Origin of the sequence: Mycobacterium scrofulaceum, assembly GCF_001667885.1 — a bacterium.
Lineage (GTDB): Bacteria > Actinomycetota > Actinomycetes > Mycobacteriales > Mycobacteriaceae > Mycobacterium > Mycobacterium scrofulaceum_C.
On the sequence record NZ_LZJW01000139.1, the window covers coordinates 1 to 56,742 of the forward strand.

Below are 56,742 nucleotides of genomic sequence, written 5' to 3' on the forward strand. Positions count from 1 at the left end.
CGAGTGTGCTGACACCTAATTCGAGCGATTTCGCGAAGGCCCGCAACGACTCCTCGGTGGTCTCCCCGCGTCCGCCGGGGATCCGCAGTACCCCTACGTGGGAAAGCTGGTGCACGAGCTGACCCTGCCCCAGATCCGCACGCTGGACTGCGGCCGGCGGCTGGCCGAGTTTCCGGACGCCGAGGTGGTGCGCGGCAACAAGATAGCCGTCCTGCCGGAGGTGTTCGCCCTCGCCGATTCCTACCGCGCCGCCGTGCGCTACAACATCGAGACCAAGGTGGCCGCCGATCGCCCCGGCACTTCGGCCGAGCCACAACAATTCGTCGACGTGATTTTGGCGGCCGTCAGGTCGGCCGGCAAGGTCGGCCAGGTCGAGATCCAGAGCTTCGACTGGCGGACCCTGGCGTTGGTTCGCCGGGCGGAGCCGTCAATCCCGTTGGTGGCCTTGTACAACGAGGAAACCTGGGCGCCCGGTTCGCCATGGCTGGCGGGGGAGAACCCCGCCGCCATTGGCGACCCGATGATCGGGGCGAAGCTGGTAGGCGCGGACATCGTCTCGCCCCGGTACCAGCTCGTCACCGGCAGACCGTACGTCGATCGCGCGCATACCCTTGGGCTGCAGGTGATCCCGTGGACGGTCGACGATGCGGCCACCATGCGCGAACTGATCGCCGATGGGGTCGACGGGCTCATCACCGACTATCCGACGCTATTGCGCGGGGTGCTGGCCGAATTCGGAATGCCGCTGCCACCCGCCTACCGCCGCACTTAGCGTCAGGACGCCGCTTTCACCAGGGTCTGCGCGGGCACGACCCGGGCATCGAAGTCGGATCGGCGCGCGCGGGCTGCGCGCCAGATCATGTTGGGGCGCAACAGTCGCGTCGCCGGGTCGACCAGCGAGGTGACTCTGATGAACTGATTCAGCGCGGCGGTGTCGGTTTCGGCCGCGGTGAGCACCCGATCGACGTATCTGTTGAACAGCCGTGCGACCAGCGGTGGTGTGCCATGGATCTCGGGCAGGGCGAGGTCGGGGTTGGTCGACAGCTGCCAGGCCTGGCGGATCGGCGCCGCCGCGGCACGGAAGAAGCGTCGCGCCAAATCGTCGCTGCCGGCGGACAGGCAGTCGCGCAGCGCCAACGCCTCGAGCGCGGCGACCGTCATGCCCTGGCCGTAGACCGGGTTGAAGCTGCAGATCGCGTCGCCGATGACCAGCAGGCCCTCGGGGAAGCGCCGCAGCTTGTCGTAGCGGCGCCACCGACTGCACGGCATCCGGTGGCGCACCGGTTCCCCGATCGGTTCGGCAGCGCGCACCGCGGCGAGCAGATGGGCCGGCGCGCAGTCCGCGACGAAATCGCACATCTCCGCAAGATCGAGCGCCGCAGGCTCGTGGCCGGCCACTCCCATCACCGTGAGGAGCCATTTGTCGTTCTCGCAGTGCAGCAGGCCGCAACCCCTGGGCCTGCCCGGCACGATCCCGACGAGGAAGCCGAGCTCGCGCGGCACCTCTTCCGTCATGCGCAGCGCCTGGCTCGCGTAGGTCAGCTGGACTTCGACGCGATCCTCACGCGGGCGGTCGTACCCCAAGTGGTCCAGCCAGGTCGGCGTGCGGGCGGCGCGCCCGGTGGCGTCGACGACCAGGTCGGCGGGCAGCGTGGTGGGCTCGCCGGTGCGTCCGCAGACCACCCGCACGCCAGTGACGCGGCGGCGGTCCAGGGTCGACACCGGGCCCAGGATGACGTGCTCGTCGAGCAACGAGACGTTGGGAATCTCGCGCAACCGGGTGCGGACGTGATCTTCGAGGAAGGGCCGCGTCGCGCTGTAGGCGGTCAGCCCGGTGGCGCTGCCGCGCCGCGCCACCAGATGCCCGCCGATGTCGTAGTAGAGCTCGGAGAGATCGTGGCCGTCGAAGAAGTGCGCGCCGTCGCGAACCATCTCATCGAGGACGCCGGGGAACATCCCCTCGATCGCCCGCGCTCCGCGGGCCAGCAGGGCGTGCAGATGCCTGCCCTGCGGCACGCCCCGGCGGGCGGCGTGAGCGTCGGGGAGCGGGTCACGCTCGACGACCGTCACGGTGTCGTAGAAGTCGGCGAGCGTCCGCGCGGCCAGCAAACCGGCCATGCTCGCCCCCAACACCACCGCGTGACCGCCGATCTTCGCCTTCATGTCGGACATGGCACTCCGCCTTTCTGACCGCTGACTGACAAACGTCATGCTCACAGCGCTCGGTGGGGGCCGATAGCGTAGTCGGCTACGCGAGTTGTGACCGCGCGCTGCGCACCGGCCGGTCAACGCGGACGCGAAACGGTGGCAATCCGGCCCGCGCGGTGCCGCCGCGCGGCTATAGTCGCCGCGTGATCGGCGGCGACCTGCTGATTGGGCGTGACGGCGAGTTGGCAACCATTCGCCGCGCCCTGAGCGGAGCTGACCAGCATTCCGGGGTGTTGATCGCGGGCGCCGCCGGGGTCGGCAAGACCCGGCTGGCCCGTGAAGCGCTGCGGCGGGCCGGGGCGTCGGGCGAACGGATTCAGTGGATCGTGGGCACCCAATCGGCCCGGGCGCTGCCCCTCGGGGCGTTCATCGGCCTATTGGGCGAGGGCATGTCGGATCCGCTGACCAACGTCCGGCGCGTGATCGAGTCGTTTGTGGCGCGGCAACGTCGCGGGCGCGTGGTGGTGGGAGTCGACGACGCGCACCTGCTGGATGGGTTGTCCGCGCTGGTGATTCACCAGCTCGCACAGACCGGCGGGGCGCGGCTGGTGGTCACGGTGCGCTCCGGCAGCGAAGAGCCCGATGCGGTCACGGCGCTGTGGAAGGACGGTTTGCTCTCTCGCCTGGATTTGGAGCCGCTGTCGGCCGCGGCCACGCGCGAGGTGATCGAGCGCACGCTCGGCGGTCCGGTCGATGCGCGCTGCGCGGACCGGTTCCGGCGGCTCACCGGTGGCAACACGCTGTTTTTGCGGCAGCTGCTGAGCGACCAGATGGCGGCCGGCCGGGTGCGGCAGGTGGCCGGGGTCTGGATGTGGGATGGTGACGTCGCTGTCTCGGCCAGCTTGTATGAAACGGTCGGACGACAGCTTGGTCGCCTGACCCCGCCGCTGGCGCTGGTGGTCGACACGCTGTCGCAGTGTGAGCCATTGCCCGTTGATTTGTTGTGCGACTTGGTGTCTCGCGAGGAGTTGGTGGCGGCCGAGGCGATGGGCCTGGTAAACGTCGAGCGCACCGCCGGCGGGCTGATGGCCAGGCTCGCGCACCCGCTGTTCGGTGAGCTTCGCCGCGCGAGCGCGGGCGAGATGTATTTGTCGAAGGTGCGGGGCCGGTTGGCGACCCGGCTGGCGCAGGACGGTGACGCCGACATGCAGGCGACGGTGCGCCGGGCGTTGCTGAGCCTCGAGTCGGACCTGGACCCGCAACCCGAGCTGTATCTGGAATCGGCACGGCACGCGATGACATTGCTGGATCTTCAGTTGGCCGACCGGCTCGCCAACGCCGCGGAGCGGGCCGCGGCGCCGGGGGCCGCCGGGGTGCGGGCGATGAACCTGATACTGCTCGGCCGCGGCGAGCAGGCCGAGGAGGCGTTGAGCGCGATCACCGAAAGCGATCCGCCGGATCGCCACCATTGGGCGACCTTGCGCGCGGCCAACCTGGTCTGGATGCTCGGCAGGCCGGCGGACGCCGCCGCGATCCTCGACGAGCTGGCGGCGGCCGACGAGAAGCCGGGTCAGGTCGCCGAGCGGTTAGCGGTACAGGCGTGCCTGGATGCGGTGGCCGCACGCTGCGAGGTCGCCGCCGAAAGGGCAAGGACCGCACTGGATTCGGACCCGCTACCGGACTTCCACGCGATGATGGCGTCGCTGGCGTTGGTCATGGCGATGGGCGCGTTGGGGCGGGTCGACTGCCTGGCCACCGTCGCCGATCAGGCGCTGCGCCGCGCGACTACGTCGTTCGAGGCGTCACACATGCGGTTCTGGTTCGGCGCGGTGTATGGCCGGGCCTGCCGGTTGACGGGCCGGATCGACGAATTCGTGCGCTTCGCAAAGGAAGTGGCCGACTCGGCGCGCGACATTCCGGGGCTGGCCTACGCGAACCTGGCCCTGCTGCTCGGGAATGCCGACTTGGCCCGCGGGGCGGTGGCGGACGCGGTGCGGCTGGTGCATGAAGCGCTTGCCGGGGCGCAAATACACGCGACCACAAGCGGTTTGCGCCCGGCCAGCTACTTCGCGCTGGCCGAGGCGCACGGCAAGCTCGGGCACGCGGTGGAGGCGAACGACGCGGTCGCGGGAGCGCGGTCCTGCGTGCCGGCCGACTACCTGTTCATGCATACCGGCCTGTCGCTGGCCGATGGGTGGGCGCTGGCGGCGAGTGGTCGCCCGGGAGAGGCCGTCGCGACGGCGCAGGCGGCCGCCCGAGTCGCCCGCGACCGCGGCCAGCCGACCCACGAACTGGCCTGCATACAGGCCGCGGCGCAGTGGGGGGATGCCTCGGGGGCGGCGCGGGCCCGCGCCCTGGCCGACGCGCTGGCGCTGCCGCTGGCCGATGCCATCGCTTCGCACACCGAGGCCCTGCGCGCCGGGAACGGCGAAGGCCTCCTGGCGGTTTCGGCGGCCTACCGCACGATCGGTGACCGGGCCGCGGCCGCCGACGCGGCCGCGCAGGCCTCCGCCGCGTTCATCGAGGGACAGCAACACAAGCGCGGGCTTTATGCGTCGGCGCTGGCCGGCGAACTGGCCGAGGAGTGTGGCGGCTTGTGCACGCCGGCATTACGGACTCCGGCGGGCCTCAAACTCTCGGGCCGCCAGCGCGACGTCATCGAACTCGTCGTGGCCGGCCTGTCCAACCGCCAGATCGCCGAGAAGCTGGTGATGTCGGTACGCACCGTGGAGGGCCACGTCTACCGCGCCTGTCAGCGGGTGGGCGCCCAGTCCCGCGAGGAACTCGCGTCGATCATCCGGTCAGGACCGGGGTCTGACTGAACCACCGCGGTGGAGTAGTCGACTACTCGTGCGCACAACGGAAATCGGCCATAGCGTTGCGATCCCCAACGAGAAAAGGAGATCGCGATGAAGTACGTAGTGGCGTGGACATACCGCCTGAACGGCACGGCGGCCGAGAACGACGAGAGCCTGCGACGGGGCCTGGCCGCGTACTCAAAGTGGTCGCAACCGCAGACCACGACGTATCACCAGTTCGTCGGCCGCATCGACGGCGGCGGCGGATTCGCGGTGGTGGAATCCGACAACCCGGCCGATTTGGTCGAGACCACAAGCCAATTCGCCACGATCCTGGATTACCAGATCTATCCCGTGGTGGACATCGCCGAAGCCGCGCAGGCGCTGCAGCAGGGCGTGGAATTCAGGGAGGCGATCGGCTAGGCGCCGAGCAGCCGTGCCGACGCCCAGAGTGCGAGCACCGCGAGCACCAGGGAAACCGGCACGGTACACACGCCGAGGCGGGTGTATTCGCCGACACCGGCGTCGACGTCGTGCTGGCGAAGCACCCGCCGCCACAACAGGTTCGACAGTGAACCGACGTAGGTCAGGTTCGGTCCGATGTTGACGCCGAGCAGGACGGCCAGAATGGCGACCGGCCCGCTCGGCGCGACCAGTGGCAGCAGCACCAGGGTGGCGGGCAGATTGTTCACCACGTTGGCCAGCACGGCGGCCACCGCCGCGATGGCCAGCAGCGCCGGCAACGTGGAACCGGATGGCAGCACCGCCGACATCGCCTTGTCCATCCCGTTGACCATGACCGCCCGCACGACCACACCCAGCGCGAGCACGAACACCAGAAACGACACGTGGGCCGACCGCGCGATGTCGATCACCGACGTATGCCGACGGCTCAGGCTGCGCACCGCCAGCACCGCCGCGCCGGCGAGCGCCACCCAGGCCGGGTCCACGCCGACGGACTGGGCGACGGCGAAGCCGGCCAGCGTCAGCCCTACGACGACCAGCACCAGCACCGGCGGCCGCGGCGCGGGCCCCGGTTCCTCCGGATGGGGCTGCACGCGCAGGTCGCGGGCGAAGAACCACCGGAAGACCGCGTACAACGTGATCACCACGCCCACCCACGGCAACGCCATCAACAGGGTGAACCGGATGAACGAAACGTTGGCGGTGTGGAACGCAAGCAGATTGGTCAGATTGGAGACCGGCAGCAGCAGGGAGGCGCCGTTGGCTAGGTGCGCGGTGGCGTAGGCGTACGGGCGCACCGGCGTCCGCAGCCGACGCACGGCGGCCAGCACCACCGGCGTCAGCAACACCACCGCGGTGTCCAGGCTCAGCACGGCGGTGATCAACGACGCGATGACGAACACCCGCCGCAGCAGGCCCCCCGACCCGACGCTCCCGCGCGTGATCGCCGCACCCGCCGCCTCGAAAAGGCCCTCGTCGTCGCACAGCTTGGCGAGCACCAGCACCGCACCCAGAAACCCGACCACCCCCGCGAGCCCGGCCACCTCCTCGACCGCCTGATGCACCGATATCGCGCCGACCGCGATCAGGATGAGGGCCGCGGGAACCGCCGCCACGGCCTCCGGCAAGCCCCGCGGGCGCACCACGGCGAAGGCCAGGACGGCAGCGAGCAGCACCAGCGCAAGTGTCAAAGTCAATGTATCGAAACCGTTTCAGGCCCAGGGGTTTTCGCGTCGCCACACGGTCGGAAGGTGCAGCGCCACACCGTCCTGTGCGGCCAACTCGTCGAGGATACGGATGGAGGAGTCCAGGTCATCGCCCGCGTAGGGCAAGGCCCGCAGCGGTTTTGACAGCGGCCGGAAGAAATCGTCCCAGTGAATCATGATCACCCGGCGCGCCCCCACCGCGCGCACGGTCTCGGTCCAATAATCGGTCAGGTATGACCTCGGCTGTAGTCCCAACTGCCCGACGGACAGGTAGGCGGCGTCGGCGCGGTGACCCGCCAGCGCGCCCTTGACGAATCCGGCGCTGCCCTGGATCAGCAGCCGCCGGCCCGTCGGCCGATGGTGGACCAGCGTCGACCAGGACTCGCCGCAGCGGTAGGCGGACGCCTTGACCGGCGGGGTGAGCGGCGCGTCGATCGTGCCGGGAAACCGGTCCGGCGGGCAATGGTGGGATTCCACCAGCGTCACGTCGTAAGCGCCCAACGGGATTGGCTCGCCGCTGGCGGCGATCACGAGACGGTCCTCGGGCAGCCCGTAGCCGCGCCCGACGTTGGCCGCCGACCGTCCGCCCACCAGTCGCGCACCGGTGCGGTCGGCGACGAGCGCGGAGTCCAGCGCGTGGTCGATGTGGGTGTGCACCGGGACGACGGCCTCGAGCGCGGACACCTTGGCCCGCGACAGGCAGCCGTCCACGCGGGCCGGCGACGGCGCGACCTTGCCGGCGGCCACCCGCGCCAGGCTCGGCCGGGAGAAGTAGCCGTCGGTCAGCAGCGCCGACGAGCCGTCGTCGATCAGCAGCGTCGCCACGCCCATCCACGTCACCGCTAGGGACCCGGCTTCGGCGGCTGGCGCGTCGAACCGATGTGCGTACCGCGCGATGTCGGGCCGGCCGAGTTTGAGCCGCATCAGGCGAACGCCCCGAGCTCGACGCCCGCGGCCGCAAGTCCATCGCGCACGGCCGTCGCGATTTGCACGGCGCCCGGCGAATCGCCATGCACGCAAACCGATTCCACGGTGACCGTGATCGGTGTGCCGTCGACGGCGGTGACCCGGCCGGAGGTCACCATGCCCACGACGCGATCGGCGATCGCCGGCGGGTCGTGCAGCACCGCGCCCGGTTCGCGGCGGGAAACCAACTGGCCGTCCGGCCGGTACGCGCGGTCGGCGAACGCCTCGGCCACCGTGCGCAGGCCGCGCTGCGAGGCTTCGTCGAAGAACGCCGAACCGGCCATGCCCAGCACCGGCAGCGCCGGGTCCACCATCCGCACCGCCTCGGCGACCGCCGCCGCCTGGTCGTGGTTGGTCACCATCGTGTTGTACAGCGCGCCATGGGGTTTGACGTAGGACACCGCGGAACCGGCCGCGCGCGCGATCGCCTGCAGCGCGCCGATCTGATATACGACGTCGGCGACCAGGTCCTCGGCGGCGACATCGATGAACCGCCTGCCGAACCCGGCCAGATCGCGATAGCTCACCTGCGCCCCGATGCGGACGCCGCGCTCGGCGGCCGACCGGCAGACCCGCAACAGGCCGGCGGGGTCCCCGGCGTGAAACCCGCACGCCACGTTGGCGCTGGTGACGATCCGCAGCATGGCGTCGTCATCACCCAGGCGCCAGACGCCGAAGCTCTCGCCCAGGTCGGCGTTGAGGTCGATACCGGCCACCCGCCCAGCTTATGGGGCGGCGCCGCCGCCGTTCGGGGAGGCGGTCGCCTTCGGAGTCGCTACCGGGTGACGACCGCGGCCGCGATCTGCTGGGCGACGTCGACCGCGGCGGCGCCGGGCAGGAAGGACCCGCAGGCGGCCACGTCGATGACGACGTTGTTGCGCGCGGTCAACGCGCGCTGGCACCGCCAACCGTCTTCGCTGCCTTGCTGCTCCTCGGACGTGCTGAGCGTGCCGCTGACCTTGTGGGAATCGGCCACCGCCCACGCAATCTCGGGCTGCCCCGGAGGGTGGTCGACGAATCGGCGATTGGCGCAGGCGGACCACCTCCGCACCGATGCGTCGTAGAACGCGTTGGCCTGCCGGGCCGTGGGGTAGGCGATCACGGCCTGGTTGACCGAGTCGTTGCGCACGTTCGGGTCGTCATAGCTGTCGTCCAGTCGCTCACCGCGCACCGCGGTCCAGCCGGTGTCGGCGTATACCGCCTGCTGGGCGGGCCCAGCCATGGCCAGGCAGCTCTTCTCACTGAACGTCTGGCTGGAGTCCCACATGTCCTGGGTGCGATACCGGATCCGCATTCCCGCACCCAGGATGTCGTTGATCCTTCTGTCGTCGAGCAGCAGGGCGTCCAGGGCGGTGACGGCCACCGGGGCCTGCGATAGCGGACCGCGGGTGTCCGCGGGCGCGGCGTTTCCGCCGACGAGGGTGGTGCAGCCCGCCGTGAGGGCACACACCGCCGACTGCAGGACGATCGCGAATTGGCTACGCACCAGAGCCTTTCGGACGCGGGCCCGTCTGTGCCGACCAGCTTAGGCGGCGACCTCCTGTCGGCGCCCCAGCAACCAGCAGACCAGGTAAATCAGGAAGGAGATCCCCGCGACGAAGACGGACACCGGGACGCCGGGCGCCAGCGACAGCACGATGCCGCCGACGGCGGAGACCTCGGCGAAGACGATTGAGGTCACCATCGCCGCCGCCGGCGAGGCCACCACCCGGGCGGCGGCCGCCGCCGGCGTGATCAGCAACGACATCACCAGCAGTGCGCCGACGATCTGCACGGCCTGCGCGGCCACCACGCCGACCAGCGCGGCGAACACGATGCCCAGCGCCCGAACCGGCACGCCGCGCGCCGCCGCGACGTCGGGGTCGACGGTGGCGAACAACAGCGGTCGGTAGCACGTCGCGACGACGGCCACGACGAGCAGGCACACCAGCGCGAGCATGCCGAGCCCGGTGTAGCCGACGCCGACGATCTGTCCGGTGAGCAACGCGAAGCTCGTCGCCGTCCGGCCGGGGTAGAGGTAGATGAACAGCACCGCCAAGCCCAGCCCGAAGGCCAGCACCACGCCGATGACCGAGTCGCGCTCGCGGGCCCGCCGGCCCAGCACGCCGAACAGCGCGGCCGCCAAAGCGCTGCCGACCAGGGCGCCCACCCCCACCTCGACGCCGACCAGCAGCGCGAAAGCCGCTCCGGTCAAAGACAATTCACTGGAGCCGTGCACGGCGAACGACATCTGCCGCATCACGATGAACGGCCCGATCAGCCCGGCGACCAATCCCAGCAGGGCGGCGGCGAGCAGGGCTTGCTGGACGAAGTCGTGGCGCAGCAGGTGGGCGGTGACGTCGAAGTCGAGCAGGTGGGCCAGCACGCCGGTGAGTCGGTGATTCACGGGTGGGTCCAGTCGGTCGTCTCGCCGACCACCACGTAGCGGTCTTTGACCTTCACCACCGCGATGTCGGCTTGGTACAGCGTCGAGAGCGTCTCGGTGGTCATCACCTCGTCGACGGTGCCGATCCGGAATCGTCCGTCCACCAGATAAAGCAGCCGGTCCACGTAGGGCAGGATCGCGTTCAGGTCGTGGGTGACGACGATGACGGCGGTCGCGGCAGCGCGGCGGCGGCGGTCGATGAGCGCGGACACCAGCTTGGCGTTCGCCGGGTCCAGGGCCAGCAGCGGCTCGTCGCACAACAGCAGCATGGGGTCGCTGACCAGCGCCTGCGCGACGCGGATCCGCTGCAGCTCGCCGCCGGACATCACGCCCACCCTGACGTCGGCCAGATGCTCGGCGTTGACCTGTCGCAGCGCCTCGGCCACCATCTCGCGGCGGCGGGCCCGGTCGGCGGATCTCGGCGGCATGCCGCCCCAACGATGCCCGTCGACGCCCAGCCGAACCAGGTCGCGTCCCCGGAGCATCACGTCGTGGTCCATCGGCCGGTGCTGCGGCACGTAGCCGACGCGGCCGCTACCGGAGTGCATCGGCCGTCCGTCCACCAGCGCGACGCCGGCGGACAGCGGCAACTGCCCCAGTAGCACCTTGAGCAGTGACGTCTTGCCGCTGCCGTTGGGGCCGAGGACGGCGATGAATTCGCCGGGCGACACCGACAGGTCGAGGTGGTCCCACAGCACCCGGTCACCGAACGCCAGCCGGGCGCCGCGCAGCGAGACGGTATGCGGTTGGCTTTCGACGGCGGGGACCGCGTCGAGGCTCACGGTTGCACTGACCGACGCGACTGGAGCGCGGCCAGCAGCTGGTTGACCGTGTTGCGCTGCCACGTCAGGTAATCCGTGCCGTCGGGCATCGTCTCGCTCACTTCGGTGACCGGCACGCCCGCGCGTCGCGCGGCGTCGCGCACGCCGTTGATCGCGGGGGTCGACGTCTGCGGATTGACCAGCACCGCCGCGACCTGATGGTGGTCGATCAGGTCGAGGACGAACGCCATGTCGGCGGGCGAGGGGTCCGTCTCGTTCTCGTTGGCCGCGGTGAAGGCGGCCGGCGTGCGGTTGACCAGACCGGACGCCGCCAGCAGGTAGTAGGCGACCGGTTCGGTCGCGACGACGCCGGTGCCGGGGAAGGCGCTGGCGATGGCGTGTTCGGAGATGGTGATCGCGTCGGCGCCGCGGCAGAACGCGGCCGCATTGGCCCGGTAGTCGGCGGCGTTGGCGGGGTCGATGGCGGCGACCCGGTCGGCGATGGCGAAGGCGACCGATTTGGCGACGTCGAGGTCGTAGAAGACGTGCTCGTTGGCCGGTTGCTCCGCCGAGTCGTTGTGGAACGAGTAGGCGCCGATCGCTTTGACGCCGGGGTGCTCGGCCAGCACCTGGTCCACCCAGGGGTCGTAACCGCCGCCGTTGTACACCACCAGGCTGGCGTCGGTGATGGCCGCGGCGTCCGCGGGGCTGGCTTGGTAGGAGTGCGGGTCGGTGTCGCCCCCGGTCAGGATCGACTTGACCGCCAGGTGCCGGCCGGTGATCGCGCTTGCCACGCTGCCCCAGACTCCGGTGGAGGCCACGACCGCGGCCGCCCGCGGGTGTGCCGGGCCGCCGCAGCCCGTGACGGCGGCCAGCATGACCAGCACGGCGGGCAGCCAGCGCCGCGTGCCGGCCACCGCGATTCGTCCCCGCGTCAGCGCCATGCGTACGTCCGATGTCCTCTCGCCGGCCGGTCGGCCGACCCATAATACTAATGAAAATCGTTTCCATTACAAAGCGGCGAGTGGAGCGCGCTTAGGCGCACATGCGGATTCGCTGTAGCGTCACCGACTGTGGGTCCCGCATCGCGCCGGCGTGCGACTCTGGCATCGTTGGCGGACGAACTGAAGGTTTCGCGCACCACCATCTCGAACGCGTTCAACCGGCCGGATCAACTCTCCGCCGACCTACGTGAACGCGTGCTCGCGACCGCCAAGCGGCTGGGCTACGCGGGTCCGGACCCGGTGGCGCGGTCGCTGCGCACCCGTAAGGCGGGCGCGGTCGGCCTGGTGATGGCCGAGCCGCTGCCCTACTTCTTCAGCGACCCGGCGGCGCGGGACTTCGTCGCCGGGGTCGCGCAGTCCTGCGAAGAGCTGGGGCAGGGCCTGCTGCTGGTGGCCGTCGGGCCCGGCCGCAGCATCCAGGACGGCACGGGGGCGGTGCTCGGCGCCGGTGTGGACGGCTTCGTGGTGTATTCGGTTTGCGACGAGGACCCGTACCTACAGGTCGTCTTGCAGCGCCGGTTGCCGGTCGTGGTCGTCGACCAGCCGAAGGGGCTCACCGGTGTGTCCCGAGTGGGGATCGATGACCGGGCGGCGATGCGGGAGCTGGCCGACTACGTGCTCGGGCTGGGGCACCGCGAGATCGGGCTGCTGACCATGCGGCTGGGCCGCGACCGCCGGCAGGGGTTGGTCGACGGCGAGCGGTTGCGGTCGCCGGCGTTCGACGTGCAGCGCGAACGCATCATCGGCGTGTGGGAGGCGATGACGGCCGCCGGCGTCGACCCCGACACGCTGACCGTGGTGGAGAGCTACGAGCACCTGCCGGAGTCCGGGGGAACCGCCGCCAAGGTGGCCCTGGAGGCCAATCCGCGGATCACCGCGCTGATGTGCACGGCGGACGTCTTGGCCCTGTCGGCCATGGATTACCTTCGCGCACATGGCATTTACGTGCCCGGCCAGATGACCGTCACCGGTTTCGACGGCGTGCCCGATGCGATCGGGCGAGGGTTGACCACGGTGGCGCAGCCGAGCCTGCAGAAGGGCCGCCGGGCGGGGGAGCTGTTGCTGCGTCCGCCGCGGTCGGGCCTGCCGGCCGTCGAGGTCCTGGACACCGAGCTGATCCGCGGCCGCACCGCCGGTCCGCCGGCCTAGCGCCGATCCCCGGCTACGAGTCCTGGTCCCCGATCAGCAACCGCACGGCCAGGTCCAACCGCTTGCTGACGTCGGTGGCCGACGCTCGCCGGGTGAGCCAGGCGAGCAGGTTGGACAGCCACACGTCCGAGATCACCCGGGCGATGTGGTACTGGTCCTCGGTCGGTTCGCCGTCGGCCATGGCCCGGGCGAACATGGAGTCGATCAGCTTCTCGACCTGGTCGACCTCGCTGGCCGCCGACGCGTCGGCGAAGACGTAGGCGCGCGTCATGGCCTCGGTCAGCAGGGGATTGCGCTGCATCGCGCGGTTGAGCTTGCCGACCATGAAGTTCAGCCGCTGAAACGGCGTGCCCCCGGCGACCGACGACCGGTCGGTCTTGGCGTCGATGCGGCTGAACTCCCGCCCCAGCGCAGACACCAGCAGGTGCACCTTCGACGGGAAGTACCGGTACAGCGTCCCCACCGCCACGTCGGCGCGGTCCGCGACGGCGCGCATCTGGACCGCCTCGTAGCCGCCCTTCGACGCGATCGCCATGGTGGCGTCCAGGATCCGCTTGCGGCGTTCCCGCTGTGCTTCCGAGCCGAGTTCCGACTCCGCCAGTACCGCCACGTTCATCACCTCACGCGGCTGCGAGTCAGAACCGCGGCTCGCGTTGGCCCTCGAGTTGGCACTGGCTGGCATATGGCGGGTTGCTCCTGTTCCTGGCGGCTCGCTTGCAAACGATACGCATGCTGAGTGTGAATTTCCCACCTCCGTACCGCCGGGACAGCCGCATGTGCTGCTGTGATGGCGTTCGACTTGACGGTCGATCGCTGGCACTATTAGAACACGTTCTAGTCAGCGACGAGGCCGGTTGCGCAGCGACCCGAGCCGAGCAGGAGAATCGAGAGCTAGGGGTCGTAGGCCCCGAGTCACGTCGAGTCAAAGGACGCGGAGGTCCCGAGGGTGGTAGCGACCGTCACAGACGAGCAGTTCGCCGCGCGCGCCCTGGTGCGCGACTGGGCCCGCAACTCGACGTCGGGGCCGGGCGGGACGACGGCGATCCGCGAGGTCGAGCAGGGGGACGCCGACGCCTGGCGCCCCGTCTTCGCCCGCCTCGCCGACCTGGGCATCTTCGGCGTCGCGATCGCCGAGGAGCACGGCGGCGCCGGCGGCAGCGTGGAGGACCTGTGCGCCATGGTCGAGGAGGCGGCCAAGGCGCTGGTTCCCGGCCCGGTCGCGACCACCGCCCTGGCGACGCTCGTCGTCACCGATCCCGAGTTGCTGGCGGCACTGGCCGCCGGCGAACGCTTCGCCGGGCTGGCGCTGGAAGGCGACGCCCGGTTCGACGGCGAGCGCGCGTCGGGAACGCTGCCCTTGGTGCTCGGCGCGGCCGACGGCGGTGTGGTCCTCGTGCCGGCCGACGGAACGTGGCTCCTCGTCGACACCGAGAGCGACGGTGTGCGGGTCGAGCCGCTGGAGGCGACCGACTTCTCCCGCCCGTTGGCCAGGGTGGTGCTGACGTCGGCGCCGGCCGCCGTCGTGTCGGATTCGCGTCAGCGCGTCGACGAACTGGCGGCCACCGTGCTCGCTGCCGAGGCGGCGGGCCTGACCCGGTGGGCACTGGAGACGGCCGTCGACTACGCGAAGGTCCGCGAGCAGTTCGGCAAGCCCATCGGCAGCTTCCAGGCCGTCAAGCATTTGTGCGCCGAGATGCTCTGCCGCGCCGAGCAGACCGAGGTGGCCGCCGCCGACGCCGCCCGCGCCGCGGCGGAGCGCGATCCGGACCAGTTCTCCATCGCGGCCGCGCTGGCCGCGAGCATCGGCATCACCGCCGCCAAGGCCAATCTCAAGGACTGCATCCAGGTGCTCGGCGGCATCGGCTGCACCTGGGAGCACGATGCGCACCTCTACCTGAGGCGGGCGCACGCCATCGGCCGGTTCCTCGGTGGGCCCGAACGCTGGCTACGCCGGGTCACCGAGCTGACCCAGGGCGGCGTGCGCCGCCGCCTGGGGATCGACCTCACCGACGTCGAGGGCCAGCGCGCCGAGATCGCCGCGGCCGTCGCCGAAATCGCCGCGCTGCCCGAAGAGAAGCGGCAGGCGGCGCTCGCCGACGCCGGGCTGCAGGCGCCGCACTGGCCGGCGCCGCACGGTCGTGGCGCGTCACCGGCCGAACAGTTGCTGATCGATCAGGAACTGGCAGCGGCCGGCGTGGCCCGACCGGATCTGGTCATCGGTTGGTGGGCGGCGCCGACGATTCTCGAGCACGGCACGCCGGAGCAGATCGAGCGCTTCGTGCCGGGCACCCTGCGCGGTGAATTCCTTTGGTGTCAGCTGTTTTCCGAGCCGGGAGCCGGTTCGGACCTGGCGTCGCTGCGCACCAAGGCGGTTCGTGGTGAGGGGGGCTGGCTGCTCACCGGGCAGAAGGTGTGGACGTCGGCGGCCCACAAGGCCCGGTGGGGTGTGTGCCTGGCGCGCACCGACCCCGACGCCCCGAAGCACAAGGGCATCACCTACTTCCTGGTGGACATGCGCTCGCCGGGCATCGAAATCCGCCCGCTGCGCGAGATCACCGGTGACTCGCTGTTCAACGAGGTCTTTTTGGACAACGTGTTCGTGCCCGACGAGCTGGTGGTCGGCGCGGTGAACGACGGCTGGCGGCTCGCCCGGACGACGCTGGCCAACGAGCGGGTCGCGATGGCCACCGGCACCGCGCTGGGCAACCCGATGGAGGAGCTGCTCAAGGTGCTGGGCGAGCTCGACCTGGACGCGGCGCAGCAGGACCGGCTCGCGCGGTTGATCGTCATCGCCCAGACCGGCGCGCTGCTCGACCAGCGGATCGCCCAGCTCGCGGTCGGTGGGCAGGACCCGGGGGCGCAGTCCAGCGTCCGCAAGCTCATCGGGGTGCGCTACCGGCAGGCGCTGGCCGAGTACATGATGGACGTCTCCGAGGGCGGCGGGCTGGTCCGCAATCACGCGGTATACGACTTCCTGAACACCCGCTGCCTCACCATCGCCGGCGGCACCGAGCAGATCCTGCTCACCGTGGCCGCCGAGCGGCTCCTCGGGCTACCCCGCTGACGGGCTCTGCGAAGAATCCGCCGAGATTGCCACCAGGGTCGTGGATTTCACGAGATCACGACCGCGGGTGCAATATCGGCGGCTTAGAGAACCTCAGGAGAACGTCGTCTGCGCGCAGGTGCTCGGCGACGTGATGTTGACCCCGGGGTAGACCACCTGGATGTGGGTGCACACGATGACGTTGTTGTCGGTCTTGGGCTGACCGGTCTGCCAATCGGTGGAATCGATGCGCCCGGTCGTCTGGTACTTCTCCGGCGGCCCCTCACCGAAGTAGACGGTGGTGATCTCGTCGGACCCCATCGACTTCATCACCCGCTCGTACTGGCCGGTGGCGTGCGCGTCCAGGTAGGCCAGCCGGTTCGACGAGCGGATCTCGGTGGTCTGCCGGGCCCAGAGGCCGTTCGGGAAGCCGGTCACCCCGTCGGGGGTGAGCATGTCCGCCCCGGCGGTGAAGTCGCAGTGGCCGTCGGCCTTGAAGCAATTCAGGATGGTGCGCGTCTCGAGCTGGTTGGGCCCGTCGAGCGGGAACAACGTGGTGGCGGTGTTGCTGGCCGCGCCGGCGGCGGGGTAGGGCAGCAACGCCAACGCCGATCCGATGACCGCGCACCCGGTGATCAGTCGCTTCATGCCGCTCCCCTTTCGGTTCGCCAACCCTAAGGGTGAACCTAACCCCGCGACTATTCGTCGTAGGTGACTTCTACCGAATCAGATTCGGGGTGAGATTGACAGGCCAGGATCAGGCCGTCGTCGAGGTCTTGCTGCTCGAGCACGTCGTTGACCTCCATGCTCACCTTGCCGCTGCGCAAGGTGCACGCGCACGCGCCGCAGTGGCCCTCGCGACAGGAGAACGGCGCGTCAAGGCCCTTCGCCAGCAGGACGTCGAGCAACTTGGCGTTGCGTGGCCACGACACGGTGTGGGTTTCGCCGTCGAGCTGCACCACGGCGGTGGCCGGCGGCGAGTCGCCCGGGGCGGTGTCCTCGATCTTCACGGCCGCGAACGGGTCGGAGTCCAGCGACTTGAACACCTCGATATGCATTTGCGCCGCAGGCACTTTCAGCGTTTCCAGCGCTTCGCGGGCCGCATCCATGAACGGTCCGGGCCCACAGATGTACACCGGCCGGCCGGTATAGGGGGAGGCGAGCCTCGCGAGGGCGGCCACGCTCGGCATCCCCTGCAGCGATTCCAGCCAGTGCACCACGGTGAGCCGGTCGGGGTACTTGGCGGACAGTTCGCGCAGCGCGTCGGCGAAGATCACCGACCTGTCGTCACGATTGGCGTAGAGCAGGGTCACCTGGCCGCTGCCCTCGGCGAGGGCCGACTTGGCGATCGACATGATCGGGGTGATGCCGCTCCCCGCGGCCATCAACAAGAAGTCGTCGTCGAGCGTCTTGGGCACGAAGTTGCCCGACGGGGCCAGCACGTGGATCCGCATGCCCGCCCGCGCGTGCTCGCACAGCCAGTTGGACGCGTAGCCGTCCGCGGTCCGTTTGATCGTGACGGTCAGCGCGTCGTCGGTGAACGGCGAGCTGCACAGCGAGTAGCAGCGGGCCACCGACCCGGTGCGCTCGCTGGGAACGCGCAGCGTCAGGAATTGCCCGGGCGCATAGCGCAGCCGTTCGGGCGGGATCTCGGGATCGCCCGGCTCGTCGGGTACCGCGAACACCAGCGACCGCGCGTCGTCCGTCTCGGCGACGACCTCGGCGATCTGCAGTTCCAGCACATGGTCACCGAGCGGCTCGTCGAGGTTGGCCTCGGCCAAGACCCCATCCTCCCTCTCGTTACAACTAGAACATGTTACAGAAAAGCGGATTCGTATCGCTACCAGCCGCAGGAATACCCTGCTCGACACAAATCGGAACGTGTTCTAGTCTCTGGTGTAAGCCCGCTGAGTAAGTCTGGCCCAGGAGGCAAACTTAAGTGACGTCCATTCAACAACGTGACGCGCAGTCGGTTTTGGCCGGCATCGACGATCTGCTCCCCCGCATTCGGGAGCGCGCTCAGGCGACGGAGGATTTGCGGCGGCTGCCCGACGAGACCGTTCAGGACCTGCAGGACATCGGCTTCTTCACGCTGCTGCAACCCGAGCAATGGGGCGGCCTGCAATGCGATCCGGGCCTGTTCTACGAGGCGGTGCGACGGCTCGCCAGCGCATGCGGGTCCACCGGCTGGGTGAGCTCCATCATCGGCGTGCACAACTGGCATCTGGCGCTGTTCGACCAGCAGGCCCAGGAGGAGGTTTGGGGCGACGACCCGAACGTGCGGGTCTCGTCGTCCTACGCGCCGATGGGCGCCGGCGTGGTGACCGACGGCGGCTATCTGGTCAACGGCTCCTGGAACTGGTCGTCGGGATGTGACCACGCCACGTGGGCCTTCCTCGGCGGTCCGGTGATCAAGGACGGCCGGCCGGTCGACTTCGGCAGCTTCTTGATCCCGCGCAGTGAGTACCGCATCGACGACGTCTGGCACGTCGTGGGCCTGCGCGGCACCGGCAGCAACACCGTGGTGGTCAAGGACGTCTTCGTGCCCCGGCACCGGTTCCTGTCCTACAAGGCGATGAACGACGGCACCGCGGGCGGGTACCAGACCAACACCGCCCCGGTTTACAAGATGCCTTGGGGCACAATGCATCCCACCACGATTTCCGCGCCGATCGTCGGCATGGCCTACGGCGCGTACGACGCGCACGTGGAGCACCAGGGCAAGCGCGTGCGCGCGGCGTTCGCCGGGGAGAAGGCCAAGGACGACCCGTTCGCCAAGGTGCGCATCGCCGAGGCGGCCAGCGACATCGACGCGGCGTGGCGCCAGCTGAGCGGCAACGTCGCCGACGAGTACGCGTTGCTGTCGGCCGGCAAGGAGATCCCGTTCGAGCTGCGCGCCCGTGCCCGGCGCGACCAAGTCCGCGCGACGGGGCGTGCGATCGCTTCCATCGACCGGCTGTTCGAGGCCTCGGGCGCCACCGCGCTGGCCAATGACCAACCGGTGCAACGGTTCTGGCGTGACGCGCATGCCGGCCGGGTGCACGCGGCCAACGACCCCGAGCGGGCCTACCAGATCTTCGGAAACAACGAGTTCGGGTTGCCGCCGGGCGACACGATGGTCTAGCCGTGACGGCTATCGAAGAGCTGACGTTCGAGTCCACCTCGCGCTTCGCCGAAGTCGACGTCGACGGGCCGCTGAAGCTGCACTATCACGAGGCCGGGGTCGGCAACGACCAGACGGTGGTGCTGCTGCACGGCGGGGGGCCCGGCGCGGCCAGCTGGACCAACTTCTCGCGCAACATTCCGGTGCTGGCGCAGCGGTTTCATGTGCTGGCCGTCGATCAGCCCGGCTACGGGCTCTCCGACAAGCGCGCCGAACACGGGCAGTTCAACCACTACGCCGCGCGGGCGCTCAAGGGCCTCTTCGACCGACTCGAGCTGGGACGCGCTCCGCTGGTGGGTAATTCGCTGGGCGGGGGCACCGCGGTCCGGTTCGCCCTCGACTACCCGGACCGGGCCGGCCGGCTGGTGTTGATGGGTCCCGGCGGGCTGAGCATCAATCTGTTCGCCCCCGATCCGACCGAGGGTGTCAAACGGCTGGGGAAATTCTCGGTCGAACCCACCCGGGAGAACCTCGAGGCGTTCCTGCGGGTCATGGTCTACGACCAGAAGCTGATCACGCCGGAGCTCATCGACGAGCGGTTCGCGCTGGCCAGCACCCCGGAGTCGCTGACCGCGACCCGGGCGATGGGAATGTCCTTCGCGGGAGCCGATTTCGAGCTCGGCATGATGTGGCGCGAGGTGCACCGGCTGCGGCAGCCCGTGCTGTTGATCTGGGGCCGCGAGGACCGGGTCAACCCGCTGGACGGCGCGCTGGTCGCGCTGAAGACCATTCCGCGTGCGCAGCTCCACGTTTTCGGGCAATGTGGGCACTGGGCGCAGGTGGAGAAGTTCGACGAGTTCAACAAGTTGACCGTTGATTTCCTGGGAGGTGCGTGATGAGCATCCGTTCGCTGGGCTATCTGCGCATCGAGGCCACCGACATGGCGGCCTGGCGCGACTACGGCCTGAAGGTGCTCGGCATGGTCGAGGGCAAAGGCAACACCGAGGGCGCGCTGTACTTGCGCATGGACGACTTCCCGGCCCGGCTGGTGATCGTGCCCGGTGAGCGGGACCACCTCATGGAGGCGGGCTGGGAATGCGCCAATGCCGAAGGGCTGCAAGAGATCCGAAACCGGCTCGACGTCGAGGGCGTGCCCTACAAGGAGGCCACCGCCGCCGAGCTGGCGGATCGCCGGGTCGCCGAGATGATCCGGTTCTCCGACCCGTCCGGCAACTGCCTGGAGGTGTTCCACGGCGTCGCGCTGGAGCACCGGCGCGTGGTCAGCCCGTACGGCCACAAGTTCGTCACCGGCGAGCAGGGCCTTGGGCACGTGGTGTTGTCCACCCGCGACGACGACGAGGCGTTGCACTTCTACCGGGACGTGCTCGGCTTCAAGTTGCGCGATTCGATGCGGATGCCGCCGCAATTGGTGGGCCGGCCCGCGGACGGCGCGCCCGCGTGGCTGCGGTTCTTCGGGTGCAACCCGCGCCACCACAGCCTGGCCTTCCTTCCACTGCCGACGCCCAGTGGCATCGTGCACCTGATGATGGAGGTCGAGAACGCCGACGACGTGGGTCTGTGCCTGGACCGCGCGCTGCGCCGCAAGGTGCCCATGTCGGCCACCCTGGGCCGCCACGTCAACGACCTGATGCTGTCCTTCTACATGAAGACGCCCGGTGGCTTCGACGTCGAATTCGGTTGTGAGGGAAGGCAAGTGGAGGACGGCGACTGGGTCGCCCGGGAAAGCACCGCCGTCAGTTTGTGGGGCCACGACTTCACGGTCGGCGCCCGCGGGTAATCATGTCGGCGCCGATCGATCCGCGGGCCTTCCGGCAGGTGCTGGGCCAGTTCTGCACCGGCATCACGATCATCACCACGGTGCACGACGAGGTCCCGATCGGCTTCGCCTGCCAGTCGTTCGCCGCGCTGTCGCTGGACCCGCCGCTGGTGCTGTTCTGCCCGACCAAGGTGTCGCGGTCCTGGCAGGCCATCGAGGCCAGCGGCCGGTTCTGCGTCAACGTGCTGACCGAGAAGCAGAAGCACGTTTCGGCGCGGTTCGGCTCCAAGGAACCGGACAAGTTCGCCGGAATCGACTGGCACCCCTCGGAACTCGGCTCGCCGATCATCGACGGGTCGCTGGCCTACATCGACTGCACGGTGGCGTCGGTGCACGACGGTGGCGACCATTTCGTGGTGTTCGGCGCTGTGCAGTCGTTGTCCGAGGCCCCCAAGATCAAGCCGCGTCCGCTGCTGTTCTACCGCGGTGAGTACACCGGGATCGAACCGGACAAGACGACGCCCGCGCAGTGGCGCGACGACCTGGAGGCGTTCCTCACCGCCACCACCCAGGACACCTGGCTCTAGGGCGTCCCGCGATACGTTTCGTGCCGGACGGCCTCGCCCTGTGTCGTCGGGTCGTGCGTCTCCGAGGACCACGCCGTGTCGGGATCGTCACGCTGGTCGGCCGGCTTCGCGTCGCCTTCCGGGTGCAGTTCGTCGGCGCGCTTCAACTGCTCCTGCAGTTGTCCGCGCGACGCCGCGACCTCGTTCTGATGATTGGCGGCCCGTTCCTGCCACCGGGCGGCCTCGGCCGCTTTCGCCTCCGCCTCGGCCTGCGCGGCCCGGGCCTTCGCGGCCGTCTCGTGCGCGAGGGCCTCGCGGCGTTCGACCTTCGCGGTCTCGAGCTTGGCCTGTTCGCGAATCTCCTGCGCCTGCCGTTGCCGCCGCCGGCTTCTTGACCTGCTGACCGCAAAGAGCAGCGCGGCGATCACCAGAACTGCCGCGATGACGGCGACCACGATCCAGATCGTGTTGCTATTCATGGTGGGCTCCTATCGGATCGGTTTCGCCGGGCGCGCGGCGCTGACTCATAGTGGGATCCCCCTATCTGGCGTGAGTAAAACAACGCACCGGACTGACCGGGGTTCGGCCGGTGACCTTGGCCCCTTCCCCATCGCGGCGGTCGCCGAAATCATGGGATCGCCGAATCGAAGGCAGATAGGTGGGACCGATGACGGAAAGCCAGGGCTTCTTGCGTCTCGCGTACTGGGCCGGCGCCGTGATGGACGCCGCAATGGTGGTGCCACTGCTGGTGCCAGGCGTGGCCGCCGCGATGCTGGGTCTGCACGGGTTCGCCCCGGCCCCCGATTACCGCTACGCCGCCGCGTTGTGTGCGGCCTTGATGGCCGGGTGGACGGCGCTCCTCGTGTGGGGGAGCCGCGCACCCGTCGACCGGCGGGGAGTTCTGCTGCTCACCGTGTTCCCGGTGCTTGCGGGCCTCGCGGCGGCGGGTGCTTACGCGCTCAGCAGTGGCCTCGTACGTGTCGGCTATATGGCGCCGATCCTGGTGATGCAGTTGGGCCTCACGGTGCTGTTCCTCAGTGCGTATCGGCGCGCTCGTGCCCTTGCCGATGACACGATTCGTCAGGGGTGATCCGGCGATGCGCTCGAATTCCATCAGCGGTGCGTGGCGGCCGAGCGGAAAGTGTGGGCGCGTTGCGGGCGCTACATGAAGTCCAGCGCCTCGACCGTCGCGATCGGGCCCTCGTGGGTCGGTCGGTTCGCGCCGCCGATGCAGTAGACGGTATTGCCGACCGTCGCCACCACCTCGGCATGCCGGGCGGTGGGCATCGGGGCCAAGGTGCTCCACTTCGCGTTGGCGATGTCGTACATCTCGACCACGTTCAACACCATCGTCGGTTCCTCGCCGCCGACCACCACGATGCGGCCATCGATGTACGTCGCGCCGTAGCTCCCGCGCGGGGTCGGCATGCCCACCAACTTGGTCCAGGCGCCCGATTGGGGATCGAACCGCTCGTTCGCCGCGGAGTTCTTGTCGGCGCTGAGGAACCGGCCGCCGATCGCGTACACGTAGGTGCCGTCCGACACCGCGGCCAGGTGCTCGCGGGGGGTCGGCATGTCGGCGGCGTCCTTCCACGAATCACCGTCGAAGACCTCGGTCTGCGGGACGAGCTGCTTGGCGTTCTGCCCGCCCACCGCGACGAGTTTGTCGCCCACCACCGCGGCGGCCGGCGCCGCGCGGGCGTGCGTGAGATGCGGCAGCTCAACCCAATTGCCGCCGCGCAGCGCGAACACCTTGTCGGACGCGTCGGCGAGCTGATCGCTCGCTCCGCCGAGCACCACCACCTCGTCGCGGTAGGTCGCCGCCGCAGCGTGGTGCAGCGGGATGGGCAACGGCGGGCCGGTCTGCCATACGCCGGTGCGCGGGTCATAGCTTTCGACGGTCTGCAACGCGGTGCCGTTCCGCAGACCGCCCAGGATCCAGATCTTGTCGCCCTGCACGGCCCAGGCCATCATCAGCCGGGGGGTCGGCGCGTCCGGCAACGAGCGCCATTGCGACGCCGGTTGGATCCGGCGGGCGGGCAGCTTCAGCGCTTCCGCCGACGAGGTGAGCTGGCCGTCGCCGACGGCGGTCGACCCGCCGATGGCGTACACCGACTTCTCCACCGCGTCGACGGCCATGCCGTGCCGCGCGGTCGTCATGTCGGGCAATCCGGACCACGTCTTGGTCATCAGGTCGAACGCGGAGACGCTCTTGAGCACCTGGCCCGCGGACACGCCGCCGGCGGCGACCAGGCGCCCGTCGACGATCGCCACGCCGAGGTCGCTGCGCGGCTGGCTCAGCGGCGGCAGCGGCGCCCAGCTCTTCGCGGCCGGGTCGTAGGCCTCGACGGTCGGCAGGTCGGCGGTGCCGTTGGTGCCGCCCACCGCGTACACCAGCTTCCCGTCCGAGGCCGCCGCCAGCAGCTGTCGCGGGGTCGGGATCGGCGCACCGGGGCTCCAGGTGTTGCCGTCGAACACTTCGGTGGTGTTCAGCAGCGCGCCGGACGCGTCGACACCGCCCGTGACGACCAGCCGGTCGCCCACCACGGCCGCCGCCGCGGCCGCGCGGGGCTGCAGCAGGTGCGGAAGCTCAACCCAGCGGCTGTTGATGACTCGCCAAACCTGTTCGGACGCAACGTTTTTGCCACCCTCGGATCTCCAGCCGCCGAGCACGACGGGATTTCCCTGCCAGGTCACCGCCATCGCGTGCGAGACCGGGACGGGCAGGTCGTCGCCGCCCTTCCAGCTGTCGATGACGGGGTCGTAGCCTTCCTGCAGTCCGGTGAGGGCACCGTCGCTGCGGATCCCGCCGAAGATCCAGATGGTGCCGTCGGCCTGGGTGGTGGCCGCGGCGTCCCGCGAAACCCGGGCATTGGTGATCGGCTTCCACTGCATGGGCGGCTGCGCGGTGGGTTGACCGGAACCGCCCTTGGAACCGGGGTTTTTGTCGGGTGACAGCGCGAAATAGACGCCGCCGATGACCAAGAGCAGGACCGCCGCGAGCGCGCCGGCCGTCAGCGCGATGCGGTTTCTCTTCTTGCCCGGTTCGGCGAACCATGCGGCCGCCCGGGCCCTGGGACCACGCGGCGGGCCCTGGGCGCCACCGTTTGGACCCGACGGCCCGGCGGTGGCGGGCGGCCGCGCCGTGGGCTGCGTCGCCGACGCGGGCACGCCGCGCAGCAGGCTGGCCGCCTCCGACAGCTCGGCGGGCCCCGACTGCGGAAACGCCGCGGTCTCCAGTGCGTGTTCGCTCGCGATGGGGGTGCTGATCGCGGAAGTCGGGTCGTCGTGCCCGGTCGGCAAGCGCGGTGGTGGGGGCATGCTCGCGGTGTGCATCCCGGATGGCCGAGCCACCTCGCTGTGTCCGCCGGGTGGCGGGGGGTACGGAGCGTCGGCCGCGACGGCCGACGGGCGCCCGGTGATGGCCATCGCGTCGGGTTTCAGACCGTTGGCGCGCTGGGCGGCCTGCAGTTCGCGGCCGAACTCCTCGGCCGAGGCGGGCCGCTCGGCCGGGTCGATCGACATCGCCCTCTCGATGGCCGTGCACACCGCGTCCGGGATGCCGTCGGGACGCATATCGGGGATTCCGGTGGTGCTGATCCGCAGATACTGCGCGATCAGGTCCTCGCCCTTCTTGCGCTCGTGGGCGGCGTTGCCGGCGATGAGCGCGTAGAGGGTGGCGCCCAGTGAATACATGTCGGAGGCCACCGTGGCGGGATTGCCCGTCATCACCTCGGGTGCGGTGAAGTCGATGGTGCCGGAGAAGAATCCGGTCGCCGTCTCGTATCCGCCTTCGATGTGGGCGATGCCGAAATCGCTGAGCTGTGGCTCGCCGTAGTCGTTCACGAGGATGTTCGCCGGCTTGATGTCGCGGTGTAGCGTGCCGGTTCGGTGCGCGGTTTCCAGTGCGCCGCAAAGCTTTACGCCGATGCGCAACGCCTCGGGCCAGGCCACCGGACCCTCCCGGCGCAGCCGGACCGCCAGCGAATCCGCCGAGTGGTAAGGCATCACGATGTACGGCTTGCCGCTCGGGGTGACTCCCACCCGCAGGATGTTGACGATGTTCGGATGCCCGGAGAGCCCGCCCATCGCATAGCCCTCGCGAAGGAACCGCTCGCGGCTGTCATCGTCGATGTGCGACGGCAGCACCTTCACCGCAACGCTGCGCCCGAGAGCGGTCTCGTAGCAACAGTAAATGACCCCGGCGCCGCCCCTGGCCACCTGCCGGGCATCCTCGAATCCCGCGGCCGCCAGCTCCGCGGCGATGCCGCTCGGTACCGGGGCGACATTGTCGGGCCGGGGCTCTTCAGGCATTTGCTGGCGCTCAACCCTCCGCGAAATATGTTCTTGGCGAGCTCAAGGTTAGCGCTCAGAACCTCACGGATGTGCTTTTCTGGCAACCTTCGTTCGCCCGGCCCTCATCGGAGGCGATGGCCGCCCTTAGGCGTCGATGGTCGGGGGGCCTTCATACGGCCGTTGCAGCGCGGCGAACTCGGGGACGGTGGCGACGGTCAGCACGGCCTGCAGCAGCCGAACGCCGTCCGCTGTCTTGAGTGTTCGCGTCAGGACCGGCCCGGAGAACGCGCGGCCGTCGACGGCGATGATCGGGCTGCCGGCCTCGTCACCCAGGGCGTCCTGGCTGGCTTGATGCGCTCGCTTGACCGCCTCGTCCAAGCCGGCGTCGTCCTGCGCGTCGACGAGGCGTTGCGCCAGGCCGTTCTCGGCGAGGGCTTCCCGGATCGCGGTGGCGGTCAGGTCCTCGCCGTCCACGTGGATGCGACGGCCAATCGAGTCGTAGAGGCCCGCGAACGCATCCGGGCCGCGCTCGCCGACGGCGGCGGCGAACAGGCGCCCCAGCCGCGTCGACCGCTCCATCATGCGTTGCTGTTTACCCTCGGTCTCCTGGCCCGCGTTGAGGACCGCCAGGCTCATCTGGCGCAGGGTGACGGGCGTGCCCGTTGCCCGCCCGGCGTCGAGCAGCCAACGCGCGGTCACCCAGGAGAACGGACAGACGGGGTCGAGATACAGGTCGACGTCGGCCACGGGTTCCTCCTTCGGTCCAAGGCTCGGGCTACCGGGCGGCATACCCGCTGCCGGCCCTGACACGCCCGCCGATGCGTGGCAGCAGAATGGCCGTATGACGCTGAACCTGGGCGAGTACTTCGAACGGATCGGTTACCGCGGCGCCACGACACCCGGCCTCGATGTCCTGCAGGCGTTGGTGAGCGCGCACACCAAGGCGATTCCCTTCGAGAACCTCGATCCGGTGATGGGGGTCCCGGTCGACGACCTGGGCCCGGCGGCCCTCGCCCGCAAGCTCATTCAACGGGGTCGGGGCGGCTTTTGCTACGAGCAGAACGGCCTGATGGGCTACGTGCTCACCGAGCTCGGCTTTCGAGTGCGGCGCCTGGCCGGCCGGGTCGTGTGGATGCGCCCACCCGACGCGCCGTCACCGCCGCCGCAGACGCACACCGTGTTGGCGGTGACATTCCCCGGCTCGCACGGGTCCTATCTGGTGGACGTCGGCTTCGGCGGGCAGACGCCCACCTCGCCGCTGCGGATCGAGACCGGCACCGTGCAGCAGACGACGCACGAGCCCTATCGGCTGGACGACCGAGGGGACGGGCTGGTCTTGCAGGCCCAGGTTCGCGGCGAGTGGCAGCCGCTCTACGAGTTCAGCACCCGGACCGCGCCGGACATCGACCTGGCGGTGGGCAGTTGGTTCGTCTCGACGCACCCCTCGTCGCATTTCGTCACCGGGCTGACGGCCGCGCGCGTCACCGACGACGCCCGGCTGAACCTGGCCGGCCGGAACCTGGCCATTCACCGTGCCGACGCCAGCGAGAAGATTCGCCTCGACGACGCCGCGGCGGTGGTCGACACCCTCAGGGACCGGTTCGGCATCAATGTTTCCGACGTCGGCGAGCGCGGCGCGCTGGAGGCGCGCCTGGATAAAATCCTGGACGCCTAGATCCAGGACCCGATTCGCCGCAGGGCCTCTTCGATGTCGCGCGTGGGCCCGGCGAACGACAGCCGGACAAACGAGTTGCCGTGCGTGGTATCGAAATCGATACCCGGGGCGATGGCAACGCCGGTGTCGCTCAACAGTTTTGAGCAAAACGCGGTCGAGTCCTTGGTGAGTTCGGAGACGTCGGCGTACACGTAGAACGCTCCGTCGGTGGGTGCGAGCCGGTCGATGCCGATCTGGCGCAGACCGTCGAGCAGCAGGGCGCGGTTGGCCGCATAGTGGTGCAGGTTGCCGTCGGCTTCGGCCGTCGATTCCGGCGTGAACGCCGCCACCGCGGCGAGCTGCGACAGCACCGGTGGGCAGATGGTGAAGTTGCCGGTCAGCCGGTCCACGGCACGCAGCAGCACGGGCGGCACCAGCATCCAGCCCAGCCGCCAGCCCGTCATCGCGTAGTACTTGGAAAAGCTGTTGACCACCACGGCGTCTCGCGATGTCTGCCAGGCGCAGCTGGTCTGCGGCGCCCCCTCGTAGACCAGGCCGTGGTAGACCTCGTCGCTGATCAGCCGCACCCCGGACGCCTCGCACCACGAGGCGATCGCGGCCAGCTTGGCCGGCGCTATCACCGTCCCGGTGGGATTGGCCGGGCTGGCGACGATCACGCCGCGGGGCGGCGGGTCGAGTTCTTCGAGCATCTGCACGGTGGGCTGGAAGCGGGTTTGCGGGCCGCACGGGATCTCGACCACCTCACATCCCAAGGCGGACAGAATGTTTCGATAACACGGGTAACCGGGACTGGCCAGCGCCACCCGGTCGCCCGCATCGAAGCACGCCAGAAACGCGAGCAGGAATCCGCCGGACGAGCCGGTCGTCAACACCACCTCGTCGGGTTGGACCCGAAGCCCGTGCTGGCGTTGGTAATCCGCCGCGATCGCCGCGCGCAGCTCCGGAATGCCCAACGTCACGGTGTAACCCAGCTCGTTCACGTGCAGGGCGGCGGCCGCCGCGGCACGCACCGGCTCGGGCGCTCCGACGCTCGGCTGGCCGGCCGACAGGTTCACCAGGTCGCCGTGGCTGCGCTGGCGCTCGGCGGCGGCCAGCCACACATCCATCACATAGAACGGAGGGATGGCGGCGCGCCGCGCGACATGGTCGTTCACGACGGTTCGAGCACCTCGGATTCGAGCCGTGCGAGGACTTCCCGCGTCGTGTCGAGCAGGTGGGCGCTGCCGTGGGCCCGCTTGAAGTACAGATGCATGTCGTGTTCCCAGGTGATCGCGATCCCGCCGTGCAGCTGGATGCCTTCGGCCGCCGCGCTGCACAGCGCCTCGGTGGCGGCCAGTCGCGCGGTGGCCGCATTCGTCGGGGTGGGGTCGTCGCAGGCGTCCGCCACCACCGCCTTCGCCGCGGCGATCATGACGTACAGATCGGCCATCCGATGTTTGAGCGCCTGGAAGCTGCCGATCGGTCGGCCGAATTGCACTCTGTTCTTGGCGTATTCGACGGTCAGCTCCAGGCAGCGTTCGGCGGCGCCGATCTGCTCGGCCGCGAGCAGGATGGCCGCGCTGTCGGTGAGGCCGGGATCGGCGCCGATCGTTTCGGTGTCCTGGGGCGTCACCCGCGCGAGCCTGCGGGTCGGGTCCATGGTGACGGCCGGCTTGGCGGTGAAGCGGGTCCACCGGGCCAGCTGGCCGTCGGTGGCGGCGACGACGACGTCGGCGATGTCCCCGTTGACGACGTAGTCGGCATCGAGAACCAGCGCCCCGATCGAGGCGCCCTCGGCGAGGGCGCCCAGCGTCTCGGCGTCGGGCTCGGGCGCGCTCAGCAGCGCGAGCTCCGCCAGCGTGGTCCCCAGCAGCGGGGAAGGCACCAGCGCCCGGCCCAGCTCCTGCAAAACCGTTGCGGCGTCGGCTAACTCGCCGCCCGCGCCGCCCAGCTCCTCGGGGATGACCAGAGCGGCGGCCCCCACCTGCTCACACAGCAGCTGCCACAGCGACTCGTCGTAACCACGCTCGGAGTCCATCGCGGCGCGCACCGCCGTCGGGTTGGCGTGCTTGGCCACCAGGGCCGCGACGGTCTCCCGCAGCATCTCCCGTTCTTCACTCATAGCGCCTCCAGCACTCGCCGCCGATGCGCCTCGGGCGTACCCCAGGCCGAACGCAATGCTTGCACGCGCAGTAGCCAAAGCGACAAGTCATTTTCCTGGGTGAAACCGATCGCGCCGTGGGTCTGCAGCGCCGATCGCGCCGCCAGGAGGCCCGCCTCGGAGGCCGCCGCCTTGGCCGCGCTGACATCGCGGGGCTCCATCGACAGGGCCGCGCCGTAGAGCAGCGGCCGGGCCAGCTCGATCGCGATGTGTACGTCGGCCAGCTTGTGCTTGATCGCCTGATAGGAACCGATCACCCGGCCGAACTGCGCGCGCTGCTTGGCGTAGTCGACGGTGTCCCGCAGGAGCGCCTCGGCGGCGCCGACCAATTGCGCTGCGGTGGCCAGCGCCCCGAACTCGAAGGCGCGCCGGACGTCGGCCTGCCATGGTTGGCCGGTGGCGGCCACGTCGTAGAGGGGCCGGCTCGGATCGACCGACTCGTGTCGCTCGCCGGACGCGGCCTCGCACACACCGTCGTCGGTGGCCAACAGCACCAGCCCGGCCGAGTCGGCGTCCACCGCGCGCGGCGCGTGCGGTGGCAATGCGACGGTGGCGATCAGCTCACCGGAGGCCAGCGCCGCGCACCGCTCGTCGGAGGCGAGCAAAACCGGTGCTACGGCGACGGATTCGGCCACCGGTCCGGGCACACACCAGCGTCCCAGACGTTCGAGCGCGACCACCAGGTCGACGGGGTGTGCCTCGATGCCGTCGAACTTTTCGGGAACAGCCAGGGCGGTGACGCCGAGTTCGGCCAGCTGCTCCCACACCTTGCGGCCGGGCGCGGTGTGGCCGGCGGACCAGGCGCGGATAGCGCCGGGCAGGTCGGCCACGCCGAGCGCGGCATCGATGCTGGCCGCGAAGTCGCGCTGCTGTTCGTCTAGCGCAAATTTCATTTCTTGCCCCCGGACTTCTCGCGGGGCAGGCCCAACAGCCGCTCCGAGATGATGTTGCGCTGAATTTCGTTGGTGCCGGCGTAGATCGGGCCGCCCAGGGCGAACAGCAGGCCATCCGTCCAGCTGCCGGCGAGCTCACCGTCGGCGGCGAGGATGTCCAGCGCGGTCTGGTGCAGGTCCACGTCGAGGTCGGACCAGAACACCTTGGTCACCGACGATTCGGCGCCCAGTTCACCGCCCTCGGCCAGCCGGGTCACGGTGCCGAAGGTCTGCAGCCGGTAGGCCTGCGCCTTGATCCAGCCATCGGCCACCCGGTCGGCGAACGCGGGGGGTGAGCCGCTGTCCTTCCACAGGCGCACCAGGCGCTCGGCGGTCGCCAGGAAGCGCGCCGGGCTGCGCAGCGACATGCCCCGCTCGTTGCTCGAGGTGCTCATGGCCGCCCGCCAACCGTCGTTCGGGGTGCCGATCACGTCGTGGTCGGGCACGAACACGTCGTCGAGGAAGATCTCGCCGAACCCGGTGTCGCCGCCCAGTTGCACGATGGGGCGCACGGTGACGCCCTCGGCTTTCAGGTCGAACATGAAGTACGTCAGGCCGTTGTGCCGCTCGGCTTCCGGGTCCGACCGGAACAGCCCGAATCCCATCTCGGCGAACGGCGCGCGCGAGCTCCAGATCTTCTGCCCGTTGAGCAGCCAGCCACCGTCGGTCTTGGTCGCGGTGGATCGCAGCGAGGCCAGGTCGCTGCCGGACTCCGGCTCCGACCAGGCCTGCGCCCAGATCTGTTCGCCGCTCGCCATTTTCGGCAGGATGCGGTCCAGCTGCTCCTCGGTGCCGTGCGCGAACAGCGTGGGCGCCAGCATCGAGGTGCCGTTGGCGCTGGCCCGGCCGGGCGCGCCGGCGCGAAAGTACTCCTCTTCGAACACGACCCAGTGCAACAGCGGCGCATCGCGGCCACCGTATTTCTCCGGCCAGGTGATCACCGACAGCCCGGCGTCGAACAGCACGCGGTCCCAGTGGCGGTGCTGCGCGAATCCTTCGGCGTTGTCGTAGGACTTCGTCGGGATCGACTCGGCGTTGGCGGACAAGAACTCACGGACCTCGGCCGCAAAGGCCAGGGTCTCCTCGTCTAACTCCAGATCCATTCAGGCCAGCTCTCGCAGTAGTGGTTTGACCACCTTGCCGCCGGGATTGCGCGGCAACGCGTCGACGAACCGCACCGAACGCGGTGCCTTGAAGTTCGCCAAATGTTCACGGGTATAAGCGATTACGGATTGCTCGTCGAGGTCGGCGCCGGGCCTTGCCACCACGAAGGCCCTGCCGACCTCGCCGAGGCGCTCGTCGGGGACACCAATCACCGCGGCGTCGGCAATCCCCGTCATCCGCGCGAGCACCTGCTCGACCTCGGCCGGGTAGACGTTGAAGCCGCCGCAGATGTACATGTCCTTGAGCCGGTCGGTGATGCGCAGGTTGCCGGCCGCGTCGACGGCGCCGATGTCGCCGGTGTGCAGCCACCCGTCGGCGTCGATCGCCGCCGCCGTGGCCTCCGGGTCGTCGAGATAGCCCAGCATCACGTTGGGCCCGCGCAGCAAGACCTCGCCCGCCTCGCCGGGAGCGATTGAGTCGATCCGCAATTCGAAGTCGGCGAACGGGCGCCCGCAGGTGGTGGCGACGGTGACCGCGTCGTCGTCGGCGCGGCACATCGTGCCCATCCCGTTGGCTTCGGTCAGCCCGTACGCCGTCAGCACGATGTCGATGTCGAGCTCGGACTGCATGCGCTCCACCAGCACGACGGGCACGGTGGCCGCCCCCGTCACCGCGAACCGCAACGAGCTCAGGTCGTAGTCGTCGCGCCGCGGATGGTCCAGCAGGGTCTGGTAGATCGTGGGCGGTCCCGGCAACACGGTGATGCGGTGCCGCTCGATCGCCTGCAGCGCCCGCAGCGGGTCGAAGGTCAGGTGCGGGATCAGCGTCGCGCCGGTCTGCAGGCAGGCCAGGATGCCCGCCTTATAGCCGAAGTTGTGGAAGAACGGGTTGATGCACAGGTAGCGGTCGTCGCTGGTGATCTTGCCGTTGGCCGCCCACGATGCCGAGGCCGACAACGACTGCCGGTGTGCGCACAGCACACCTTTGCTGCGACCGGTGGTGCCCGAGGTGAACAGGATGTCGCTGACGTCGTCGGGCGCGACGGCGGCGGCGCGTGCGGCGACCGCCTCGAGATCGGTGCCGCGCGCGACGAAGTCGTCCCACGTCCCTGGAACGGGATCGTCGGCCTCGATCGGAATCCGGACGATGTGCCGCAGCGCGGGCAAGGCATCCCGATCCAGATCGGCGACGCGATCGTGGCCGAGGAACGTGCCCATCCCGAACAGCACGGGCGCCTCGGTGCGGGCCAGGATGTCGCGGGCTTCCTCGGCGGTGTAGCGGGTGTTCAGCGGCACCATCGCCGCGCCGGCGTGGTGAATGGCCAGGCAGGCGACCACCCAGTGCCAGGTGTTGGGCGACCAGATGGCCACTCGGTCTCCCGCCCGCACGCCGAGGCTGATCAGTGCTGCCGCGGCGCGATGGACCTCGTCGCGCAGGGTGGCCGCCGTGAACGATCGCTCGTCGGTGATCAACGCGTCGTGGTCGGGGAAGCGGTTCGCGAAACGATCCAGCGCCGCGGGGATGGTGCGGGCATCGCCGGTCATCGAGACTGCTCCTACCTGGATTGCTCGGCTCCTCCGCGCGCCGCTGTGCGGGCGCATCGTCACCGAGCCGACAAAGCAAGTGCTTGGTAGGTTAGCCTACAGGGCATGCAGGACGTCGAGGAGTTCCGGGCGGAGGTCCGCGGTTGGCTCGCCGACAATCTGGTCGGCGAATTCGCAGCTCTCAAGGGTCTTGGCGGACCGGGGCGCGAGCATGAGGCGTTCGAAGAGCGCCGGGCGTGGAACCAGCACCTCGCCAAGGCCGGTTTGACCTGCCTGGGCTGGCCCGTCGAGCACGGCGGTCGCGGGCTCTCGACCGCGCACCGGGTGGCGTTCTACGAGGAGTACGCCAAAGCCGACGCTCCGGACAAGGTCAACCACTTCGGCGAGGAGCTGCTCGGCCCGACGCTGATCGCCTTCGGGACGCCCGAACAACAACAGCGGTTCCTGCCGAAGATCCTCGACGTCACCGAGCTGTGGTGCCAGGGCTATTCCGAACCCGGCGCCGGCAGCGACCTGGCCAACGTCTCCACCACCGCCGAACTGGACGGCGACCAGTGGGTGATCAACGGCCAGAAGGTGTGGACCTCGCTGGCGCACTGGGCGCAGTGGTGCTTCGTGGTCGCTCGCACCGAGAAGGGCTCCAAGCGGCACGCCGGGCTGTCCTACCTGCTGGTGCCACTGGATCAGCCGGGGGTACAGGTCCGCCCGATCATCCAGCTGACCGGCGACTCGGAATTCAACGAGGTCTTCTTCGACGACGCCCGCACCGACGCCAATCTGGTCGTGGGCCAGCCCGGCGACGGCTGGCGGGTCGCCATGGGCACGCTGACCTTCGAGCGCGGCGTCTCGACACTGGGGCAGCAGATCCGCTACGCCCGTGAGCTTTCCAACCTCGCCGAGCTGGCGCGGCGCAACGGCGCCGCCGAGGACCCCTTCATCCGCGAGCGGCTGACCCGCGCGTGGACCGGGTTGCGCGCGATGCGGTCGTACGCGCTGGCGACCATGGACGTTGAGCAGCCCGGCCAGGACAACGTGTCGAAGTTGTTGTGGGCCAACTGGCATCGCGCGCTGGGGGAGCTCGCGATGGACGTGATCGGCAAGCCGGGGCTGACCCTGTCCGACGGCGAATTCGACGAATGGCAGCGGCTGTTCCTGTTCACCCGCGCCGACACCATCTACGGCGGATCCAACGAGATCCAGCGCAACATCATCGCCGAGCGCGTGCTCGGCCTGCCCCGGGAGGTAAAGGGATGAGCCTGTCCGAAGCTCCGAAAGAGGTTGCCGGGCATGGCCTTTTGCAGGACAAGGTCGTCGTCGTCACCGCGGCGGCGGGCACCGGGATCGGATCGGCGACCGCGAAGCGGGCGCTGACCGAGGGGGCCGACGTGGTGGTGTCCGACCATCACGAGCGCCGGCTGGGGGAGACGGCCGAGGAGCTGTCCGCGCTGGGGTTGGGCCGGGTCGAGAGCGTGCTGTGCGACGTGACGTCCACCGCGCAGGTGGACGCGCTGATCGCGTCCACCACCGCCCGGATGGGCCGGCTCGACGTGCTGGTCAACAACGCCGGGCTGGGCGGTCAGACCCCGGTGGTGGACATGACCGACGACGAGTGGGACCGCGTCCTGGACGTGACCCTGTCCTCGGTGTTCCGGGCCACCCGGGCGGCCCTGCGGTACTTCCGGGAGGCCGCGCACGGGGGCGTGATCGTCAACAACGCCAGCGTTTTGGGCTGGCGCGCTCAGCACTCGCAATCGCACTACGCGGCCGCCAAGGCGGGCGTGATGGCGTTAACCCGTTGCAGCGCAATCGAAGCGGTCGAATACGGGGTGCGGATCAACGCGGTGTCACCGAGCATCGCCCGCCACAAGTTTCTGGACAAGACCACCTCGGCCGACCTGCTCGACCGGCTGTCCGCCGGGGAGGCGTTCGGGCGGGCGGCCGAGCCGTGGGAGGTGGCGGCCACCATCGCGTTCCTGGCCAGCGACTACTCCAGCTACCTCACGGGTGAGGTCATCTCGGTGTCGAGCCAGCACCCCTGAGCCGATCGCTGGCCAAGCAAGCGCTTGGTTGATATCCTGGCCGGGTGGATCGTGTGGCGGGTCAGGCGAACAGTCGCCGCGACGAGTTGTTAGACCTCGCCGCGACGATGTTCGCCGAGCGCGGCCTGCGTGCCACCACCGTGCGCGACATCGCCGACAGCGCCGGCATCCTGTCCGGCAGCCTGTATCACCACTTCTCCTCCAAAGAGGAGATGGTCGATGAACTGCTGCGCAGTTTCCTGGACTGGTTGTTCGCCCGCTACCGCGAGATCGTGGACAGCGAGGCCAACCCGCTCGAGCGGCTCAAAGGGCTGTTCATGGCGTCGTTCGAGGCGATCGAGCATCGGCACGCGCAGGTCGTCATCTATCAGGACGAAGCCCAGCGGTTGTTGTCGCAGCCCCGGTTCTCCTACATCGAGGACATGAACCGCCAGCAACGCAAGATGTGGGTCGAGGTGATCAACCAGGGCATCGACGAGGGCTACTTCCAGCCCGACCTCAACGTCGACCTGGTCTACCGTTTCATCCGTGACACCACCTGGGTGTCGGTGCGCTGGTATCAGCCCGGCGGACCGCTGACCGCTCAGCAGGTGGGCCAGCAATATCTCGCCATCGTTCTTGGTGGGATTACCAAAGAAGGAGTCTGAAAGATGGGTGAGGCGTACGTCATCGACGCTGTGCGCACCGCGATTGGCAAGCGGGGCGGGGCACTGTCCGGCATACACCCCGTGGACCTCGGCGCGCTGGGATGGCGCGGATTGCTCGACCGGGTCGACGTCGATCCCGCCGCCGTCGAGGACGTGATCGCCGGCTGCGTCGACGCCATCGGCGCGCAGGCGGGCAACATCGCCCGGCTCTCGTGGCTGGCCGCGGGTTATCCCGAGGAGGTTCCCGGCGTCACGGTGGACCGGCAGTGCGGCTCCAGCCAGCAAGCCATTTCCTTTGGCGCGCAGGCGATCATGGCCGGTACCGCCGATCTCATCGTGGCCGGCGGCGTGCAGAACATGAGCCAGATCCCGATCTCGTCGGCCATGACGGTCGGCGAGCAGTTCGGGTTCACCTCGCCGACCAACGAGTCCAAGCAGTGGCTGCACCGGTACGGCGACCAGGAGATCTCTCAGTTCCGCGGTTCGGAGCTGATCGCCGAGAAGTGGAACCTGTCGCGCGAGGAGATGGAGCGGTACGCGCTCACCAGCCACGAGCGCGCGTTCGCCGCGATCCGCGCCGGTCACTTCGACAACGAAATCATCACCGTCGAAACGGAATCCGGGCCCTTCCGGGTCGACGAGGGTCCGCGCGAGTCCTCGCTGGAGAAGATGGCCGGCCTCAAGACACTCGTCGAGGGCGGCAAGTTGACGGCGGCGATGGCCAGCCAGATCTCCGATGGCGCCAGCGCGGTGCTGCTGGCCTCCGAGCAGGCGGTCAAGGACCACAACCTCACGCCGCGGGCCCGCATTCATCACATCAGTGCCCGCGCGGCCGACCCGGTGTTCATGTTGACCGGGCCCATCCCGGCCACCCGCTACGCGCTGGAGAAGACCGGACTGTCCATCGACGACATCGACACCGTCGAGATCAACGAGGCGTTCGCGCCGGTGGTGTTGGCCTGGCTCAAGGAGATCAAGGCCGACCCGGAGAAGGTCAACCCCAACGGGGGTGCGATCGCGCTCGGTCACCCGCTGGGCGCCACCGGCGCCAAGCTGTTCGCCACCATGCTCAACGAACTCGAGCGCGTCGGCGGCCGCTATGGCCTGCAGACGATGTGCGAGGGCGGTGGCACGGCGAACGTCACGATCATCGAGCGGTTGTAATTCTCTGCGCCGCCTGTCGCGACACTGAAACTACGCACAAGACACGCCGATTCGGGCGTGCGTAGTTTCAGTCTCGGTGCGGCGGTTACGGGGTTGCCAGCACCAGGCCGATGCCGCCAAGGGCCAACAGCCAACTGGTGAAACTGCCGACCAGGAAGTACTCGGTCACCTCGTCGATGCCGACCTCACCGTCGCGCCCCTTCTGGGCGGTCAGCTCCGGGAACCGGATGATGCCCTTGGCTGCGACGACCGCGCTGGCGGCGGCCACCTGACCGCCCACGCCCAGGCTCAGGATCAGCAGGCGTTCCATCGGGCCCAACAGCCGCCCGCCCTTGAGCCGATCCGACGGCTGCGGCTCACCGACGGGGCGTACCGCTCCCACCGAACCGAGCACCAGGCGCACGAGCTGGTTCGCGGTCGCGAACTGCACCAGCACCACGCCGATGACCATCAGCAGCCGGGTGGGGGTGACATGGCCGAGCGGCAAGTGCGCCCAGGCCACCCACCGCGCGATGCCGCCGCCGACCGTCGACGACCAACCGGACAGCAGCGTCAACAGCGTCAGCGTCCCGGCGAATACCGCCAGCGGCGCGGCTTGGTGGCCGCCGCTGCGTTCGCTGCGCGCGCACAGCCACTCCCATGCGGCGACCGACGCCGCGGCCAGCACGAGCAGCGGGATGTCGCCGGCATGCCATAGGGCGCCCAGCGCCAAGGACGCGGCCACCACAACCGGTCCCACCACCAGCGGCACCCACACCGCACGGACCGCTCGCCGGGACAGGTCGGCGATGCCGAGCGCCGTGAGCAGGACGGCGACGGCACTCACGGCAGTTCCCGAAGGTATTGGCTGGCGAGGACGATTAGATCCAGACCGTCACGGCTCGCGCGCTGTGAGACCGCCGACGGGCTGACACCCTCGGCCGCGGCGAGTTCCTTTTTGGTCCGGCCGGTCATCAGTCCCCTCACAATCCGCAACGATCTCTCATCCAGCGATCCAAGCAGGTGGTCCCGACAGATCAGGGCCGCGTTGACCGCGCCGACGTCGGTGCGCGTCTCCGCGGCCGCCCGAAATGTCGTGCGCACCAGCGAGAAGGCGGGCTGCCGCTGTGTCTCCGCCGTCTGCTGGATGGCCTCCCGGGCGGCCCACCATCCGGGCCCGTCCTGGATTCCGGCGTCGGCGTCGAGGACGGTTACCGCACCCCACCCCAGCCCGAAGCGGACGTCGACATCGGGCGCCAGTAGCAGGCGCACGGTCAACGCCGCGTCGATGGCACGGCCGAGCGTGGGATAGCTGCCCTGAAACTCGTCCCCCACCGTGAAGGACGGCGGGTCGATCGCACCGTTCGCCACCTGGCTCAGGGTGGTGGCGACACGTCGATGCAGGGCGGGACGGTCGCTGGCACGCCGGGAACCCACCACGTCACCGATCAGCGCGGCGCGAATTGAAGGCTCCGCCTTCATTGTGCCCATATGAAGATTATAGCTTCATTTATCAATTATTCAGAGCACAGCTTAATCAGGTCGCAAGGTCGGCGTCCGCTCAGTCCGCCGGACGGTCATTGACCTTGAGGTACCCCTCAATGCCGACCCGTTGAAAAGTGCGGCGGCGGGAAGCCGACAAAAGGGGCAGGGCCTCCGCCGCGCCGATGATTTCGGGGTGCACCACCTCGTACCTCTCGCCCTGGGACGAGATGGTCGCCCGTCCCGCGGCACGAACGTTCTGCAGCCAGTCCACGTCGGTGCCGTAGGGCAGCGGTATGACGAAGCCACCGTCGATGCGCTCGGCGACGACCGGTGTGGTGTACACCTTGCCCGACCGTCGTCCTGTGTGCTCGATCGCCGCCGCATACCAGTTCTTGTGGCCGGCCAGCCGCAGCATGAGCGGGTTGAGCAGGTATTTATTGGAGGTTCGGACCGCGTTCAGGAGTGGGGTCGGCCAGGTTTCGGGAGCCAGCGAGATCATCCATCCAGGGTGACGCCGCGCGACGGCTCACGGCCAGGGTCCTTAGTCCACTGCCGACGGTTCCTCCACGAGCGCCGACGCGGCCTTCAGGTGCGCGATCGCGTCACGCACGACCGAGTCGATCAGCTCCGCGCACGACGGCAGGTCCTCGAGGATGCCGGCCACCTGGCCGGAGGCGAGCACTCCGGCCTCGGTGTTGCCTTCGACCAGCCCGGCCTTCAGCAACATCGGGGTGTTGGCCGCCATAACCACCTGGGACCAGGTCAGCTCCTTGCCGTGGCGCATCGCCAGGCCGTCGCGAATCATCGACCGCCATGTCATCTGCGACATGTGCTTGAACTTCGCCGCGTTGCGCACGGCCGCGGTGAGACCCCTTACCGGTGAACCGCTTTCGAGTCTTTCAACCAGGCCGGTGCGCAGCACCCGGTGCGGCATACCGTCGACGCGCGTGGTGACCACCGTGCCGTCGAGCGCCGCCTCCAAGTAGCGCCGCTTCACCGCGTCGGGCACGGTCGAGTCGGAGGTCAGCAGAAAGCGGGTGCCCATCGCCACGCCGGCGGCCCCGTAGCTCAGCGCGGCCGCGAGCCCGCGCCCGTCGAAGAAGCCACCCGCCGCGATCACCGGGATGCCGGTGCCCTGCACGGCATCCAGCACCGACGGCAGCAGCAGCGTCGTGGCCACCGGGCCCGTGTGTCCGCCGCCCTCGCCGCCCTGCACGATCATCGCGTCGGCGCCCCAGGCCGCGACCTTCTTGGCGTGTTTGGCGGCGCCGATCGACGGAATCACAACCGCGCCGGCCTCTTTCAGTTGGGCGATCAGCTCCTGCTTGGGCGCCAGGGCGAAGGACGCCACCTTCACGCCCTCGCGGATCATCAGATCGACGCGGTCGCCGGCGTCCGCGGCGTCGGCGCGAATGTTCACCCCGAACGGCTTGTCGGTGGCGGCCTTGACCTTCCCGATGGCCGTCGCCAATTCGTCCAGCGTCATCGTGGCCGAGGCCAGGATGCCCAGCCCGCCCGCGTTGGCCGTGGCGGCCACCAGCCGCGCGCCGGCCACCCAACCCATCCCGGTTTGCACCACCGGATGCTCGACGCCGACCAGCTCGGTCAGCGGCGTGCGCAGCTTCATCAACGTATCTCCCTGTCGCGCAGCGACTTCGGATCAATGGCCTCGCGGATCAGCCGGAGCTCCTCGTCCGTCGGCAGCCGGGTCTCACCGGCCTCGTCCACGCCGTGCACCTCGAACGACGTGGCCTCTCGGACATCGTCGGGGGATACGCCGGGATGCAGGGACACCGCGCGCATGGTGTGGTCCGGGCCGCCGAAGTCGAACACCCCGAGGTTGGAGACCACGCGGTAGGTGTTGGCGAAGCGGAACGCCGGATTGTCCGGGTCCACATTGTCCCAGCCGATGCCGCATACCACGTCGACCGCCTCGCAGAACACCCGCTTGGAATGGTTGCCCACCCAATAGCTGGTCGCGTGGTTGATCGCGTTGCCGGGCGCGCCCCGCAGGCCGAACATCTGCCGGGTCGGGTGTTGCAGCGGCCCGAACGCCGAGATGTTCTGATTGCCGAAGCGGTCAACCTGATTGGCGCCCATCACCACATGCCGGCGTCCCCAGGCCAGCGTCTCGAACACCCGGCCGAACGGCATCCAGCCCTCGACGGGTCCGGTCTTGCCCAGCGCCGGGGTGTCAGCCAGCAGTTGCGCCTCGCCGTCGGTCAGCAGGATGTCAGGTGCAAAGGTCAACCGGGCCAGTCGCGCGCCGACCGATGCCATGTTCGTCATCGGGCTGACCATGATTTCGCCTGCGTCCCGGAAAAGTTCGGCGCACGCGACTGCGCACACTTCGGCGCGGGTGGTGCTCACTTGGCCGCCTCCTCTGCGAATGCGCGAACCGCCGCCTGGTAGTCGTCCTCGCTGCCCGACAGGTAGGTCTGGACAAACTTCTGCCAGCCCTCCTCGGTCGAGGCGGCCTCGGCGTAGTGCCGCTGGAATTTCTCATCGCGGCCGTAATCCGGTGCGGCGGTGGTGAAGTGCGCCCCGCCGGGGGCCTCCACCACGGAGTCGACCATCATCCGGTTGACCAGCAGGGCCTGCGGGGGAACGGCCTTGACCAGCTCCTCGGTGGACACGACGCGCTCCACCGACAGGAAGCGCTTATCGGCGGCCATCAGGAACAGGTCGTCGAAGTAGGGGTCGATCCCGGTGTAGGCCGCATTGCCCCGGCTGTCACCGAGATTGAGGTGCACGAAGGCCGCGTCCAGGCGCAGCGCCGGCATGGCGATCAGCGTCTCGTGCCCGCCCTCCGGGGCGGGGTACGGGCTGGTCACCGTCTGCAACTCGCCCTCCCAAAAGTCGGGAACGGAGCTGCCGAGCCCGGCCCGGATGGGCAGGAACGGCAGGCGTTGGGAGGCGGCTTGCAGGCCGCAGCGCAGCATGCCCTCGTCCATCTCCCGGGCCTCGATGGCGCCGCTGGTGCGGGCCTTGGCGAACCACGGGTCGTAGAACGGCGGGGAGTCCAGGGAGACAAAGCCGTAGTAGACGCGCTTGACCTTGCCGGCCGAGCACAGCAACCCCAGGTCGGGTCCGCCGTAGGTGACCACGGTGAGGTCCGTGACGTCGGTGCGCAACATGGCGCGCACGAATGCCATCGGCTTGCGCCGCGAGCCCCAGCCGCCGATGCCGATCGTCATGCCGCTGCGCAGCTGCGCGACGGCGTCGTCCAGGCTCGTCCTTTTGTCTGTCACTTGTCCTTGCCCTTCGCCGTACCGGCGAACGCGTCGCGGTGCTCGTCGGCGACGCCGGCCAGATTGAGCTCGAACGTAAAGCCTTGTTCCATGCGGTAACTCGAGTTCACCCGCTGCACGTCGATCAGGTTGAGCGCCTCCTTGGCCGCGCGGATGACCCGGGTGTCCTTGGCGGCGATGTCGCGCGCCACCCGCAATGCGGCTTCGTCGAGCTGGTCGCGCGGCACCACCTCGTGCACCGATCCGAAGTGGTGCAGGGTGGCGGCGTCCACGGTGGCGGCGGTGAAGAACAGCCGTCGCATCATGTGCTGCGGCACCAGCCGGGACAGGTGGGTGGCCGCGCCGAGTGCGCCGCGCTCCACCTCGGGCAGCCCGAAGGTCGCGTCCTCGGAGGCCACGATGACGTCGGAGTTGCCGACCAGGCCGATGCCGCCGCCGACGCAGAAGCCGTTCACGGCGGCGACGACGGGCACCGCGCACTCATAGACCGCGCGGAAGGCGGCGAAGCAGCCGCGGTTGGCGTCGATCAGCGCGGTGAATCCCTCGGTGCGTTGCATCTCCTTGATGTCGACCCCGGCGTTGAAGCCGCGGCCCTCCGCTCGCAGGATGACCACGTGGGTCTCGGGGTCCTGGCCGGCGGCCGTGATGGCGTCGGCCAGTTCGAACCAGCCGCGTGACGGGATGGCGTTGACCGGGGGGAAGTCGACGGTGACCGCGACGATGCCCGGTTCGGTGGTTTGGGATGTGATGGGCACGGTGCCACTTCCTTGTGGGGTAACTACCTAAGCAAGCACTTGCTTGGTACGCTAGCACAGTGACTCGCGCCGAAGCACCCGACGCCGTGAACTTGGGGCTGGCCGGGCGGGTGGTTCTGGTCACCGGCGGGGTCCGCGGGGTGGGCGCCGGCATCAGCTCGGTGTTCGCCGGGCAGGGCGCCACCGTCATCACCTGCGCGCGGCGAGCCGTCGAGGGCCTGCCCTATGAATTCCATTCCTGCGATGTCCGCGACGACGACGCCGTGCGGGCGCTGGTCGACGCCATCGTCGACAAGCACGGCCGGCTCGACGTCGTGGTCAACAACGCCGGCGGCTCGCCATACGTGCTGACCGCGGAGTCCAGCGCGAGGTTCAACCGCAAGATCATCGAACTCAACCTCATTGGCGCGCTGTCGGTTTCGCAACACGCAAACGACAAGATGCAGCAGCAGGACCGCGGTGGATCGATCATCAACATCTGCAGCCTGTCCGGTCGCCGGCCGTCGCCGGGCACCGGCGCCTACGGGGCGGCCAAGGCCGGCCTGGAAAGCCTCACGCAGACCCTCGCGGTGGAGTGGGGGCCGAAGGTCCGGGTGAACGCCTGCGTCGTCGGCATGGTCGAGACCGAGCAATCCGAACTGTTCTACGGCGACGCCGAGTCCATCGCCGCCATCTCGAAGAACGTGCCGCTGGGCCGACTTGCCAAGCCCGATGACATCGGCTGGGCCGCAGCATTTTTGGCCTCGGATGCGGCGTCCTACATCAGCGGCGCCTCGCTCGAGGTGCACGGCGGCGGCGAGCCGCCACACTATCTGGCAACCACGAACGCCAGCACGGTCAAGTAGAGGAGACACGAACAATGGGAGTGGTTGACGGCCGCGTCGTCATCGTCACCGGAGCGGGCGGCGGTATCGGTCGCGCGCATGCGCTGGCCTTCGCGGCCGAGGGCGCTCGCGTGGTGGTCAACGACATCGGGGTGGGCCTGGACGGTTCGCCCGCCGGGGGCGGCAGCGCCGCCCAGGGCGTTGTCGACGAAATCACCGCGGCCGGTGGGGAAGCCGTCGCCAACGGATCCAACGTCGCGGACTGGAATCAAGCGGCCGCCCTGATCCAAACCGCCGTCGACCATTTCGGTGGGCTGGACGTTCTGGTCAACAACGCGGGCATCGTGCGCGACAGGATGATGGCCAACACCAGCGAGGACGAGTTCGACGCAGTCATCGCCGTGCACCTCAAGGGCCACTTCGCCACGATGCGGCACGCCGCGTCGTACTGGCGTGGGTTGTCCAAAGAGGGCAAGGCCGTCGACGCGCGAATCATCAACACCAGTTCGGGTGCCGGCCTGCAGGGCAGCGTCGGGCAGGGCAACTACAGCGCGGCCAAGGCCGGCATTGCGGCGATGACGCTGGTCGGCGCCGCGGAGATGGGCCGCTACGGCGTCACCGTCAACGCGATCGCGCCGTCGGCCCGCACCCGCATGACCGAGACGGTCTTCGCCGAGATGATGGCAACGCAGGACCAGGATTTCGACGCCATGGCGCCCGAGAACGTCTCGCCTCTGGTGGTGTGGCTGGGCAGCGCCGAGTCTCGTGACGTCACCGGGAAGGTGTTCGAGGTCGAGGGCGGAAAGATCCGCGTCGCGGAGGGCTGGGCGCACGGGCCGCAGATCGACAAGGGCGCACGGTGGGATCCCGCGGAACTCGGGCCCGTCGTCGCCGATCTGCTCGCCAAGGCGCGCCCGCCGGTTCCGGTCTACGGGGCCTAGGGCGAACTCCCCGGCGACCGCGATCGATCGTCAGCCGCTGACTTTCTGGCTGGACTGACCGATTGAGGTCTGCTTGTTGTTGTAGTTGACTGTGCACTTCACCGTTGTGTCATAGCTGGTTCCCAAGGGGGGCCACAACATGTCGGTAATCGTACCGGTGCTGTTCGCACCGACGTCGATGCTTCTATCGACCTCCTGCGGCCCGATTCCGCTGGATTTCGTAGCCGTGTAGCTGCATTTGGCGGGCAGGCTGGAGTTGTTGGTGATAGCCACGCGGGCATTGAATGCATTCCGTGAGATGTTCACCGCGACGGCATTTGTCGGCGCGCCGCATTGCTGGCCGGCTGGGACGGTGTCGGTCACCGAGCCGGCAGGACATTTCACCGGCGCTGCCGGAGCCGGGTCTCCGGGGCAATTCGAGCCGGGCGGAAGAGTCTTTCCCGCGTCTGGTCCGCCGGTGCATCGCACGGGCAACTGCGCCGGGGCCGGGGCAGGCGCGGGTGCCGGTGCGGGCGGTCTCGCCGCCGCGGGCGGCGCATAGTTGTACTCTGACCATTGGCCGCAATCATCCGTACCTGGGAAGTGCTTGCGGCAGCCCTGGATTGAGATGGTCTGCGGCTCCGGAGTGATGGTGAAAGTCGCGGTGTTGTTGCACGCCTTGCTGATCTCGGGTTGCATGAAATAACCCTTGCCGTTGATATGGATCACGTCCCCGGCTTCGTCTCCATGCACGCGCGGGCACCCGGTGACGTTGCAGACCGCGTCGTGCGAACCATTGGGCGTGCACGTCACGCTGTAGCCGTTTGGCAGCGTGTCGGCGCTGGCGGTTGGCGCCATCAACGGTGTGGCACCGACGATTCCGAACAGACATGCCGTGGCGGCCAGGACCGCGAAACGTTTCATCACTCGCTTAGCCACGGCAGTGCCTCCCCGAAGTGTGTGCGGCGCAAGGTCGCACGCCTCGAACTTTTTGCAGCCTATGGCGGCCAGGGTGGCCGGACCAATAAGGGATGTCCCTACACTTTCGGCCAATCCGCAGCTAAGGGCGCCTGCCGGGCCAATGCGTTTCCGAAGGATCGGTGACCTCAGAACGAGGCGACTCGCTGTGGCCGGCGTCAAACGATGGCCGGGGTTTACCCGATTTGCGTCCGATCGTGGTCAGCAGCGCCGCCGGGAGCCACAGTAACGGGGCGCCACCGGGCATTGGTAACGCGGCATATCCAAAGGTGCGCGCGAGCAGAGTATTTCAGCGCCAAGGCGAGACGGCGCGAGTCGCCGATCTGCTGGCCAAGGCGCGGCCGCCGGTTCCGGTCTACGGGGCCTGATTCAGCTACCGGGCAACAGGATCCGGAGCGTTCCAGGGCAGCGACGACGATCCCCAGTGCGTCAGCTGGGTCGCCTCCTCGTTCGCATAGAGATGCCGCGGCGGCGTGGCGAACGTCGCGTAGGGACGGCAACGGATCACCAGTCTGCCTTCGCGCTCGGCCATTTCGCGTACGAAGGGCCGCGCTTCCGTGCCCGGCTGCTGCCCGGACATGCGCCAGCCGACGGCCATCATGACGTCGACGATGAGGTCGGGGTCGTGTTCGATGACGGCGTCGGCGTATACCTGCAGGAACGAGAAGGGCCAGCGTTCGTCCAGCACGCAAATGCTCACTTTCGGGTTCCGCGCCACCGCTTTGGCCTTCGCGCGTCCCGCCATGGTGGACACCAGCAGTTCGTCGTCATCGGTTGGGACGTAATACACGATCGACATGGCTGGGCCGTCGTGGCGGCGAGGGTAGCTGAAGACACAGGTTCGGTGCGTGCGGACGAATTCTCGGCGCTCCGACGGGAGCATGTCGCGTTCGGCCGGAGCGGTGAAAGGCTCGGCGGCCGGTGGCAGGAGTCTCATGAGTCCCTTTCAATTCTGTTGGCGCTTACTGTGACCGTGGGGCCGGCCGGCGCTACCACGGTGACGGCCACCGAACGGCTCTCGGCTGCAAAGGCTTCGGCGATCCGATACCGGCCCTCTCGGGTGCCAGGAGGACGACCGCGACCTGCTCGGCACTGGGGGCGAAAATCACGCGGGAACCAGCTTGAGCGGCAGTGCCTCGTGACGGCGAATGATGTTGTTAATCGCCCACTTCGGTGCGCCGGTGACCTCGATACGGTCGACACGTTCGATCAGCGCGCGCAGCATCGCTGCCGTTTCCAAGCGCGCCAGACCTTGGCCGGCGCACGCATGCGCACCCTGCCCGAAGCCGATTTGACGGCTGGCGTCGCGGCGGATGTCGAACACCTCGGGTTCGTGCCACTCGCGCTCGTCCCGGTTGGCCGAGGCGTAGATGACGAGCACGCGGGCACCGGACGGCATTGCCGCGCCGGCAATTTCGGTATGCCGGCCCACCCAGCGCGCGAACGCGCGCAGCGGGGATTCGTACCGGACCACTTCGTTGACGGCGTTCGTCATCAGGGCCGGGTCCTCTTTCAGGAGCTGCCACTGCTCGGGATGGATGGCGAACAGGTGCAGCGCGTTGGAGATGGCGCTCATGGTCGTGTCTATCGACGGCGCGAGATAGTCGACCATCAGCGGGGGACACTCGCGGTGCGACAGCTTGCCTTCGTCCGCGGCGATCAGAAGCTCGTGCGCCATGCTGTCGTCGAGAACGGCTCGCTGACGAACCACGCGGCGCGCGAACCGCAGCATCTGCAACGCTCGCGGCGTCGATTTGATTGCTTGCCAGTTCAGCGGCCCGAGGACGTCGAAAGTGGCCCCGCCCCATTCGATGAGGTGACCGCGATGATCCCGCGGCCAACCGATGAGATCGGGCACCACGGCCAGGGTTAGGGCGGCTGCCAGGTCGTCGACGCCGTCGACCGCACCCTGCGCGAGCGCGGCATCGACCACCGCGGCGGCGGTGGCGTCCACGCTGTCGCTGATCGCACGCAGCACGCGCGGCAGCAGCCGGTGCGCGACCAGTTTTCGACGCTGATCGTGCTCGTCGCCATCGCTGTTGAGGGTCGTGCCGCGCGATAAGCGATTGGTGATCGGATTCAGGGAGACGCCCCGGCCCGAGAGGAACGTCTTGTCGTCACGCAACACGGCCTTGCACTCGGCGTAGCGAGGGAGCGCGTACGCCTTCTGCTTGGCCAGCCAGACCACCGAGCCGAGATCGCGCAGGCGCCGGTAATGCGGGTAGGGGTCGACGATGGCGTCGGTGGAGTAGAGGTCCGGCTCGTATACCGGGACACCGACCGGTGTGCGACGCATCGTTCTCCTCACAGCCCGCCGGGCGGTCCAGACGCGCTTTCTGACGAAATCGTCACATACGGCGATATGCTCAGTCAAGCCCCGACCGGGCGACCAGCGCGACTGATCGGGAGGGGACACCGGGGCGAGGGGCCGGGCGACGGGGGCGCATCACCGGGACGGCGAACCGAACGTTTCCCCAGCAGGGCCGGCCGCTCGCGGCTCCGCTTCGAGGGATTTCCTAGCCAGACGAACCGAGCACGCCTAGCGCGGCTCGCACACCACGAGCGGGATGACCCGGTCGGCGGTTTCGCGGTACTTGCGGTAGGGCGGATACATCCGCGTCAGCGATGGCCAATAACGCTCACGCTCGGCGTCTGTCGCGTCGCGGGCCACCAGGTCCAGGCGCTCGGCGCGGATCTGCACCCGCACCCCCGGGTTCTCCCGCACGTTTCGATACCACAACGGGTCTTCGTCACGCCCGCCGAAAGAGGCTGGGAGAATGACCTTCTCACCGTCGCGCAGGTACAGCGTCGCGGTGGTGCGGGGCTGGTTCGACGTGCGGCCGGTCGTCGTCAGCAGCGCCGCCGGGAACCGCAGCAGCTTCGCGCCGATCCTGCCGTCGGTTCGGTGATACAACCAGACGTGCACGCGGGCGAAGTATTTCAGCAGCAGCGCGATCGGTCGTGAGTTGCGGATCCAGTGCGGCATCGTGCCCGGGATGATTCCCAGCCCGGGGGAGGGGAAACGTCAGGGATCGCAGATGACGATCGGGATGACCCGATCCGTCCACGACCGGTAATCACCGAACGACGGGTACATGGCGTCCAGCTTCGGCCAGTACTCCGCCCGCTCGGCCTCGGTGGCGTCGCGGGCCCGCAGCTGCAGCACCTCGTCCTTGATCTGTACGGAGACTTTGGGATTGGCCTTGAGGTTGAGGTACCACAGTGGGTGCTTGTCGCTGCCGCCCTTCGACGCGACCAATACCACCCGGTTGCCTTCGCGCAAATACAGCAGCGGGCTCACCCGCGGTTCACCGGTCTTGCGGCCCGTCGTGGTGAGCAGCGCGACGGGAGCGTTGCCGAAGGTGCCACCGAATCTTCCGTTGCTGCGTCGATAGATCCATGCGTTGCCCTTGGCCATCCACTTGATGATGAAGCCGACCCAGGGCGCATTCAGAGAGCGTGGCTTCGGTTTAGGCATGGTGTTCCCTTAGCGCTGGACAAATGGTTGGAAGCGAACCTTAATGTGGTGGATTTCGGCGTTGCCGCTTGAGCTTTCGGCCGGAATCACGAACGTCTCGTTGACTCGTGCGGCCAGCCGGCGGCCGCCGAGCGCCGCCTTGGTCAGCACGGTGTACGCCGCGTGCACCCGGTCGCCCTCGATCCGGTAATCGGGCGGGGTCGTGTCCGCGAGGATTCGGTACTGCGGGCCGCGGTTCATGCTGCGGCGCAGATGGTTTCCGGAGAACCCGTTCTTGACCCCTTGCTCGATGCGGGTGCACCCGGCGGCGAACGGAACGGAGTCGCCGTCGTGGGTGACGAGCGCGTCAATGTAGGACTGCGCCGCGGCGATGCGGCTCTCTTCGGAGACGAGCACCGAGCGGCTAGATGCGTTCGATGATGGTGCCGGTCGACAGGGCGCCGCCCGCGCACATGGTAATCAACGCGGTGCTCTGGTCGGTGCGCTCCAGCTCGTGCAGCGCGGTGGTGATCAGCCGGCTGCCGGTGCTGCCCACCGGGTGGCCCAACGCGATCGCCCCACCGTTGACGTTCACCTTGTCCATGTCTGGGTTGTGCACCCGCGCCCAGGACAGCACCACCGACGCGAACGCCTCGTTGATCTCCGTGATGTCGATGTCGCCCATCTTCATGCCGGCCTTTTCCAGCACCTTGGCGGTGGACTGCACGGGGCCGTCGAGGTGGTAATACGGCTCGGCGCCGACGAGTGCCTGGCTGACGATGCGGGCCCGTGGCCGCAGCCCGAGCGCCTTGGCCTTGTCCTCGTCCATCCACAGCACCGCCGCGGCCCCGTCGGAAATCTGCGAGGACGTTCCCGCGGTGTGAAACCCGCCATCGATAACCGGCTTGAGCGAGCTCAGCCCCGAGAGGGTGGTTTCACGGAGGCCCTGGTCGCGGGAGATGGTGACCCGCTCCGCGGTCGGTTGCTTGTTCTCGTCCAGCGCCGGCGCCTCGATCGGGGAGATTTCGCGGTCGAAACGGCCCTCCTCCCACGCCCGCTTGGCCTTGGCCTGGGACTGGTACCCGAACTCGTCAAGGTCGTCGCGGGTGATGCCGCGCCGTTTCGCGATCCGCTCGGCCGCGGTGAACTGGTCGGGCAGGTCGATGTCCCACGACGCCGGCCGCAGGATGCTGCGGTCGGGACCGGCGTTGGCGCCGAGGCCGACGCGGCTCATGGCCTCGATGCCGCACGCGATGCCGATGTCGATGGCGCCCGCCGCGATCAACCCGGCCACCAGGCCGTTGGCCTGCTGGCTGCTGCCGCACTGGCAGTCCACGGTCGTGGCGCCGACGTGCTCCGGCAGCCCGGCGACCAGCCAGCTGACCCGAGTGATGTTGTTGGACTGCTCGCCGAACTGCGTCACGCAGCCGCCGATGACCTGTTCGACGTCGCCTGCGTCGATGCCCGCCTTCTCAACCAGTGCCCTCTGCACCGCGCCGAGCAGCTCGGTGGCGTGCAGCCCTGACAGCCATCCATTGCGCTTGCCGATCGGGCTGCGGGTGGCTTCGACGATTACCGGGTTACCCATTCCGTCAGGCTAGAACACGTTTCATTAGTCTGACAAGCGACGATGGTGACCTGCCTTTTATCTGCGCAGGAGCCGTGTTTTACTGGCACTAGAACACGTTGCAATTGAGGAGCGCACACATCATGGCACCCCCCAACATCCCCGCCGACTTCGACTTTCTCGACCCCGACGTCAACCTCGCCGGACTGCCCGTCGCGGAACTCGCCGAGTTGCGCAAGGCGGAGCCCATCCACTGGGTCGACATTCCCGGTGGCGCGGGTGGGTTCGAGGACCACGGATACTGGCTCGTCACCAAGCACGCCGACGTCAAGGAGGTGTCCAAGCGCAGCGACATCTTCTCGAGCTGGATGAACGGCGCCATCCCCACGTGGCCGCCGGAGATGAAGCGCGAGCAGGTCGAACTGCAGCGCAGCGTCATGCTCAACATGGACGCACCCCACCACACGCGGCTGCGCAAGATCATCTCGCGCGGGTTCACGCCCCGGGCCATCGGGCGGCTGGAGGCCGAGCTGGCCCAGCGCGCCCAGAACATCGCCAAGACCGCGGCGACCGAGGGCAGTGGCGACTTCGTCGAGCAGGTCTCGTGTGAGCTGCCGCTGCAGGCCATCGCGGGCCTGCTCGGCGTTCCCCAGGAGGATCGCGACAAGCTGTTCCGCTGGTCCAACGAGATGACCGGTGGCACCGACCCCGAGTACGCCCACGTCGATCCCGCGCAGTCGTCGATGGAACTGATCACCTACGCGATGGCGATGGCCGCGGAGCGCAGCAAGAATCCGACCGACGACATCGTCACCACGCTCGTCCAGGCCGACATCGACGGCGAGAAGCTTTCCGACGACGAGTTCGGATTCTTCGTGGTGATGCTCGCGGTGGCCGGCAACGAGACCACCCGCAACTCGATCACCCACGGCATGATCGCTTTTGCCAACAACCCCGATCAGTGGGAGCTCTTCAAGAAGGAGCGCCCGTCGACCGCGGCCGACGAGATCATCCGGTGGGCCACGCCTGTCTCGGCCTTCCAGCGCACCGCCAACGAGGACACCGAACTGGCCGGCGTGCGGATCAAGAAGGGCGAACGGGTGGTGATGTCCTACCGGTCGGCCAACTTCGACGAAGAAGTCTTCGAGGACCCGCACACCTTCAACATCCTGCGCGACCCGAACCCCCATGTCGGCTTCGGCGGCACCGGCGCCCACTACTGCATCGGCGCGAACCTGGCCCGCATGACCATCAACCTCATCTTCAACGCGGTCGCCGATCACATGCCGGACCTCAAGCCGGTCGGCGAGCCCGAGCGGCTGCGGTCGGGCTGGCTCAACGGAATCAAGCATTGGCAGGTGGACTACACCGGCAAGACCGCGGTGACATCCTGATGGACTTCAATCTCACTGCGACGCAACAAGCCGTCGCGGATGTGGTGACGTCCGTTCTGGATCGCGACCTCGGTTGGGACGCGCTGGTCAGCGGCGGCGTGACGGCGCTGCCGGTGCCCGAGCGCCTCGGCGGCGACGGCGTGGGCCTGCCCGAGGTCGCCACGGTGCTCACCGAGATCGGTCGCCACGGCGCGATCACGCCGGCGCTGGCCACCCTCGGCTTCGGCGTGGTACCGCTGCTCGACCTGGCGTCCGACCAACAGCAGGACCGGTTCCTGGCCACCGTCGCCAAGGGCGGCGTCCTGACCGCCGCGCTCAACGAGCCCGGCGCCGCGTTGCCCGACCGGCCGTCCACCACCTTCGCCGACGGCCGGCTGTCGGGCACCAAAGTGGCTGTGCCATATGCCGAATCCGCCGACTGGATCGTCGTGACCGCTGACAGCGCGGTGGTGGTGGTGTCGCCGAAGGCAGACGGTGTGGCGGTGGTCAAGACGCCGACATCGAACGGTGCCGACGAGTACACCGTCACGTTCGCCGACGTCGCTGTCGACGACACCGACGTGCTGGCCGGCGCCCGGGCGCACCGGGTCAACCAGCTCGCCTTGGCGGCCGTCGGCGCGTACGCCGACGGATTGGTGGCCGGGGCGCTGCGCCTGACCGCGGACTACGTGGCCAACCGCAAGCAGTTCGGCAAGCCGCTGTCGACGTTCCAGACGGTCGCGGCGCAGCTCGCCGAGGTCTACATCGCCTCGCGCACCATCGATTTGGCGGCCAAGTCGGTGGTGTGGCGGCTCTCCGAGGGCCGGGACGCCGACGACGACCTGGACGTCCTCGGTTACTGGATCACCTCGCAGGCGCCGCCGGTCATGCAGACCTGCCATCACCTACACGGCGGCATGGGGATGGACATCACCTATCCGATGCACCGGTACTACTCCACGATCAAGGACCTGTCCCGACTGCTGGGCGGTTCTTCTCATCGGCTCGACTTGGTGGGAGCGCAATGTTCATAGATCTGACTCCGGAGCAGCGCCAGCTGCAAGCGGAACTGCGGGAGTACTTTTCGAACCTGATCTCGTCTGACGAGATGAAGGCGATGGAGCAGGACCGGCACAACGAGGCATACCGCGCGGTGATCCGGCGGATGGGCCGAGACGGCAAGCTCGGGGTGGGTTGGCCAAAGGAGTTCGGCGGCTTGGGCTTCGGCCCCATCGAGCAGTCCATCTTCGTCAACGAGGCGCATCGGGCCGACGTTCCGCTACCCGCCGTCACGCTGCAGACCGTGGGTCCGACGCTGCAGCAGTTCGGCAGCGAGGCGCAGAAGAAGAAGTTCCTGCCGGCGATTCTGGCGGGTGAGGTGCACTTCGCGATCGGTTACAGCGAACCCGAGGCGGGCACCGACCTGGCGTCCCTGCGGACCAGCGCCGTCCGTCAGGGCGACGAGTACATCGTCAACGGCCAGAAGATGTGGACCACCGGCGGGCACGACGCCGACTACATCTGGCTGGCCTGCCGCACCGACCCGGAAGCCGTGAAGCACAAAGGCATTTCGATCCTGATCGTGGACACGAAGGATCCCGGATTCTCCTGGACGCCGATCATCCTGTCCGACGGCGCGCACCACACCAACGCCACCTACTACAACGACGTGCGGGTGCCGGCGGACATGCTGGTCGGCGAGGAGAACGGCGGCTGGCGGCTCATCACCACGCAGCTCAACAACGAACGCGTCATGCTCGGCCCCGCGGGACGCACGGCCGGCATCTATGACCGCCTGCACGCCTGGGCGTCCAAGCCGGGCAGCGACGGGATCACCCCGATCGACCACGCCGACGTCAAGCGGGCGCTCGGCGAAATCCACGCGATGTGGCGGATCAACGAGCTGCTCAACTGGCAGGTCGCCGCGGCCGGTGAGGACATCAACATGGCCGACGCCGCGGCCACCAAAGTCTTTGGCACGGAGCGCATCCAGTACATCGGTCGGCTCGCGGAGGAGATCGTCGGCAAGTACGGCAACCCCGCCGACTCGGACACCGCCGAGCTGCTCAACTGGCTGGACTCGCAAACCAAGCGCAACCTGGTCATCACCTTCGGTGGAGGCGTCAACGAGGTCATGCGAGAAATGATCGCGGCGGCGGGCCTCAAAGTGCCGAGGGTGCCCCGATGACCGACATCCACGAAGCCGTCGCGGAGATCAAGGCGGCCGGTGGCCCCAAGCCGCGCGCCGGCCGCGACCCGGTCAACCAGCCGATGGTCAACAACTGGGTGGAGGCCATCGGCGACCGCAACCCCATCTACGTCGACGAGGCAGCGGCCCGGGCCGCCGGGCATCCGGGAATCGTGGCCCCGCCGGCCATGATCCAGGTCTGGACCATGTTCGGCCTGAGCGGGGAGCGGCCGAAGGACGACCCGATGGGCCCCATCATGGAGTTGTTCGACAACGCCGGCTACATCGGCGTCGTCGCCACCAACTGCGAACAGACCTATCACCGCTACCTGCGGCCCGGCGAACAGGTCAGCATCACCTCGGAGATGGGTGACGTGATCGGGCCCAAGCAAACCGGCTTGGGCGAGGGCTACTTCATCAACCAGCACATCATCTGGCGCGTCGGGGACGAGGACGTCGCCGAGATGAACTGGCGCATCCTGAAATTCAAGCCGCGGGAAGCCGCGTCCGGGCCCGCGGTGCCCGAGGACCTGGACCCCGACGCCATGATGCGCCCTTCCTCGTCGCGGGATACCGCCTTCTTCTGGGAGGGCGTCAAGGCGCACGAACTGAGGATCCAGCGACGGCCCGACGGGAGCCTGCAGCACCCGCCGGTGCCCGCGGTGTGGCAGGACAAAGCCGCGCCGATCGATTACGTGGTCGCCAGCGGAAACGGCACGGTGTTCAGCTTCGTCGTTCACCACGCACCGAAGGTGCCCGGTCGTACGCTGCCCTTCGTCATCGCGCTGGTCGAACTCGAGGAGGGCGTGCGGATGCTGGGCGAGCTGCGTGGCGTCGACCCGGCCACGGTGAAGATCGGAATGCCGGTGCGCGCAACCTACATCGACTTTCCCGCGGGCGACAGCGGCCCCGAGTGGACGCTGTACGCCTGGGAGCCGCGGGCATGAGCGCGCCGGCCATCGAAGTGGGCACCGTGTTGCCCGAGCTGAAGCTGCATGGCGACCCGACGTTCATCATCTCGACCGCCATCGCCACCCGCGACTTCCAAGACGTCCACCACGACCGAGATTTGGCGCAGGCCAAGGGGTCAAAGGACATCTTCGTCAACATCCTCACCGACACCGGCCTGGTGCAGCGCTACGTCACCGACTGGGCGGGTCCGTCGGCGCTGATCAAGTCGATCGGGCTGCGACTCGGGGTGCCGTGGTACGCGTATGACACCGTGACCTTCTCCGGTGAGGTGACAGCCGTGGAGGACGGCCTGATCACCGTGAAGGTGTTCGGCCGCAACAGCCTTGGCGATCACGTTATCGCGACCGTGACGTTGACGATGGGAGACTCTTGATGTTGTCGGGCAAGGCTGCGATCGTCGGCATCGGCGCCACCGACTTCTCGAAGGATTCCGGTCGAAGCGAATTGCGGTTGGCGGCCGAGGCCGTGCTGGACGCGTTGGACGACGCGGGCCTTTCGCCGTCGGACGTCGACGGGCTGACCACGTTCACGATGGACACCAACAACGAGACCGCGGTGGCCCGCGCGGTCGGCATCGGTGACCTGAAGTTCTTCTCGCAGATCGGGTATGGCGGCGGTGCCGCGTGCGCGACGGTCCAGCAGGCGGCGATGGCCGTCGCGACCGGGGTGGCCGATGTGGTGGTGGCGTACCGGGCGTTCAATGAGCGGTCGGGCATGCGGTTCGGCCAGGTGCAGACCCGGTTGGCGGGAGACGCTCGCGCGCAAGCCGATTCGACCGCGGCCGACAATTCGTTCTCCTACCCGCACGGTCTCTCCACGCCGGCCGCCCAGGTCGCCATGATCGCCCAGCGGTACATGCACTTGTCCGGCGCGACCAGTCGCGACTTCGGCGTCATCTCGGTGGCTGACCGCAAGCACGCCGCCAAGAACCCGAAGGCGTACTTCTACGAGAAGCCGATAACCATTGAGGACCATCAGAATTCGCGGTGGATCGCCGAGCCGCTTCGGCTGCTCGACTGCTGCCAGGAGACGGACGGCGCGGTGGCGATCGTGGTGACCTCGCCGGAGCGTGCGCGCGACCTCAAGCAGCGACCGGCCGTCATCGAGGCGGCGTCGCAGGGCTCGAGCCCCGACCAGTACACGATGGTCAGCTATTACCGGCCCGAACTCGGTCTGCCCGAGATGGGCGTGGTGGGGCGGCAGCTGTGGCAACAGTCCGGCCTTTCGCCGTCGGACATCCAGACCGCCATCCTGTACGACCACTTCACCCCCTTCACGCTGATTCAGTTGGAGGAGTTGGGTTTCTGCGGCAAGGGCGAGGCCAAGGACTTCATCGCCGACGGCGCGATCGAGGTGGGCGGCCGGCTGCCCATCAACACGCATGGCGGTCAACTCGGTGAGGCCTACATCCACGGAATGAACGGCATCGCCGAGGGTGTGCGGCAATTGCGGGGGACCTCGGTCAACCCGGTTCCCGACGTCGAGCACGTCCTTGTCACCGCGGGAACCGGCGTCCCCACCTCGGGCCTCATCCTCGGCTAGGCCTCCGGCCTGCTTACCTCCCTTCCCCTTCGCGCCGAGTGTGCAGTTAGTTTCACGCTCAGCGTCGAGTGTGAAACTAACTGCACGCTCGACCAGTGAAGTGACGACGCGATCGACTCATGCGACGCTGCGGTCGTGGGTGAGCCGTTCCTTGGCAGTGAGGCCATTGCTCGAGGCGCGCTAACCCGGGGTCAATTGTCCAATGGATACACCCGGCTTTTCCGGGACGTGTACGTCAGTCGGGATGCCGACGTTACGGCCGCGCTGCGCGCGCGGGCGGGATGGCTGTGGACTGGGCGTCAGGGTGTGGTCGCCGGGTTCTCCGCCGCGGCGCTGCATGGGAGCAAATGGGTGGAGGGTGGGACAGTGGTGGACCTCATTCACGACAACCGCCACCATCAAGCGGGGATCCGGGCTCACGGGGACCGTATCGAGGAAGACGAGATCACCGCCATCGAGGGGATTTCCGTTACCTCCGCAGCCAGAACGGCTCTCGATAT

General features: G+C 68.7%; 56 protein-coding genes and 1 pseudogene (1 of these 57 only partly in view). 24 read left to right on the forward strand and 33 right to left on the reverse strand.

What is annotated here, in order from left to right; all coding sequences use genetic code 11:
* Window positions 1–64: 64 nt before the first annotated feature.
* Window positions 65–772: pseudogene (locus tag A5681_RS19880) on the forward strand (glycerophosphodiester phosphodiesterase family protein); the annotation flags it as partial.
* Between the two features lie 2 nt (window positions 773–774).
* Here A5681_RS19880 and A5681_RS19885 read toward each other — a convergent pair.
* Window positions 775–2,172: a 2-polyprenyl-6-methoxyphenol hydroxylase-like oxidoreductase gene (locus tag A5681_RS19885; protein WP_231996377.1), complete on the reverse strand. Its 1,398-nt coding sequence runs from the start codon at window positions 2,170–2,172 to the stop codon at window positions 775–777.
* A gap of 179 nt (window positions 2,173–2,351) precedes the next feature.
* Between A5681_RS19885 and A5681_RS19890 the strand changes: the two genes are divergently transcribed.
* A complete protein-coding gene (locus A5681_RS19890; RefSeq protein WP_067279014.1) occupies window positions 2,352–4,970 on the forward strand; it encodes a LuxR C-terminal-related transcriptional regulator in 2,619 nt (872 codons plus the stop codon).
* A gap of 87 nt (window positions 4,971–5,057) precedes the next feature.
* Window positions 5,058–5,369 carry a DUF3303 domain-containing protein gene (locus A5681_RS19895; protein WP_067279019.1) on the forward strand — a complete coding sequence of 104 codons (312 nt, stop codon included), beginning with the start codon at window positions 5,058–5,060 and terminating at the stop codon, window positions 5,367–5,369.
* Here A5681_RS19895 and A5681_RS19900 read toward each other — a convergent pair.
* Genes A5681_RS19900 through A5681_RS19930 form a run of 7 tightly spaced genes read right to left on the reverse strand, consistent with a single transcriptional unit; the run spans window position 5,366 to window position 11,712 of the window.
* Entirely contained in the window at window positions 5,366–6,607 is a 1,242-nt protein-coding gene (locus A5681_RS19900) for an SLC13 family permease (RefSeq protein ID WP_067279022.1), read from the reverse strand. The genes A5681_RS19895 and A5681_RS19900 overlap by 4 nt on opposite strands.
* Window positions 6,608–6,622: 15 nt before the next feature.
* Entirely contained in the window at window positions 6,623–7,540 is a 918-nt protein-coding gene (locus A5681_RS19905; protein ID WP_067279024.1) for an MBL fold metallo-hydrolase, read from the reverse strand.
* A complete protein-coding gene (locus tag A5681_RS19910; protein ID WP_067279026.1) occupies window positions 7,540–8,298 on the reverse strand; it encodes a LamB/YcsF family protein in 759 nt (252 codons plus the stop codon). The genes A5681_RS19905 and A5681_RS19910 overlap by 1 nt, the downstream gene beginning before the upstream one ends.
* Window positions 8,299–8,357: 59 nt before the next feature.
* Window positions 8,358–9,071 (reverse strand): sensor domain-containing protein, encoded by a 714-nt coding sequence (locus A5681_RS19915; protein ID WP_067279029.1) that lies wholly within the window; start codon window positions 9,069–9,071, stop codon window positions 8,358–8,360.
* Window positions 9,072–9,107: 36 nt separating this feature from the next.
* Window positions 9,108–9,968, reverse strand: a complete 861-nt coding sequence (locus tag A5681_RS19920; protein ID WP_067279032.1) for a metal ABC transporter permease — start codon at window positions 9,966–9,968, stop codon at window positions 9,108–9,110.
* Window positions 9,965–10,789 carry a metal ABC transporter ATP-binding protein gene (locus tag A5681_RS19925; protein ID WP_067279034.1) on the reverse strand — a complete coding sequence of 275 codons (825 nt, stop codon included), beginning with the start codon at window positions 10,787–10,789 and terminating at the stop codon, window positions 9,965–9,967. The genes A5681_RS19920 and A5681_RS19925 overlap by 4 nt, the downstream gene beginning before the upstream one ends.
* The gene (locus A5681_RS19930; RefSeq protein ID WP_067279037.1) at window positions 10,786–11,712 is read right to left on the reverse strand and encodes a metal ABC transporter solute-binding protein, Zn/Mn family; all 927 of its coding nucleotides are present in this window, start codon (window positions 11,710–11,712) and stop codon (window positions 10,786–10,788) included. Before A5681_RS19930 ends, A5681_RS19925 begins: the two co-directional genes overlap by 4 nt.
* A 129-nt stretch (window positions 11,713–11,841) precedes the next feature.
* Here A5681_RS19930 and A5681_RS19935 point away from each other — a divergent pair, with 129 nt between their 5' ends.
* Window positions 11,842–12,921 carry a LacI family DNA-binding transcriptional regulator gene (locus A5681_RS19935; protein ID WP_067279040.1) on the forward strand — a complete coding sequence of 360 codons (1,080 nt, stop codon included), beginning with the start codon at window positions 11,842–11,844 and terminating at the stop codon, window positions 12,919–12,921.
* Between the two features lie 13 nt (window positions 12,922–12,934).
* Here the strand turns inward: A5681_RS19935 and kstR are convergent, their stop codons facing one another.
* A complete protein-coding gene (kstR, locus tag A5681_RS19940; protein WP_067279200.1) occupies window positions 12,935–13,531 on the reverse strand; it encodes a cholesterol catabolism transcriptional regulator KstR in 597 nt (198 codons plus the stop codon).
* 336 nt (window positions 13,532–13,867) lie between these two features.
* On the opposite strand from kstR, the gene A5681_RS19945 reads away from it, so the two are divergent.
* The gene (locus A5681_RS19945) at window positions 13,868–15,985 is read left to right on the forward strand and encodes an acyl-CoA dehydrogenase (protein ID WP_067279044.1); all 2,118 of its coding nucleotides are present in this window, start codon (window positions 13,868–13,870) and stop codon (window positions 15,983–15,985) included.
* Between the two features lie 93 nt (window positions 15,986–16,078).
* Here A5681_RS19945 and A5681_RS19950 read toward each other — a convergent pair whose 3' ends face one another.
* Both A5681_RS19950 and A5681_RS19955 read right to left on the reverse strand, forming a co-directional pair.
* A complete protein-coding gene (locus tag A5681_RS19950) occupies window positions 16,079–16,612 on the reverse strand; it encodes a hypothetical protein (protein ID WP_067279047.1) in 534 nt (177 codons plus the stop codon).
* Between the two features lie 50 nt (window positions 16,613–16,662).
* The gene (locus A5681_RS19955; protein ID WP_067279050.1) at window positions 16,663–17,745 is read right to left on the reverse strand and encodes a ferredoxin--NADP reductase; all 1,083 of its coding nucleotides are present in this window, start codon (window positions 17,743–17,745) and stop codon (window positions 16,663–16,665) included.
* 158 nt (window positions 17,746–17,903) lie between these two features.
* Here A5681_RS19955 and hsaA point away from each other — a divergent pair, with 158 nt between their 5' ends.
* From hsaA to hsaB, 4 genes are read left to right on the forward strand one after another with little or no spacing between them, the layout of a single operon-like run.
* The gene (hsaA, locus tag A5681_RS19960) at window positions 17,904–19,088 is read left to right on the forward strand and encodes a 3-hydroxy-9,10-secoandrosta-1,3,5(10)-triene-9,17-dione monooxygenase oxygenase subunit (protein ID WP_067279053.1); all 1,185 of its coding nucleotides are present in this window, start codon (window positions 17,904–17,906) and stop codon (window positions 19,086–19,088) included.
* A 2-nt stretch (window positions 19,089–19,090) separates the two neighbouring features.
* Window positions 19,091–19,963 (forward strand): 4,5:9,10-diseco-3-hydroxy-5,9,17-trioxoandrosta-1(10),2-diene-4-oate hydrolase, encoded by an 873-nt coding sequence (gene hsaD, locus A5681_RS19965; protein ID WP_067279058.1) that lies wholly within the window; start codon window positions 19,091–19,093, stop codon window positions 19,961–19,963.
* A complete protein-coding gene (gene hsaC / locus A5681_RS19970) occupies window positions 19,963–20,865 on the forward strand; it encodes an iron-dependent extradiol dioxygenase HsaC (RefSeq protein WP_067279068.1) in 903 nt (300 codons plus the stop codon). The genes hsaD and hsaC overlap by 1 nt, the downstream gene beginning before the upstream one ends.
* Window positions 20,866–20,867: 2 nt before the next feature.
* Window positions 20,868–21,431: a 3-hydroxy-9,10-secoandrosta-1,3,5(10)-triene-9,17-dione monooxygenase reductase subunit gene (hsaB, locus tag A5681_RS19975; protein WP_067279070.1), complete on the forward strand. Its 564-nt coding sequence runs from the start codon at window positions 20,868–20,870 to the stop codon at window positions 21,429–21,431.
* Here hsaB and A5681_RS19980 read toward each other — a convergent pair.
* The gene (locus A5681_RS19980; RefSeq protein WP_156738071.1) at window positions 21,428–21,865 is read right to left on the reverse strand and encodes a hypothetical protein; all 438 of its coding nucleotides are present in this window, start codon (window positions 21,863–21,865) and stop codon (window positions 21,428–21,430) included. The two genes, hsaB and A5681_RS19980, sit on opposite strands and share 4 nt — an antisense overlap.
* 212 nt (window positions 21,866–22,077) lie before the next feature.
* Here A5681_RS19980 and A5681_RS19985 point away from each other — a divergent pair, with 212 nt between their 5' ends.
* On the forward strand, window positions 22,078–22,500 hold the full coding sequence (locus A5681_RS19985; RefSeq protein WP_067279075.1) for a hypothetical protein: 423 nt from the start codon (window positions 22,078–22,080) through the stop codon (window positions 22,498–22,500).
* 71 nt (window positions 22,501–22,571) lie between these two features.
* Here the strand turns inward: A5681_RS19985 and A5681_RS19990 are convergent, their stop codons facing one another.
* Both A5681_RS19990 and A5681_RS19995 read right to left on the reverse strand, forming a co-directional pair.
* Window positions 22,572–25,724, reverse strand: coding sequence for a serine/threonine-protein kinase (locus A5681_RS19990; protein WP_067279078.1), 3,153 nt, complete (start codon window positions 25,722–25,724; stop codon window positions 22,572–22,574).
* Window positions 25,725–25,850: 126 nt separating this feature from the next.
* The gene (locus tag A5681_RS19995) at window positions 25,851–26,453 is read right to left on the reverse strand and encodes a disulfide bond formation protein DsbA (RefSeq protein ID WP_067279084.1); all 603 of its coding nucleotides are present in this window, start codon (window positions 26,451–26,453) and stop codon (window positions 25,851–25,853) included.
* Window positions 26,454–26,547: 94 nt separating this feature from the next.
* Here A5681_RS19995 and A5681_RS20000 point away from each other — a divergent pair, with 94 nt between their 5' ends.
* Window positions 26,548–27,381 carry an arylamine N-acetyltransferase family protein gene (locus A5681_RS20000; protein ID WP_067279087.1) on the forward strand — a complete coding sequence of 278 codons (834 nt, stop codon included), beginning with the start codon at window positions 26,548–26,550 and terminating at the stop codon, window positions 27,379–27,381.
* On the opposite strand, the gene A5681_RS20005 is transcribed toward A5681_RS20000, so the two are convergent.
* From A5681_RS20005 to fadD3, 5 genes are read right to left on the reverse strand one after another with little or no spacing between them, the layout of a single operon-like run.
* Window positions 27,378–28,535, reverse strand: coding sequence for a pyridoxal phosphate-dependent aminotransferase (locus A5681_RS20005; RefSeq protein WP_067279090.1), 1,158 nt, complete (start codon window positions 28,533–28,535; stop codon window positions 27,378–27,380). The two genes, A5681_RS20000 and A5681_RS20005, sit on opposite strands and share 4 nt — an antisense overlap.
* Complete coding sequence (locus A5681_RS20010; RefSeq protein WP_067279092.1) at window positions 28,532–29,482, reverse strand: acyl-CoA dehydrogenase family protein; 951 nt, start codon at window positions 29,480–29,482, stop codon at window positions 28,532–28,534. Before A5681_RS20010 ends, A5681_RS20005 begins: the two co-directional genes overlap by 4 nt.
* Entirely contained in the window at window positions 29,479–30,414 is a 936-nt protein-coding gene (locus tag A5681_RS20015) for an acyl-CoA dehydrogenase family protein (RefSeq protein ID WP_067279096.1), read from the reverse strand. The genes A5681_RS20010 and A5681_RS20015 overlap by 4 nt, the downstream gene beginning before the upstream one ends.
* Entirely contained in the window at window positions 30,411–31,556 is a 1,146-nt protein-coding gene (locus A5681_RS20020) for an acyl-CoA dehydrogenase family protein (protein WP_067279099.1), read from the reverse strand. The genes A5681_RS20015 and A5681_RS20020 overlap by 4 nt, the downstream gene beginning before the upstream one ends.
* Entirely contained in the window at window positions 31,557–33,101 is a 1,545-nt protein-coding gene (fadD3, locus tag A5681_RS20025) for a 3-((3aS,4S,7aS)-7a-methyl-1,5-dioxo-octahydro-1H-inden-4-yl)propanoate--CoA ligase FadD3 (protein WP_067279102.1), read from the reverse strand. It abuts the gene before it with no gap.
* Window positions 33,102–33,206: 105 nt separating this feature from the next.
* Between fadD3 and ipdE1 the strand changes: the two genes are divergently transcribed.
* From ipdE1 to fadA6, 4 genes are read left to right on the forward strand one after another with little or no spacing between them, the layout of a single operon-like run.
* On the forward strand, window positions 33,207–34,355 hold the full coding sequence (gene ipdE1, locus A5681_RS20030; protein WP_067279106.1) for an acyl-CoA dehydrogenase IpdE1: 1,149 nt from the start codon (window positions 33,207–33,209) through the stop codon (window positions 34,353–34,355).
* Complete coding sequence (ipdF, locus tag A5681_RS20035; protein WP_067279109.1) at window positions 34,352–35,140, forward strand: (5R,7aS)-5-hydroxy-7a-methyl-1-oxo-2,3,5,6,7,7a-hexahydro-1H-indene-carboxyl-CoA reductase; 789 nt, start codon at window positions 34,352–34,354, stop codon at window positions 35,138–35,140. The genes ipdE1 and ipdF overlap by 4 nt, the downstream gene beginning before the upstream one ends.
* Window positions 35,141–35,184: 44 nt before the next feature.
* Complete coding sequence (kstR2, locus tag A5681_RS20040; protein WP_139272836.1) at window positions 35,185–35,787, forward strand: TetR family transcriptional regulator KstR2; 603 nt, start codon at window positions 35,185–35,187, stop codon at window positions 35,785–35,787.
* A gap of 3 nt (window positions 35,788–35,790) precedes the next feature.
* On the forward strand, window positions 35,791–36,951 hold the full coding sequence (gene fadA6 / locus A5681_RS20045; RefSeq protein WP_067279112.1) for a steroid 3-ketoacyl-CoA thiolase FadA6: 1,161 nt from the start codon (window positions 35,791–35,793) through the stop codon (window positions 36,949–36,951).
* A gap of 85 nt (window positions 36,952–37,036) precedes the next feature.
* Here the strand turns inward: fadA6 and A5681_RS20050 are convergent, their stop codons facing one another.
* From A5681_RS20050 to echA20, 7 genes are all read right to left on the reverse strand, one after another.
* Window positions 37,037–37,777, reverse strand: a complete 741-nt coding sequence (locus A5681_RS20050; RefSeq protein ID WP_067279115.1) for a hypothetical protein — start codon at window positions 37,775–37,777, stop codon at window positions 37,037–37,039.
* Window positions 37,774–38,421 (reverse strand): SatD family protein, encoded by a 648-nt coding sequence (locus tag A5681_RS20055; protein ID WP_082968452.1) that lies wholly within the window; start codon window positions 38,419–38,421, stop codon window positions 37,774–37,776. Before A5681_RS20055 ends, A5681_RS20050 begins: the two co-directional genes overlap by 4 nt.
* Window positions 38,422–38,491: 70 nt before the next feature.
* Window positions 38,492–38,914: a nitroreductase family deazaflavin-dependent oxidoreductase gene (locus A5681_RS20060; protein WP_067279119.1), complete on the reverse strand. Its 423-nt coding sequence runs from the start codon at window positions 38,912–38,914 to the stop codon at window positions 38,492–38,494.
* Between the two features lie 42 nt (window positions 38,915–38,956).
* The gene (gene ipdC, locus A5681_RS20065; protein ID WP_067279121.1) at window positions 38,957–40,042 is read right to left on the reverse strand and encodes a (3aS,4S,5R,7aS)-5-hydroxy-7a-methyl-1-oxo-octahydro-1H-indene-4-carboxyl-CoA dehydrogenase; all 1,086 of its coding nucleotides are present in this window, start codon (window positions 40,040–40,042) and stop codon (window positions 38,957–38,959) included.
* A complete protein-coding gene (gene ipdB / locus A5681_RS20070) occupies window positions 40,042–40,785 on the reverse strand; it encodes a cholesterol ring-cleaving hydrolase subunit IpdB (RefSeq protein WP_067279124.1) in 744 nt (247 codons plus the stop codon). Before ipdB ends, ipdC begins: the two co-directional genes overlap by 1 nt.
* Window positions 40,782–41,666 (reverse strand): cholesterol ring-cleaving hydrolase subunit IpdA, encoded by an 885-nt coding sequence (gene ipdA, locus A5681_RS20075; RefSeq protein WP_067279128.1) that lies wholly within the window; start codon window positions 41,664–41,666, stop codon window positions 40,782–40,784. The genes ipdB and ipdA overlap by 4 nt, the downstream gene beginning before the upstream one ends.
* Complete coding sequence (gene echA20 / locus A5681_RS20080; RefSeq protein ID WP_067279134.1) at window positions 41,663–42,421, reverse strand: (7aS)-7a-methyl-1,5-dioxo-2,3,5,6,7,7a-hexahydro-1H-indene-carboxyl-CoA hydrolase; 759 nt, start codon at window positions 42,419–42,421, stop codon at window positions 41,663–41,665. Before echA20 ends, ipdA begins: the two co-directional genes overlap by 4 nt.
* Before the next feature lie 59 nt (window positions 42,422–42,480).
* Between echA20 and A5681_RS20085 the strand changes: the two genes are divergently transcribed.
* Both A5681_RS20085 and A5681_RS20090 read left to right on the forward strand, forming a co-directional pair.
* Complete coding sequence (locus A5681_RS20085; RefSeq protein WP_197498661.1) at window positions 42,481–43,266, forward strand: SDR family oxidoreductase; 786 nt, start codon at window positions 42,481–42,483, stop codon at window positions 43,264–43,266.
* Between the two features lie 14 nt (window positions 43,267–43,280).
* Window positions 43,281–44,186, forward strand: a complete 906-nt coding sequence (locus A5681_RS20090) for an SDR family oxidoreductase (protein WP_067279152.1) — start codon at window positions 43,281–43,283, stop codon at window positions 44,184–44,186.
* A gap of 30 nt (window positions 44,187–44,216) precedes the next feature.
* Here the strand turns inward: A5681_RS20090 and A5681_RS20095 are convergent, their stop codons facing one another.
* The 7 genes from A5681_RS20095 to A5681_RS20125 all read right to left on the reverse strand — a co-directional run bounded on the left by A5681_RS20095 (window position 44,217) and on the right by A5681_RS20125 (window position 50,188).
* Entirely contained in the window at window positions 44,217–45,104 is an 888-nt protein-coding gene (locus tag A5681_RS20095; RefSeq protein ID WP_156738072.1) for a hypothetical protein, read from the reverse strand.
* A gap of 412 nt (window positions 45,105–45,516) precedes the next feature.
* A complete protein-coding gene (locus tag A5681_RS20100; protein ID WP_082968453.1) occupies window positions 45,517–46,080 on the reverse strand; it encodes a pyridoxamine 5'-phosphate oxidase family protein in 564 nt (187 codons plus the stop codon).
* 168 nt (window positions 46,081–46,248) lie between these two features.
* Complete coding sequence (locus A5681_RS20105; RefSeq protein ID WP_067279157.1) at window positions 46,249–47,439, reverse strand: cytochrome P450; 1,191 nt, start codon at window positions 47,437–47,439, stop codon at window positions 46,249–46,251.
* A 243-nt stretch (window positions 47,440–47,682) separates the two neighbouring features.
* Window positions 47,683–48,129, reverse strand: a complete 447-nt coding sequence (locus A5681_RS20110) for a nitroreductase family deazaflavin-dependent oxidoreductase (RefSeq protein ID WP_067279160.1) — start codon at window positions 48,127–48,129, stop codon at window positions 47,683–47,685.
* Window positions 48,130–48,168: 39 nt separating this feature from the next.
* Window positions 48,169–48,621: a nitroreductase family deazaflavin-dependent oxidoreductase gene (locus A5681_RS20115; RefSeq protein ID WP_067279163.1), complete on the reverse strand. Its 453-nt coding sequence runs from the start codon at window positions 48,619–48,621 to the stop codon at window positions 48,169–48,171.
* A 9-nt stretch (window positions 48,622–48,630) separates the two neighbouring features.
* Entirely contained in the window at window positions 48,631–49,017 is a 387-nt protein-coding gene (locus A5681_RS20120; protein WP_067279165.1) for a hypothetical protein, read from the reverse strand.
* 7 nt (window positions 49,018–49,024) lie between these two features.
* Window positions 49,025–50,188 (reverse strand): steroid 3-ketoacyl-CoA thiolase, encoded by a 1,164-nt coding sequence (locus A5681_RS20125; protein WP_067279171.1) that lies wholly within the window; start codon window positions 50,186–50,188, stop codon window positions 49,025–49,027.
* A gap of 122 nt (window positions 50,189–50,310) precedes the next feature.
* On the opposite strand from A5681_RS20125, the gene A5681_RS20130 reads away from it, so the two are divergent.
* The 7 genes from A5681_RS20130 to A5681_RS20160 all read left to right on the forward strand — a co-directional run.
* The gene (locus A5681_RS20130) at window positions 50,311–51,561 is read left to right on the forward strand and encodes a cytochrome P450 (protein WP_067279174.1); all 1,251 of its coding nucleotides are present in this window, start codon (window positions 50,311–50,313) and stop codon (window positions 51,559–51,561) included.
* Window positions 51,561–52,574, forward strand: a complete 1,014-nt coding sequence (locus A5681_RS20135; RefSeq protein WP_067279177.1) for an acyl-CoA dehydrogenase family protein — start codon at window positions 51,561–51,563, stop codon at window positions 52,572–52,574. Before A5681_RS20130 ends, A5681_RS20135 begins: the two co-directional genes overlap by 1 nt.
* Entirely contained in the window at window positions 52,565–53,728 is a 1,164-nt protein-coding gene (gene fadE29, locus A5681_RS20140) for an acyl-CoA dehydrogenase FadE29 (RefSeq protein ID WP_067279182.1), read from the forward strand. Before A5681_RS20135 ends, fadE29 begins: the two co-directional genes overlap by 10 nt.
* Entirely contained in the window at window positions 53,725–54,675 is a 951-nt protein-coding gene (locus tag A5681_RS20145; RefSeq protein WP_067279187.1) for a bifunctional MaoC family dehydratase N-terminal/OB-fold nucleic acid binding domain-containing protein, read from the forward strand. The genes fadE29 and A5681_RS20145 overlap by 4 nt, the downstream gene beginning before the upstream one ends.
* Entirely contained in the window at window positions 54,672–55,073 is a 402-nt protein-coding gene (locus A5681_RS20150; protein ID WP_067279207.1) for a MaoC family dehydratase, read from the forward strand. The genes A5681_RS20145 and A5681_RS20150 overlap by 4 nt, the downstream gene beginning before the upstream one ends.
* Complete coding sequence (locus A5681_RS20155; RefSeq protein ID WP_067279189.1) at window positions 55,073–56,242, forward strand: lipid-transfer protein; 1,170 nt, start codon at window positions 55,073–55,075, stop codon at window positions 56,240–56,242. Before A5681_RS20150 ends, A5681_RS20155 begins: the two co-directional genes overlap by 1 nt.
* Window positions 56,243–56,377: 135 nt before the next feature.
* Window positions 56,378–56,742, forward strand: partial view of a DUF559 domain-containing protein gene (locus A5681_RS20160; protein WP_067279191.1) — the start only. It continues 475 nt past the right edge of the window; 365 of the gene's 840 nt are visible here — the first part of the coding sequence; the start codon lies at window positions 56,378–56,380; the stop codon falls past the right edge of the window.

Coding starts and splice junctions, on each gene's coding strand:
- A5681_RS19885 (WP_231996377.1), bottom strand. CDS start 2,172: ATGTCCGACATGAAGGCGAAGATCGGCGGTCACGCGGTGGTGTTGGGG.
- A5681_RS19895 (WP_067279019.1), top strand. CDS start 5,058: ATGAAGTACGTAGTGGCGTGGACATACCGCCTGAACGGCACGGCGGCC.
- A5681_RS19905 (WP_067279024.1), bottom strand. CDS start 7,540: ATGCGGCTCAAACTCGGCCGGCCCGACATCGCGCGGTACGCACATCGG.
- A5681_RS19930 (WP_067279037.1), bottom strand. CDS start 11,712: ATGGCGCTGACGCGGGGACGAATCGCGGTGGCCGGCACGCGGCGCTGG.
- A5681_RS19950 (WP_067279047.1), bottom strand. CDS start 16,612: ATGAAGCGACTGATCACCGGGTGCGCGGTCATCGGATCGGCGTTGGCG.
- hsaC (WP_067279068.1), top strand. CDS start 19,963: ATGAGCATCCGTTCGCTGGGCTATCTGCGCATCGAGGCCACCGACATG.
- hsaB (WP_067279070.1), top strand. CDS start 20,868: ATGTCGGCGCCGATCGATCCGCGGGCCTTCCGGCAGGTGCTGGGCCAG.
- A5681_RS19985 (WP_067279075.1), top strand. CDS start 22,078: ATGACGGAAAGCCAGGGCTTCTTGCGTCTCGCGTACTGGGCCGGCGCC.
- A5681_RS19990 (WP_067279078.1), bottom strand. CDS start 25,724: ATGCCTGAAGAGCCCCGGCCCGACAATGTCGCCCCGGTACCGAGCGGC.
- A5681_RS20000 (WP_067279087.1), top strand. CDS start 26,548: ATGACGCTGAACCTGGGCGAGTACTTCGAACGGATCGGTTACCGCGGC.
- A5681_RS20010 (WP_067279092.1), bottom strand. CDS start 29,482: ATGAGTGAAGAACGGGAGATGCTGCGGGAGACCGTCGCGGCCCTGGTG.
- A5681_RS20015 (WP_067279096.1), bottom strand. CDS start 30,414: ATGAAATTTGCGCTAGACGAACAGCAGCGCGACTTCGCGGCCAGCATC.
- A5681_RS20020 (WP_067279099.1), bottom strand. CDS start 31,556: ATGGATCTGGAGTTAGACGAGGAGACCCTGGCCTTTGCGGCCGAGGTC.
- fadD3 (WP_067279102.1), bottom strand. CDS start 33,101: ATGACCGGCGATGCCCGCACCATCCCCGCGGCGCTGGATCGTTTCGCG.
- ipdE1 (WP_067279106.1), top strand. CDS start 33,207: ATGCAGGACGTCGAGGAGTTCCGGGCGGAGGTCCGCGGTTGGCTCGCC.
- ipdF (WP_067279109.1), top strand. CDS start 34,352: ATGAGCCTGTCCGAAGCTCCGAAAGAGGTTGCCGGGCATGGCCTTTTG.
- fadA6 (WP_067279112.1), top strand. CDS start 35,791: ATGGGTGAGGCGTACGTCATCGACGCTGTGCGCACCGCGATTGGCAAG.
- A5681_RS20055 (WP_082968452.1), bottom strand. CDS start 38,421: ATGGGCACAATGAAGGCGGAGCCTTCAATTCGCGCCGCGCTGATCGGT.
- A5681_RS20060 (WP_067279119.1), bottom strand. CDS start 38,914: ATGATCTCGCTGGCTCCCGAAACCTGGCCGACCCCACTCCTGAACGCG.
- ipdC (WP_067279121.1), bottom strand. CDS start 40,042: ATGAAGCTGCGCACGCCGCTGACCGAGCTGGTCGGCGTCGAGCATCCG.
- A5681_RS20090 (WP_067279152.1), top strand. CDS start 43,281: ATGGGAGTGGTTGACGGCCGCGTCGTCATCGTCACCGGAGCGGGCGGC.
- A5681_RS20100 (WP_082968453.1), bottom strand. CDS start 46,080: ATGAGACTCCTGCCACCGGCCGCCGAGCCTTTCACCGCTCCGGCCGAA.
- A5681_RS20105 (WP_067279157.1), bottom strand. CDS start 47,439: ATGCGTCGCACACCGGTCGGTGTCCCGGTATACGAGCCGGACCTCTAC.
- A5681_RS20110 (WP_067279160.1), bottom strand. CDS start 48,129: ATGCCGCACTGGATCCGCAACTCACGACCGATCGCGCTGCTGCTGAAA.
- A5681_RS20115 (WP_067279163.1), bottom strand. CDS start 48,621: ATGCCTAAACCGAAGCCACGCTCTCTGAATGCGCCCTGGGTCGGCTTC.
- A5681_RS20125 (WP_067279171.1), bottom strand. CDS start 50,188: ATGGGTAACCCGGTAATCGTCGAAGCCACCCGCAGCCCGATCGGCAAG.
- A5681_RS20130 (WP_067279174.1), top strand. CDS start 50,311: ATGGCACCCCCCAACATCCCCGCCGACTTCGACTTTCTCGACCCCGAC.
- A5681_RS20135 (WP_067279177.1), top strand. CDS start 51,561: ATGGACTTCAATCTCACTGCGACGCAACAAGCCGTCGCGGATGTGGTG.
- fadE29 (WP_067279182.1), top strand. CDS start 52,565: ATGTTCATAGATCTGACTCCGGAGCAGCGCCAGCTGCAAGCGGAACTG.
- A5681_RS20145 (WP_067279187.1), top strand. CDS start 53,725: ATGACCGACATCCACGAAGCCGTCGCGGAGATCAAGGCGGCCGGTGGC.
- A5681_RS20150 (WP_067279207.1), top strand. CDS start 54,672: ATGAGCGCGCCGGCCATCGAAGTGGGCACCGTGTTGCCCGAGCTGAAG.
- A5681_RS20155 (WP_067279189.1), top strand. CDS start 55,073: ATGTTGTCGGGCAAGGCTGCGATCGTCGGCATCGGCGCCACCGACTTC.